At 72.9% G+C, this 55,066-nt stretch carries 60 protein-coding genes (2 of these 60 only partly in view); 43 read left to right on the forward strand and 17 right to left on the reverse strand.

The window, feature by feature from the left end; all coding sequences use genetic code 11:
- From pucL to AC3YO9_RS06890, 4 genes are all read right to left on the reverse strand, one after another.
- Positions 1-486: the 5' portion of a factor-independent urate hydroxylase gene (pucL, locus tag AC3YO9_RS06875; protein WP_489982624.1), read on the reverse strand. 429 nt of this gene lie to the left of the window's left edge; the window shows 486 of its 915 coding nt (coding positions 1-486); it begins with the start codon at positions 484-486; its stop codon lies beyond the left edge, outside the window.
- 1 nt (position 487) lies between these two features.
- Entirely contained in the window at positions 488-808 is a 321-nt protein-coding gene (gene uraH, locus AC3YO9_RS06880) for a hydroxyisourate hydrolase (RefSeq protein WP_489982625.1), read from the reverse strand.
- Positions 805-1,299 (reverse strand): 2-oxo-4-hydroxy-4-carboxy-5-ureidoimidazoline decarboxylase, encoded by a 495-nt coding sequence (gene uraD, locus AC3YO9_RS06885; protein WP_489982626.1) that lies wholly within the window; start codon positions 1,297-1,299, stop codon positions 805-807. Before uraD ends, uraH begins: the two co-directional genes overlap by 4 nt.
- A 72-nt stretch (positions 1,300-1,371) precedes the next feature.
- On the reverse strand, positions 1,372-2,868 hold the full coding sequence (locus AC3YO9_RS06890) for an amidase (RefSeq protein WP_489982627.1): 1,497 nt from the start codon (positions 2,866-2,868) through the stop codon (positions 1,372-1,374).
- A gap of 89 nt (positions 2,869-2,957) precedes the next feature.
- On the opposite strand from AC3YO9_RS06890, the gene AC3YO9_RS06895 reads away from it, so the two are divergent.
- The 3 genes from AC3YO9_RS06895 to AC3YO9_RS06905 all read left to right on the forward strand — a co-directional run bounded on the left by AC3YO9_RS06895 (position 2,958) and on the right by AC3YO9_RS06905 (position 5,994).
- Positions 2,958-3,830, forward strand: coding sequence for an alpha/beta fold hydrolase (locus tag AC3YO9_RS06895; protein ID WP_489982628.1), 873 nt, complete (start codon positions 2,958-2,960; stop codon positions 3,828-3,830).
- Between the two features lie 92 nt (positions 3,831-3,922).
- Positions 3,923-4,936, forward strand: coding sequence for a glutaminase A (gene glsA / locus AC3YO9_RS06900; protein WP_241248937.1), 1,014 nt, complete (start codon positions 3,923-3,925; stop codon positions 4,934-4,936).
- Between the two features lie 38 nt (positions 4,937-4,974).
- Positions 4,975-5,994: an LLM class flavin-dependent oxidoreductase gene (locus AC3YO9_RS06905; protein ID WP_489982629.1), complete on the forward strand. Its 1,020-nt coding sequence runs from the start codon at positions 4,975-4,977 to the stop codon at positions 5,992-5,994.
- 69 nt (positions 5,995-6,063) lie between these two features.
- Here the strand turns inward: AC3YO9_RS06905 and AC3YO9_RS06910 are convergent, their stop codons facing one another.
- On the reverse strand, positions 6,064-7,428 hold the full coding sequence (locus AC3YO9_RS06910) for an MFS transporter (RefSeq protein WP_489983434.1): 1,365 nt from the start codon (positions 7,426-7,428) through the stop codon (positions 6,064-6,066).
- 215 nt (positions 7,429-7,643) lie between these two features.
- On the opposite strand from AC3YO9_RS06910, the gene AC3YO9_RS06915 reads away from it, so the two are divergent.
- The gene (locus AC3YO9_RS06915; RefSeq protein ID WP_489982630.1) at positions 7,644-8,096 is read left to right on the forward strand and encodes a MarR family winged helix-turn-helix transcriptional regulator; all 453 of its coding nucleotides are present in this window, start codon (positions 7,644-7,646) and stop codon (positions 8,094-8,096) included.
- Between the two features lie 42 nt (positions 8,097-8,138).
- Positions 8,139-8,438 carry a YciI family protein gene (locus AC3YO9_RS06920; protein WP_489982631.1) on the forward strand — a complete coding sequence of 100 codons (300 nt, stop codon included), beginning with the start codon at positions 8,139-8,141 and terminating at the stop codon, positions 8,436-8,438.
- A gap of 626 nt (positions 8,439-9,064) precedes the next feature.
- Here the strand turns inward: AC3YO9_RS06920 and AC3YO9_RS06925 are convergent.
- Positions 9,065-9,466: a substrate-binding domain-containing protein gene (locus tag AC3YO9_RS06925; protein ID WP_489982632.1), complete on the reverse strand. Its 402-nt coding sequence runs from the start codon at positions 9,464-9,466 to the stop codon at positions 9,065-9,067.
- A gap of 279 nt (positions 9,467-9,745) precedes the next feature.
- On the opposite strand from AC3YO9_RS06925, the gene AC3YO9_RS06930 reads away from it, so the two are divergent.
- Genes AC3YO9_RS06930 through AC3YO9_RS06940 form a run of 3 tightly spaced genes read left to right on the forward strand, consistent with a single transcriptional unit; the run spans position 9,746 to position 12,557 of the window.
- Complete coding sequence (locus tag AC3YO9_RS06930) at positions 9,746-10,663, forward strand: SDR family NAD(P)-dependent oxidoreductase (RefSeq protein ID WP_489982633.1); 918 nt, start codon at positions 9,746-9,748, stop codon at positions 10,661-10,663.
- Entirely contained in the window at positions 10,660-11,556 is an 897-nt protein-coding gene (locus AC3YO9_RS06935; protein ID WP_489982634.1) for an SDR family NAD(P)-dependent oxidoreductase, read from the forward strand. The genes AC3YO9_RS06930 and AC3YO9_RS06935 overlap by 4 nt, the downstream gene beginning before the upstream one ends.
- A complete protein-coding gene (locus AC3YO9_RS06940) occupies positions 11,553-12,557 on the forward strand; it encodes an amidohydrolase family protein (protein WP_489982635.1) in 1,005 nt (334 codons plus the stop codon). Before AC3YO9_RS06935 ends, AC3YO9_RS06940 begins: the two co-directional genes overlap by 4 nt.
- Before the next feature lie 6 nt (positions 12,558-12,563).
- Here AC3YO9_RS06940 and AC3YO9_RS06945 read toward each other — a convergent pair whose 3' ends face one another.
- Complete coding sequence (locus AC3YO9_RS06945) at positions 12,564-13,358, reverse strand: IclR family transcriptional regulator (RefSeq protein ID WP_489982636.1); 795 nt, start codon at positions 13,356-13,358, stop codon at positions 12,564-12,566.
- Positions 13,359-13,491: 133 nt separating this feature from the next.
- On the opposite strand from AC3YO9_RS06945, the gene AC3YO9_RS06950 reads away from it, so the two are divergent.
- The 9 genes from AC3YO9_RS06950 to AC3YO9_RS06990 all read left to right on the forward strand — a co-directional run bounded on the left by AC3YO9_RS06950 (position 13,492) and on the right by AC3YO9_RS06990 (position 24,359).
- A complete protein-coding gene (locus AC3YO9_RS06950) occupies positions 13,492-14,676 on the forward strand; it encodes an acyl-CoA dehydrogenase family protein (RefSeq protein ID WP_489982637.1) in 1,185 nt (394 codons plus the stop codon).
- Between the two features lie 51 nt (positions 14,677-14,727).
- On the forward strand, positions 14,728-15,846 hold the full coding sequence (locus AC3YO9_RS06955) for an acyl-CoA dehydrogenase family protein (RefSeq protein WP_489982638.1): 1,119 nt from the start codon (positions 14,728-14,730) through the stop codon (positions 15,844-15,846).
- The gene (locus AC3YO9_RS06960; RefSeq protein ID WP_489982639.1) at positions 15,843-18,146 is read left to right on the forward strand and encodes a CaiB/BaiF CoA-transferase family protein; all 2,304 of its coding nucleotides are present in this window, start codon (positions 15,843-15,845) and stop codon (positions 18,144-18,146) included. The genes AC3YO9_RS06955 and AC3YO9_RS06960 overlap by 4 nt, the downstream gene beginning before the upstream one ends.
- Before the next feature lie 26 nt (positions 18,147-18,172).
- Positions 18,173-19,297: a MaoC family dehydratase gene (locus AC3YO9_RS06965; RefSeq protein ID WP_489982640.1), complete on the forward strand. Its 1,125-nt coding sequence runs from the start codon at positions 18,173-18,175 to the stop codon at positions 19,295-19,297.
- A 62-nt stretch (positions 19,298-19,359) separates the two neighbouring features.
- Complete coding sequence (locus AC3YO9_RS06970) at positions 19,360-19,656, forward strand: hypothetical protein (protein ID WP_489982641.1); 297 nt, start codon at positions 19,360-19,362, stop codon at positions 19,654-19,656.
- A 16-nt stretch (positions 19,657-19,672) separates the two neighbouring features.
- The gene (locus tag AC3YO9_RS06975; protein ID WP_489982642.1) at positions 19,673-21,181 is read left to right on the forward strand and encodes a class I adenylate-forming enzyme family protein; all 1,509 of its coding nucleotides are present in this window, start codon (positions 19,673-19,675) and stop codon (positions 21,179-21,181) included.
- A 60-nt stretch (positions 21,182-21,241) separates the two neighbouring features.
- A complete protein-coding gene (locus AC3YO9_RS06980; protein WP_489982643.1) occupies positions 21,242-22,186 on the forward strand; it encodes an SMP-30/gluconolactonase/LRE family protein in 945 nt (314 codons plus the stop codon).
- Positions 22,187-22,203: 17 nt separating this feature from the next.
- Positions 22,204-23,109 carry an SDR family NAD(P)-dependent oxidoreductase gene (locus tag AC3YO9_RS06985; protein ID WP_489982644.1) on the forward strand — a complete coding sequence of 302 codons (906 nt, stop codon included), beginning with the start codon at positions 22,204-22,206 and terminating at the stop codon, positions 23,107-23,109.
- Positions 23,110-23,126: 17 nt separating this feature from the next.
- The gene (locus tag AC3YO9_RS06990; RefSeq protein WP_489982645.1) at positions 23,127-24,359 is read left to right on the forward strand and encodes a cytochrome P450; all 1,233 of its coding nucleotides are present in this window, start codon (positions 23,127-23,129) and stop codon (positions 24,357-24,359) included.
- Positions 24,360-24,365: 6 nt separating this feature from the next.
- Here AC3YO9_RS06990 and AC3YO9_RS06995 read toward each other — a convergent pair whose 3' ends face one another.
- Together AC3YO9_RS06995 and AC3YO9_RS07000 are read right to left on the reverse strand one after the other, a co-directional pair.
- Positions 24,366-25,373 (reverse strand): MarR family winged helix-turn-helix transcriptional regulator, encoded by a 1,008-nt coding sequence (locus AC3YO9_RS06995; RefSeq protein WP_489982646.1) that lies wholly within the window; start codon positions 25,371-25,373, stop codon positions 24,366-24,368.
- Positions 25,374-25,489: 116 nt separating this feature from the next.
- Positions 25,490-25,996 (reverse strand): hypothetical protein, encoded by a 507-nt coding sequence (locus AC3YO9_RS07000; protein WP_489982647.1) that lies wholly within the window; start codon positions 25,994-25,996, stop codon positions 25,490-25,492.
- Positions 25,997-26,119: 123 nt separating this feature from the next.
- Between AC3YO9_RS07000 and AC3YO9_RS07005 the strand changes: the two genes are divergently transcribed.
- Complete coding sequence (locus tag AC3YO9_RS07005; protein WP_489982648.1) at positions 26,120-26,869, forward strand: SDR family oxidoreductase; 750 nt, start codon at positions 26,120-26,122, stop codon at positions 26,867-26,869.
- A 10-nt stretch (positions 26,870-26,879) separates the two neighbouring features.
- Here AC3YO9_RS07005 and AC3YO9_RS07010 read toward each other — a convergent pair whose 3' ends face one another.
- The 3 genes from AC3YO9_RS07010 to AC3YO9_RS07020 form a co-directional block, all read right to left on the reverse strand.
- On the reverse strand, positions 26,880-27,251 hold the full coding sequence (locus AC3YO9_RS07010; protein WP_489982649.1) for a DUF4259 domain-containing protein: 372 nt from the start codon (positions 27,249-27,251) through the stop codon (positions 26,880-26,882).
- 53 nt (positions 27,252-27,304) lie between these two features.
- The gene (locus AC3YO9_RS07015) at positions 27,305-29,152 is read right to left on the reverse strand and encodes a flavin-containing monooxygenase (RefSeq protein WP_489982650.1); all 1,848 of its coding nucleotides are present in this window, start codon (positions 29,150-29,152) and stop codon (positions 27,305-27,307) included.
- 70 nt (positions 29,153-29,222) lie between these two features.
- A complete protein-coding gene (locus AC3YO9_RS07020; RefSeq protein WP_489982651.1) occupies positions 29,223-30,110 on the reverse strand; it encodes an SDR family NAD(P)-dependent oxidoreductase in 888 nt (295 codons plus the stop codon).
- 231 nt (positions 30,111-30,341) lie between these two features.
- On the opposite strand from AC3YO9_RS07020, the gene AC3YO9_RS07025 reads away from it, so the two are divergent.
- The 22 genes from AC3YO9_RS07025 to AC3YO9_RS07130 all read left to right on the forward strand — a co-directional run bounded on the left by AC3YO9_RS07025 (position 30,342) and on the right by AC3YO9_RS07130 (position 49,554).
- Complete coding sequence (locus AC3YO9_RS07025) at positions 30,342-30,797, forward strand: riboflavin kinase (RefSeq protein ID WP_489982652.1); 456 nt, start codon at positions 30,342-30,344, stop codon at positions 30,795-30,797.
- Positions 30,798-30,877: 80 nt separating this feature from the next.
- Positions 30,878-31,318 (forward strand): hypothetical protein, encoded by a 441-nt coding sequence (locus tag AC3YO9_RS07030; RefSeq protein ID WP_489982653.1) that lies wholly within the window; start codon positions 30,878-30,880, stop codon positions 31,316-31,318.
- Positions 31,315-32,262: a hypothetical protein gene (locus AC3YO9_RS07035; RefSeq protein WP_489982654.1), complete on the forward strand. Its 948-nt coding sequence runs from the start codon at positions 31,315-31,317 to the stop codon at positions 32,260-32,262. Before AC3YO9_RS07030 ends, AC3YO9_RS07035 begins: the two co-directional genes overlap by 4 nt.
- A complete protein-coding gene (locus tag AC3YO9_RS07040; protein WP_489982655.1) occupies positions 32,249-33,604 on the forward strand; it encodes a V-type ATPase 116kDa subunit family protein in 1,356 nt (451 codons plus the stop codon). Before AC3YO9_RS07035 ends, AC3YO9_RS07040 begins: the two co-directional genes overlap by 14 nt.
- Before the next feature lie 38 nt (positions 33,605-33,642).
- Positions 33,643-34,071 (forward strand): ATP synthase subunit C, encoded by a 429-nt coding sequence (locus tag AC3YO9_RS07045; RefSeq protein WP_489982656.1) that lies wholly within the window; start codon positions 33,643-33,645, stop codon positions 34,069-34,071.
- Positions 34,072-34,074: 3 nt separating this feature from the next.
- The gene (locus AC3YO9_RS07050) at positions 34,075-34,296 is read left to right on the forward strand and encodes a hypothetical protein (RefSeq protein WP_489982657.1); all 222 of its coding nucleotides are present in this window, start codon (positions 34,075-34,077) and stop codon (positions 34,294-34,296) included.
- A complete protein-coding gene (locus AC3YO9_RS07055) occupies positions 34,293-34,835 on the forward strand; it encodes a V-type ATP synthase subunit E family protein (RefSeq protein ID WP_489982658.1) in 543 nt (180 codons plus the stop codon). The genes AC3YO9_RS07050 and AC3YO9_RS07055 overlap by 4 nt, the downstream gene beginning before the upstream one ends.
- A complete protein-coding gene (locus tag AC3YO9_RS07060) occupies positions 34,832-36,568 on the forward strand; it encodes a V-type ATP synthase subunit A (protein WP_489982659.1) in 1,737 nt (578 codons plus the stop codon). Before AC3YO9_RS07055 ends, AC3YO9_RS07060 begins: the two co-directional genes overlap by 4 nt.
- A complete protein-coding gene (locus tag AC3YO9_RS07065; protein ID WP_489982660.1) occupies positions 36,565-37,977 on the forward strand; it encodes a V-type ATP synthase subunit B in 1,413 nt (470 codons plus the stop codon). Before AC3YO9_RS07060 ends, AC3YO9_RS07065 begins: the two co-directional genes overlap by 4 nt.
- A 3-nt stretch (positions 37,978-37,980) precedes the next feature.
- Complete coding sequence (locus AC3YO9_RS07070; RefSeq protein ID WP_489982661.1) at positions 37,981-38,592, forward strand: V-type ATP synthase subunit D; 612 nt, start codon at positions 37,981-37,983, stop codon at positions 38,590-38,592.
- 60 nt (positions 38,593-38,652) lie between these two features.
- Positions 38,653-39,486 carry an alpha/beta fold hydrolase gene (locus tag AC3YO9_RS07075; protein ID WP_489982662.1) on the forward strand — a complete coding sequence of 278 codons (834 nt, stop codon included), beginning with the start codon at positions 38,653-38,655 and terminating at the stop codon, positions 39,484-39,486.
- Between the two features lie 95 nt (positions 39,487-39,581).
- The gene (fadD1, locus tag AC3YO9_RS07080) at positions 39,582-41,159 is read left to right on the forward strand and encodes a fatty-acid--CoA ligase FadD1 (protein WP_489982663.1); all 1,578 of its coding nucleotides are present in this window, start codon (positions 39,582-39,584) and stop codon (positions 41,157-41,159) included.
- A 124-nt stretch (positions 41,160-41,283) separates the two neighbouring features.
- On the forward strand, positions 41,284-41,754 hold the full coding sequence (locus AC3YO9_RS07085; protein WP_127783684.1) for a DUF4383 domain-containing protein: 471 nt from the start codon (positions 41,284-41,286) through the stop codon (positions 41,752-41,754).
- 190 nt (positions 41,755-41,944) lie between these two features.
- A complete protein-coding gene (locus AC3YO9_RS07090) occupies positions 41,945-42,469 on the forward strand; it encodes an MSMEG_0572/Sll0783 family nitrogen starvation response protein (protein ID WP_127783683.1) in 525 nt (174 codons plus the stop codon).
- A 14-nt stretch (positions 42,470-42,483) separates the two neighbouring features.
- The gene (locus tag AC3YO9_RS07095) at positions 42,484-43,539 is read left to right on the forward strand and encodes an MSMEG_0568 family radical SAM protein (RefSeq protein ID WP_489982664.1); all 1,056 of its coding nucleotides are present in this window, start codon (positions 42,484-42,486) and stop codon (positions 43,537-43,539) included.
- A gap of 1 nt (position 43,540) precedes the next feature.
- Positions 43,541-44,944 carry an MSMEG_0567/sll0787 family protein gene (locus tag AC3YO9_RS07100; RefSeq protein WP_489982665.1) on the forward strand — a complete coding sequence of 468 codons (1,404 nt, stop codon included), beginning with the start codon at positions 43,541-43,543 and terminating at the stop codon, positions 44,942-44,944.
- Positions 44,941-45,843, forward strand: a complete 903-nt coding sequence (locus AC3YO9_RS07105; RefSeq protein ID WP_127783680.1) for a carbon-nitrogen hydrolase family protein — start codon at positions 44,941-44,943, stop codon at positions 45,841-45,843. The genes AC3YO9_RS07100 and AC3YO9_RS07105 overlap by 4 nt, the downstream gene beginning before the upstream one ends.
- Positions 45,836-46,141 (forward strand): MSMEG_0570 family nitrogen starvation response protein, encoded by a 306-nt coding sequence (locus tag AC3YO9_RS07110; protein WP_127783679.1) that lies wholly within the window; start codon positions 45,836-45,838, stop codon positions 46,139-46,141. Before AC3YO9_RS07105 ends, AC3YO9_RS07110 begins: the two co-directional genes overlap by 8 nt.
- Positions 46,138-47,409, forward strand: a complete 1,272-nt coding sequence (locus tag AC3YO9_RS07115) for an MSMEG_0569 family flavin-dependent oxidoreductase (protein ID WP_489982666.1) — start codon at positions 46,138-46,140, stop codon at positions 47,407-47,409. Before AC3YO9_RS07110 ends, AC3YO9_RS07115 begins: the two co-directional genes overlap by 4 nt.
- 57 nt (positions 47,410-47,466) lie before the next feature.
- The gene (locus AC3YO9_RS07120) at positions 47,467-48,255 is read left to right on the forward strand and encodes a carbon-nitrogen hydrolase family protein (protein WP_489983435.1); all 789 of its coding nucleotides are present in this window, start codon (positions 47,467-47,469) and stop codon (positions 48,253-48,255) included.
- Positions 48,256-48,258: 3 nt separating this feature from the next.
- Positions 48,259-49,344: an MSMEG_0565 family glycosyltransferase gene (locus tag AC3YO9_RS07125; RefSeq protein ID WP_489982667.1), complete on the forward strand. Its 1,086-nt coding sequence runs from the start codon at positions 48,259-48,261 to the stop codon at positions 49,342-49,344.
- Between the two features lie 36 nt (positions 49,345-49,380).
- Positions 49,381-49,554, forward strand: coding sequence for a hypothetical protein (locus AC3YO9_RS07130; RefSeq protein WP_489982668.1), 174 nt, complete (start codon positions 49,381-49,383; stop codon positions 49,552-49,554).
- Positions 49,555-49,851: 297 nt separating this feature from the next.
- On the opposite strand, the gene AC3YO9_RS07135 is transcribed toward AC3YO9_RS07130, so the two are convergent.
- The 3 genes from AC3YO9_RS07135 to AC3YO9_RS07145 all read right to left on the reverse strand — a co-directional run bounded on the left by AC3YO9_RS07135 (position 49,852) and on the right by AC3YO9_RS07145 (position 52,355).
- Positions 49,852-50,034, reverse strand: coding sequence for a hypothetical protein (locus AC3YO9_RS07135; RefSeq protein ID WP_489982669.1), 183 nt, complete (start codon positions 50,032-50,034; stop codon positions 49,852-49,854).
- 219 nt (positions 50,035-50,253) lie between these two features.
- A complete protein-coding gene (locus AC3YO9_RS07140; RefSeq protein ID WP_489982670.1) occupies positions 50,254-51,003 on the reverse strand; it encodes a DUF6551 family protein in 750 nt (249 codons plus the stop codon).
- A 287-nt stretch (positions 51,004-51,290) separates the two neighbouring features.
- Positions 51,291-52,355 carry an HNH endonuclease signature motif containing protein gene (locus AC3YO9_RS07145; RefSeq protein ID WP_489982671.1) on the reverse strand — a complete coding sequence of 355 codons (1,065 nt, stop codon included), beginning with the start codon at positions 52,353-52,355 and terminating at the stop codon, positions 51,291-51,293.
- 151 nt (positions 52,356-52,506) lie between these two features.
- Between AC3YO9_RS07145 and AC3YO9_RS07150 the strand changes: the two genes are divergently transcribed.
- Positions 52,507-52,659 carry a DUF1427 family protein gene (locus tag AC3YO9_RS07150; RefSeq protein WP_489982672.1) on the forward strand — a complete coding sequence of 51 codons (153 nt, stop codon included), beginning with the start codon at positions 52,507-52,509 and terminating at the stop codon, positions 52,657-52,659.
- A complete protein-coding gene (locus tag AC3YO9_RS07155; protein ID WP_489982673.1) occupies positions 52,656-52,949 on the forward strand; it encodes a DUF1427 family protein in 294 nt (97 codons plus the stop codon). The genes AC3YO9_RS07150 and AC3YO9_RS07155 overlap by 4 nt, the downstream gene beginning before the upstream one ends.
- Here AC3YO9_RS07155 and AC3YO9_RS07160 read toward each other — a convergent pair.
- Both AC3YO9_RS07160 and AC3YO9_RS07165 read right to left on the reverse strand, forming a co-directional pair.
- Positions 52,946-53,239, reverse strand: coding sequence for an MGMT family protein (locus AC3YO9_RS07160; RefSeq protein ID WP_489982674.1), 294 nt, complete (start codon positions 53,237-53,239; stop codon positions 52,946-52,948). The two genes, AC3YO9_RS07155 and AC3YO9_RS07160, sit on opposite strands and share 4 nt — an antisense overlap.
- Before the next feature lie 4 nt (positions 53,240-53,243).
- Positions 53,244-54,026, reverse strand: coding sequence for an alpha/beta fold hydrolase (locus AC3YO9_RS07165; RefSeq protein WP_489982675.1), 783 nt, complete (start codon positions 54,024-54,026; stop codon positions 53,244-53,246).
- A 68-nt stretch (positions 54,027-54,094) separates the two neighbouring features.
- Between AC3YO9_RS07165 and AC3YO9_RS07170 the strand changes: the two genes are divergently transcribed.
- Positions 54,095-55,066: the start of an ATP-dependent helicase gene (locus tag AC3YO9_RS07170; RefSeq protein WP_489982676.1), read on the forward strand. 2,418 nt of this gene lie beyond the right edge of the window; 972 of the gene's 3,390 nt are visible here — the first part of the coding sequence; the start codon lies at positions 54,095-54,097; the stop codon falls past the right edge of the window.

The raw sequence follows: 55,066 nt of genomic DNA on the forward strand, positions 1-55,066 counted from the left end.
GTGGAACTCCGACCCGGTGGACTTCAGGACGGTGCAGTCCTTGAGGCCGGCCACCACGAAGGTCTCGTCCCCGTCGCGCTGCACCACCGCGGTGCGCACCTCCTGGCCGGCCCGGACGAAGGCGTGGTCGTGGGGCGCACCGTCGGCGACGATCCGGCTCCAGCTGTGCTGCTCGGCCTCCCACCGCCCGCCGTCGACCCACTCGAAGCTGTCCACGAAGTGGCCGCCCAGGGTCAGCAGGAACTGCTCGGGCGAGCCGATGCCGTGCTCCCGGGCGAAGGCGTACACGGTGTTCTTCTGGGTGTCGGTGGCCACCACCTGGCTGTTGTCGCCGTCGGTGTGGCAAGCCACGAAGTCCCCGCGCAGCTGGGCGGTGACGGTCAGGTCCTCGATCTGGTGCACCTCGGTGTCCCGAGTGATGCGCACGAGGCGGCACTCCGCCTTGCCGTACTGGTTCGCGCCCAAGATCACGTCGCCGTTGGCCACGTCAGCTCCCTTTGTAGGTGGTGTAGGCGAACGGGCTCAGCAGCAGGGCCACGTGGTGGTGCTGCTGGCCCGCAGGCACGGTGAAGGTGAGGCGGACCTCGGGGAAGAAGGTGTCGCGCCCGGCTGCGGCGAACCACGGGCCGGTGGCGAAGGTGAGGGAGTGCGGGCCCGCGCCGAGGTCGGCGGGGAAGCGGACCCGGCCGTCGGCGTCGGTCACCGCCTCGGCGAGGGTGCCCTCCGCGGAGTCCCGCAGCGTCACCGGCAGGCCGGCCGCGGGGACGCCGAGGGCGGCGTCGAGGGCGTGCGTGGAGCAGGTGCTCATGTGAACAGCCCTTCTAGGCGCAGGACGGCGATCTCGGCGAGCTGGCCGGCGGTCACCGCCAGCTCGGTCTCCGGGTCGTGGGTCAGCCGCTCCTCGAGCAGCGCGAGGATGTCCTCGGCGCTGCGCCCGGCGGCGCGGACGAGGTAGATCCGGTCGAAGGTCTCCTCGTAGCGGCGGTTGCCCTCGGCGAGCCGACGCGCGAGGTCGGCATCGTCACCGTCCACAGTGGACTGTTCGCGCCGCGACATCGCCGCGCTGGCACCGTCGCCGGAGGGCCGCTCACCGATGCGGGGATGGTCGGCCAGCGCTGCCTGCACCTCCGCGCCGGTCCAGGTGGCGGCCTGGGCGGCCGCGCAGGCGCTGAGCTCGGCCACGCTGGCGTACGGGCGCCCCGTCACCAGCGCCTGCACCCAGCTGTCGATGGCGGCGCACGGGCGGACGGTGGCGCTCGCCGCCGCCGCGCTCATGGTGTTGAAGTCCTCGATCTGCACGTCGCCTCCTTCGGCTGCCGTTGACGTTAGGCAGCGTTTGTGAAGGGGACGGAAACGCTCGTTTCGGCGGCGTTACGGTTGTGCCAGCTCGCACGTCAGCGCCAACAGGTCCCGGTCGCGGCCAGGGGCGGCCACCAGGCAGACCCCGCACGGCAGCCCGCCGGAGGTGGTCACCGGCAGCGACACCGCCGGCAGACCGCCGATGCCGGCCAGGCAGGTGAGCTGCATGGTGGCGTCGCGCACCGCCTGCAGCCCCTCGCCGATCCGGGGCGCCACCGAGGAGGTGGCGGGCAGCACGAGCACCCGATCACCCACGAAGTCTCTGATGGTCGCCCGCGCCGCGGCGACCGTGCTCGCTGCCTGCTCCGCCTGCTCGAGCGTCACCCGGGAGGCGGCCTCGAAGCGCCCACGCACGTCGGGGTCCATCGCCTCGGCGTGCGTGCCGACCCAGCCACCGTGGCTGCGCCACGCCTCGTGCGCCTGCAGGGTCTGGAACGCCGCGAGCCAGGTGGGCAGCTGGGCGAGGTCCCAGTCCTCGGTGGACACGTCGTGCGCTCCGACCCAGCGGCGCACGGCGTCGGCGACGTCGGGCTGGGCGAGGGCCACCAGCTGCGGGACGACGACCAGCGCAGTGCGGCTGGGGGGAGCGGCCGGGGGCAGCAGCGCCTCGCCCACGCGGGCGAGCAGGGCGGCGTCGCGGGCCAGCCAGCCGACGGTGTCGAAGGACGGGGCCAGCGGCAGCACCCCGTCGAGGGGCACGGCACCGTGGGTGCTGCGCAGCCCGAAGAGTCCCTGGTAGGACGCCGGCACGCGGATCGACCCGCCAGTGTCGGTGCCCAGCCCGATGCTCGCGTGGCCGAGGGAGACCGCGCTGGCCGAGCCCGAGGTGGAGCCGCCGGAGATCCGGTGCGGCGCCCGCGGGTTCGGCGGGGTGCCGAAGTGGGCGTTGGTCCCGGCCAGGCTGTAGGCGAGCTCGTCGGTGCGGGCGATGCCGCGGACGTCGGCACCGGCGTCGAGCAGCCGGGCGACGGCGGTGGCGTGCGCGGGCTCCGGCGTCGCCGCGGCCTCCCAGGCCGGGTTGCCGGCGCCGACGCGGTGGCCCGCGACGGCGAAGAGGTCCTTGACCGCGACGCTCTCCCCGGTGAGCGGGCCGGTGTGGGGGGCGTGGACCAGCGGGTCACCGACGACGCGCCACACCCGAGTGTCCAGCGCTGGCGCCGGGAGGGAGACGTGGGCGGCGGTGACCGCCCAGCGGCCGTCGGCGCGCCGCCACAGCTGTGTCTGCTGGCCCCGCCCGCCCCGGGCGAGCTCGGTGACGGCGACGACGAGCGCGTGGTCGTCAGCGACGGTCTGCACGTGGGCCTGCACGATCCGCCGGCGCGGGGCGCCGCCACGGGCGCCGCGGAACGCGCTGATCTGCTCGTGGCCGACCAGCAGCCCGTTGGCGTCACCACGCAGGGTGTTGGGGCCGGGGGCGAAGAGCCGGTCGAGGGCGTCGAGGTCGTTGGCCATCAGCGCGCGCTCGTAGGCCCAGAACGCGTCCATCAGCCCTGCGGGCGGGTGGGTCATGGCTGCGGACGCTACGGAACGATTGTTTCGGCCGTGTTCCATTGTGCGAGAGAGGCGTGCCCCCCTTTCGACCCGCATAGGGTGCTGGAGTGCGCGAGCTCGAGGTTCAGCTGGGTCGTCGGACGGTGCTGGTGCGCGACACCGGCCCCAGCGGCGCGTCGCCGATCGTCTACTTCCACGGCACGCCGGGGTCGCGGTTGGACCTCCGCTTTGGGGACGCGGTGGCCGCGTCCCTGGGGGTCCGGGTGGTCAGCTTCGACCGCCCGGGTTACGGCCGCTCCTCGCCCGCCCCGTACAGCCTCACCAGCATCGCGCGCGACGTCGCCGCAGTGGCGGACACGCTGGACCTGGACCGGTTCGCCACGCTGGGCTGGTCCGGCGGTGGACCCTTCGCGCTGGCTGCTGCCGCCGTGCTGGGCGAGCGGGTGACCCGCGTCGGCGTGGCCGGTGGCCTCGCCCCGCCGCAGCTGATGCCCGGTGGCACGGCTGCCTTCACCGACAACGATCGCCTGGCGCTGTCCTTCCTGCCGGACGAGCCCGAACGTGCCGCAGCGCAGCTCCTCGTCGGTGGAGCGGAGATGCTGCGCGGACTGCTGTCGGTGCGGGACGACGAGGCTGCGCCGTGGATCGACTGGATGTGGGGCGAGACCGACCCGGAGGTGATCGCCGCCCCGGCGCTCCGGGCGAACCTCTTCCTGCTGCTGCACGAGGGCCTGCGTCAGGGTCCGGAGGGCATCGCCTGGGACAACGTCGCCTGGTGTGGTCCGTGGGGCGTCGACCTGGCGGCGGTCCGGTGCCCCGTCCACCTCTGGTACGGCGACCGAGACGAGATGGTGCCCCTCGCCAACGGGTCGTGGCTGCAGGAGCACCTGCCCAGCGCCGAGCTGGTGGTCTGCGGTGGGGAAGGGCACCTGGTGCCGATGCGGCACTGGCGGGAGATGGCGAGCACCCTCGCGGGCTAGACCCGGGTCGCGAGAGAGGCGCCCGCGCCGCTGGTGGATACGCTGGGCGGGTCCGCTGATCGCGGTGTCACCAAACCTGCACAGGAGTGTCCGTGGAGCAGCTCAGCGACATGAACGTGGAGGGCGTCGACCAGGCGGTCTCCACCGGTGACCTGCCCCGGCGGACGCGGGTGGCGTCGCTGGTCGCCGAGGCGCACGAGCGCTACCGGGACCACGCCGAGGGTGCCGTCGCTGACTACATCCCGATCCTGGCGGAGGCGGACCCGTGGCTGTTCGGCGTGTGCATCGCCCAGGTGGACGGTGCCATCCACGCCGCAGGCGACGTCAGCCACCAGTTCTCCATCCAGTCGATCTCCAAGGCCTTCGTCTACGCCCTCGTCGCCGACGCCCTCGGGCACGAGATCATCCGCAAGACGGTGGGCGTGAACAACACCGGCCTGGCCTTCAACTCGGTGATGGCGATCGAGCTGAACAACGGTCACCCGATGAACCCGATGGTCAACGCCGGCGCCCTGGCGACCACCGCCCTCATGCCCGGCGAGGACGCTGACCAGCAGTGGGCGGCGATCCAGGACGGGCTGTCCCGCTTCGCCGGCCGACGCCTGGAGCTGGACCAGCAGGTGTACGACTCCGAGGCGCGCACCCACCAGCGCAACCGGGCCATCGCCCGGCTGCTGGAGAGCTACGGACGCCTGGAGCTGGACCCGCTCGAGGTGGTCGACACCTACACCAAGCAGTGCGCGCTGCTGGTCAGCGCCCGCGACCTCGCCATCATGGGGGGCACCCTCGCCCACGGCGGCGTCAACCCGGTGACCGGCGAGCGCGTGGTGTCCGCCGACGTCTGCCGCGACACCCTCGCGGTGATGGCGGCCAGCGGGATGTACGAGCAGTCCGGCGAGTGGCTCTTCGAGATCGGGCTGCCGGGCAAGTCGGGGGTCAGCGGCGGCATCGTCACCATCGCCCCGGGCAAGGGCGCCCTCGGCGTCTTCTCGCCGCCGCTGGACTCGGCCGGCAACAGCGTCCGCGGGCAGCGGGCCACCGCCTATCTCTCCCGAGCGCTGGGGCTGAACATCTTCGCGTCCGAGGACCCGGCCGACGCGAGCTAGCCGGGAAGCCTCACCGCCCGTACGACGTTGTGCGGGGCATGAAGAACATCGGGTTCCTGTCCTTTGGTCACTGGACGCCCTCGCCACAGTCGCAGACCCGCTCCGCCGCCGACGCGCTGCTGCAGTCGATCGACCTGGCGGTGGCGGCGGAGGAGATCGGCGTGGACGGCGCGTACTTCCGGGTGCACCACTTCGCCCGCCAGCTGGCGTCACCGTTCCCGCTGCTCGCCGCGATCGGGGCCCGCACCAGCCGCATCGAGATCGGCACCGGCGTCATCGACATGCGCTACGAGAACCCGCTGTACATGAGCGAGGACGCCGGCGCGGCCGACCTCATCGCCGGCGGCCGGCTGCAGCTGGGCATCAGCCGGGGATCGCCGGAGCAGGTGATCGAGGGTTACCGCTACTTCGGCCACGCCCCGGCCGAGGGCTCCGACGACGCCGACATGGCCCGCGAGCACACCCGGATCTTCCTGCAGACCCTGGACGGCGAGGGCTTCGCCCAGCCCAACCCGCGGCCGATGTTCCCCAACCCGCCGGGGCTGCTGCGGCTGGAGCCGCACTCGCCTGGTCTGCGCGAGCGCATCTGGTGGGGCGCGGGCACCCGCAAGACCGCGGAGTGGACGGCCAAGCAGGGCATGAACCTGATGAGCTCCACGCTGCTCACCGAGGACACCGGCGTGCCGTTCCACGAGCTGCAGGCCGAGCAGATCCAGCGCTTCCGGGACGCCTGGAAGGTCGCCGGCCACCAGTGGGAGCCGCGAGTCTCGGTCAGCCGCAGCATCTTCCCGGTGGTCACCGACACCGACCGCGCCTACTTCGGCCGCGAGTCCGGCAGCCAGGACCAGGTCGGCCACCTCGAGGGCGGGGTGGCCCGGTTCGGCAAGACCTACGCGGGCGAGCCGGAGCGGCTGGTGGCGGAGCTGGCCCAGGACGAGGCCGTGGCCGCGGCGGACACCCTGCTGCTCACCATCCCGAACCAGCTGGGCGTGGACTACAACGTGCACGTGCTGGAGACGGTGCTGCGCGACCTGGCACCCGCCCTCGGCTGGCGCTGAGAAACACAGACCGGCCCCGTCGAGCGACCTGAGGTCGCCCGGCGGGGCCGGTGTGGTGAGCGGGAGCGGCTAGCGGGCGACCGCCACCGGCTCGTCGTGCTCGATGTGGTCCTCCGCCGCCAGGCTGGCGCGCTTGGGGATGGCCAGCGCGATGACCGCGGCCACCGCGGCCACTCCGGCCCCGATGAGCAGGCCGGTCTGGAACCCGGCCTCGCTGGGCAGCGCGCGCCCGCCGAAGTCGGTGGTCATCTGCGCCAGCACCACGCCGACCACCGCGGCCGAGACCGAGGTGCCGATGGAGCGCATCAGCGTGTTGAAGCTGTTGGCCGACCCGGTCTCCGACAGCGGGACCGAGCCCATGATCAGGGCAGGCATGGCGCCGTAGGCCATGCCGACGCCGCCGCTGATGATGCACACCGAGATCAGCAGGCCCCAGGTGGTGCCCATCATCAGCACGGCGCTGACGTAGCCGATCGCGACTACCGCGGAGCCCAGCGCCAGGGTGATCTTGGGTCCGCGCAGGTGGGACAGCTTCGCGCCCAGCGGGGAGATGGCCATCATCATGAAGCCACCCGGCAGCATCCACAGACCCATGTTCACCATGCTCTGGCCCAGGCCGTAGCCGGTCTCCCTGGGCAGCTGCAGCAGCTGCGGGATGATCAGCGACTGGGCGTACATCGCGAAGCCGATGACCACCGAGGCGAGGTTGGTCAGCAGCACCACGGGGCGGGCGGTGACGCGCAGGTCGACCAGCGGGTCGGAGCTGCGCAGCTCGAACCAGCCCCACGCCAGCAGCACGACCACTGCGGCGACCAGCAGGCCGATGGTGTTGGCGCTGTCCCAGCCCCAGTCGCCACCCTTGGAGACGCCGAGCAGCAGGCACACCAGGCCGATGCCCAGCCCGATCGCGCCCACCGGGTCGAACCGCCCGCCACCGGTGACCGGGGTGGTGGGGACGAACTTGAAGATCAGCACCGCGACCAGCGCGGCGAGGGCGGTGGCGCCCCAGAAGAGCACCCGCCAGCTGGTGTGCTCGGCCACTGCGGCCGAGATCGGCAGGCCCAGTGCGCCACCGACGCCCATGGAGGCACTCATCAGGGCGATGGACGAGCCGAGCTTCTCGCGGGGCAGCACGTCGCGCATGGCGCTGATGCCGAGCGGGATCAGGCCCATGCCGGCGCCCTGCAGGCCGCGACCGATGATCATCGGCAGGACCGCGGAGGAGAGTGCGCAGATCACCGAGCCCACCACCAGCGAGCCGGAGCAGATCAGCATGATCCGGCGCTTGCCGTAGAGGTCGCCGAGCCGGCCGCTGACCGGGGTGCAGACCGCGGCGGTCAGCAGCGTCGCGGTGATCACCCAGTAGGCGTTCGACGTGGAGGTGTGCAGCAGCGTGGGCAGGTCGCCGATGAGCGGGACCACCAGGGTCTGCATGATGGCCGCGGTGATGCCGGCGACGGCAAGCACCACGACGATCGCGTTCGAGTGGACGGGAGGCGTCGGGGCCGAGCGCGCCGAAGCGGGAGCGGAGTTGGCAGTAGGCACGAGCGGGGACTCTACTCGTTCGTATGCATCATGCATATCTCGCGCGCGTTACGATCTGCGGAGTGCAAAGATCTCCCCAAGCTGTGGTCAGAGAGGCTGGACGGGTGACGGACCCGGTCGAGGCGATCGAGCTCGAGACGATGATTCTCGGGCGCTACGTGCTGCAGCAGGCGCGCGGCGGCGCCGCCCAGGGGCAGCTCGACCGCAGCGCCTACCTGCTGCTGAGCCGGCTCGAGGCTGAGGGGCCGATGTCGATCGGCCAGCTCAGCGACGCCTTCGGCCTGGACTCCTCCACCCTGAACCGGCAGACGGCGGCCATGGTCCGCTCGGGCGTCGCCGAGCGGATCCCGGACCCCGACGGCGGCCTGGCCCGCAAGTTCCGGGTGACCGAGCTCGGCCGGCAACGCCTGGCGGTGGTGCGCGACGCCAACGTCGCGGGCCTGCGCCAGGTGATGGAGGACTGGTCCGCGGAGGACGTGGAGCTGCTGGGGACGATGCTGCGCCGGTTCAACCGCGACATCGCCGATCGCGACGGGCGGCCCTGGCCCCGAGCCTGACCCGGCACCGGCACCGATTGCCCGCGGGTACATTGCCGAGGTGTGTTCCTCCTCGAGCTGACCTACGTGGCCCCGACCGACCAGGTGGACACCGTCCGCGCCGAGCACATGGCCTGGGTGGACGCCCAGTTCCAGACCGGGGTGTTCCTGCTGTCCGGCCGCAAGCACGCGCTGGACGGTGGGGTGATCCTGGCGGCCGGCGACGACCGCGCCGCGGTCGAGGCGCTCGTCGCCAGCGACCCCTTCACCGTGGCCGGCGTCGCCGAGTACCGGGTCACCCAGTTCAGCGCCTCCCGGGCCGCCCCGAGCCTGCAGGCCGTGCTGGACCCGCCGACCGCCTAGCCCTTTTTGTCCTCCGTCCTAATACCCGCCAATGGCGAAACCGGACCATGGCACCGTGGCGCAACCACGCTGCGCGCATGTGGACACCGGCGGGTGCGTGCTGCCTCTCCCCGATGCCGAAGTGTCGTCTGCTCCAGAATGGCTTTCTCTCGGGGAGCAGGCCCTAGGCTGGTCGCGATCAACGCGCCTTCCGATCGGCAGCAGCGCACCGTCTTTCATGTCAAGAAGGGCCACCGTAATGGCAGAAAGAACGTCCGGCACGAGCGCCGCCGCAGCCACGTTTAAGACGCCTCAGGCGGATTCTTAGCATGGACCGCAGTTCGGTGGCTCGAATAGTGGGTTCAGCGGTCGCAATCGTGTTTGGTGCAGGCTCGCTCGTCCTAGGTTTGACTGGGAGTGGCCTATCTGACCTGAGCACCGCGGACGTTGTCGGTATCCTACTTGTAGTTATGGCAGTGGCTTCGTGTGTCCGCATCATAGTGTTGGAAGTCAGGAAGAATCGACGTTAGCTCGCCCCATGGGGAGCTACCGTGGTCGGCGCCGGAAAGCGGGTCTCATGCCACGGCCCCATCGGGGCAGCGCTGCTGGCGCCGCGACGACCGCAGCGCTCAACACCGTGGGATGGGTCAGGTCGCTGAGCTGAAAGACTTGCGGCACTGCGCCACCATCTCACGTACCGCGGCGGTGGGGTCCGGCCTCCACACCAGGGCCAGCACGGCGCTGACCGGGTTGTCGCTGATCGGCAGCGCATGCAGGCGGTCTTGGTAGCTGGCCGCCATGGAGGTGCTGAGGATCCCGACCCCCAAGCCCTGTGCGGCCAGGTCGGCAATGGCGTCGGCGGCCGCGGCCTGCAGGCTGACGTGCAGACGCACCCCACGGGTCGCAGCCGCCCCGTTGAGCACGGCCCGCAGCCCAGTGCCCACCGGCATGCTCAGCAGCCGGTGCTCCGCCAGCTGCGCGAGGGTGACGCTGGCGTGGAAGCGGCCCAGGGCGTCGAACAGCGGCGTGACGGTGCAGCCGTTGACCATGAGGACGCGGTGCTGGCCTACCCGCCGGGTGCGCAGACGGTGGGCTGAGCGAGGATCCGCGACCTGTGGGCCGGGGTGCTGGCGCAGCGGCCGTACTTCGAGCCTGAGCCGCCGCTGCCCAGCCTGGTCAGCGGCGACCTGGCGCTGACCTCGACCCCGCCCAAGGACGGTGCCGGCGCTCGGGCTCCGGCGGCGGGTTCCCACCCCACGGGAACCAGCCGCCACCGCCCCCTGACGGTGGATACGTTCGAGGCTCCACGAGGAACAGGAGCGCGCGGCATGAGCACAATCGCGATCGTCACCGGGGCCAGCAGGGGAATCGGCCGGGCCATGGCCCGCCGGCTCGCCGCGGAGGGAATCGCCGTGGCCGCGGTGTCGCGCACGCTGCGACCCGGCGACGGCAACCTGGAGGGCTCGCTGGAGGAGACCGTCGCCCTGATCCGCGCGGACGGCGGCACCGCGGAGCCGTTCGTGGTCGACCTGGGCGCCCCGGAGCTCGACCGCGCGGCGCTGGTGGCCGAGATCAGCGCCACGATGGGCGGACCGGTGGACATCCTGATCAACAACGCGGCCGCGGCTCGCCGCTACGAGACGCTGTTCGTGGACATGCCTCGCGAGTGGTTCCAGGACTCCGTGGAGACCAACGTGTGGAACACCTGGGACCTGATGAAGGCCGTCATCCCCGGCATGCGTGCCCAGGGCGCCGGGTGGATCCTGAACATCTCCTCCCGCCAGTCCGGTCCCCGGGTGGGCCCACCGTTCGCGCCGCACCCGCTGGCCGGCTCGGTGCTCTACGGCGGCACCAAGGCGATGATCGACCGGCTCACCACCGGCGCGGCCATGGAGCTCTACGACGACCACATCGCCGTCAACGCCCTCGCCCCCAACCGCGGGGTGGCCACCGCGCACGCCGCCGCGGCGGTGCCGGGCTGGCCGTCGGAGCCGGAGGAGACCATGGCCGAGGCGGCGCTAGTGCTGTGCACCGCCGACCCCGCCGAGATGACCGGCCGGGTGGCCTACAGCCTGCCGCTGCTCAAGGAGCTCAACCGCCCGGTGCGCACCCTCGACGGCACGCAGCTGCTGCCGGGCTGGCAGCCCGAGGACCTGGACGAGGGCGGCTTCCTGCCCGACTACCTGCGCTTCAACCCGGCACCGCCGGTGCCCGAGGGGCTGTTGTCCGCGAAGGTCTCCGGGTGATCGCCGATCTGCTCGGACTCGCCGGGCGCACCGCGCTGGTGACCGGCGGGGGCAACGGCATCGCCCGCGCCACCTGCCTGCAGCTGGCCGAGGCCGGCTGCGACGTCGCGGTGGTCGACCTGGACCTGGCCGCCGCCGAGGGCACTGCGGCCGAGGTGCGGGCGCTCGGTCGGCGCGCGGTGGCGATCGCCCGCGACCTCACCGACCGCGCCGCGCCGCGGTCGATGGTCGCCGAGGCGGTGGACGCCCTGGGGCCGATCTCGGTGGCGGTGAACGTCTGCGGCGGCACGGCCGGGGTGAACAAGCCGTTCCTGGACCTGGACGTGGCCGACTGGCAGCGGCCGATGGACCTGAACCTGGTGTCCACCTTCCTGTCCTGCCAGGCGGAGGCGATCGCCATGGTGCAGGCCGGGCTAGCCGGCGCCATCGTCAACGTGGGCTCCAGCAGCGGGATGACCGCCGCGCCCAACCTCGCCGCCTACGGAGCGGCCAACGCGGGGATCATCCACTTCACCAAGACCGCCGCCGTCGAGCTCGCCCCGTACGGTATCCGGGTCAACTGCCTGGTGCCGGGCACGCACTGGAGCAAGAAGACCCGCGAGCACGCCACCAGCCCGGACTCCCCGCCGCAGGTGCGCCAGTTCTTCGCCGACGCGGCCACGGCAACCCCGCTGGGTCGCCTGGGTGAGCCGGCAGACAGCGCCGGGGTGGCGCTGTTCCTGGCCTCGCAGCTGTCCGCCTACCTGACCGGGCACTCCGTGGTGTCCGACGGCGGGATCCTGCACACCACCGCCCGGCCGGCCTTCGGCGGGCAGCAGGTGCCGGAGGCGATCCGGTCCTGGGTGGACGGGTCAGCACGGGCCACCGGCCCACACGAGGGGACATCCGCATGAGCGAGCTGCCGATCATCGACATGCACACCCACGTGCAGCGCGACGACGCGCACGGGCACGAGATGCGCGACTACTTCCTCACCCCGCACCTGGTGAAGCCCGGGGCGCCGAACCTCGGCACCCTCCCCGAGCTGCTGGAGATGATGGACCAGGTGGGCATCAGCGCGATGAACATGCTGATGTTCACCTGGAGCGGGCGCTACCTCCGGCACGGCACCTACGTGCTGCCCGACGACGCCGCCGAGCGCGACCGCGCCAGCGCCGAGCTGCGCGCGCGGGTGACCCGCCGCGTCAGCGACAACAACACCTGGGCGTCGACGATCGCGGCGGAGAACCCCCGGGTGGGCTACTTCGCCGGGGTGAACCCGGTGGTGATGGGCGCCGAGGGGGCCGTGCAGGAGGTGGTGGCCCAGCGCGAGCGCGGGGCTCTCGGGGTGAAGCTGGTGCCCTCGGACATGGGCGTGCCGGGGGAGGACCCCGTGCTGTTCCCGCTCTACGACTACTGCGTGGAGCAGGGCATCCCGGTGCTCACCGAGACGGGCGGGCACAGCCCGCACAGCGCACCCGCGGGGTTCGCCGGCGCGCTGGCCGCGTTTCCCCAGCTGCAGCTGGTCTTCGCCCACTGCGGACACGACCGGGAGCTGGGCCACGGCCTGGACGAGCAGGTGCTGGAGCTGGCGGCGCGCTACGACGGGGTGCACGGCGACACCTCGCTGCGGCTGCACGAGGTGGCCGACGGCACCGTGGCGCCGGAGGAGATGGTCGCCTTCCTGCGCAAGATCGGCACCGAGCGGGTGATGTTCGGGACCAACTACGTCTTCTCCGACCTGCTGCCCGAGCGGCCGGGCCACCGCCCGGCACCCGAGCACGTCGACCCCCGGTTCACCCAGGTGTGGAAGTCGGTGGACGTGCTCCAGACGCTGCCGCTCTCCGACACCGAGCGCCTCGCCCTGGCGTCGGGCAACTTCACCCGCCTGACGGGGTTCGCCCCGCCCCGCTGACCCTCGCTATCGCGCTGCGGCCCCGGCCCAGTCGGGATAGAGGTTGCGGGAGATGGAGCGGGCCACCCGGTGCACCAGCGGTGCGATCCGGCTGGCCGGCAGCTCCCCGCGGGCGGCGACCGACACGGCGGCCACCAGGCCCCGCGGTCCCAGCACGGGCACGGCCAGCGAGCTGATGCCGCTGGTGCGCGACGCCGCGGTCATGGCCGCCACCCCCTGGCGTCGCCGGATGTCGGAGAGCTGCCGGTGCAGCGTGTCCATGCTGGCCCCGGCCGGGTAGGAGCCGGCCAGGGCACGGTCCACCTGCTCCGGGGTCAGGCACGCCAGCATCGCCCGCCCGCTGACGGTGTCGGGGGCGAGGATCCGCGCTCCCACCCGGGACGGCACCGATGCTGCAGCCGCACCACCGATCTTGTCCAGGTAGCGCACCACCGCGCCCTCCAGCACCGACAGGTGCACCACCGTGCGGGTGGCCAGCTGCAGCTCGGTGAGCGCGGCGCTGCCGGCCGCCCGGATCTCCTCGTAGCTGGAGTGCTGCGTGCTGAGCAGGGCGGTGCGCGGACCGAGCGAGTAGCCCTCGCCCTCGTGCTCGATCCACTGCAGGTCGACCAGCTGGCCGAGCAGGCGGAACGCCGTGGACCGGGGCAGCCCGGTGATCTGCCCGACCTGCTCCAGCTTCAGCCGGCCGGGTGCTTCGGTGAACGCGTCGAGGATGCGGATGACGCGTTCCACCACACCGCCCCGCGAGCCCCGTTCCGGGTCCTCGGTGAGCGCAGCAGGGGCGTCGGCAGTGACGGTCATGGCGGTCCTTTCCACGTCGCGGAAGCGATAGTTGACCAAACGCACGTATTAGTGCTGGAGTGACTGTAGTCACGTCAGGTGACCGGTGTCACGTGCCACCTCATCAACGAAGTTCCTGCTCAGGAGGAAACCCATGCACCTCGCGGAGACGACCGAGCAGGCGCAGCTGCGCGCCGAGCTGCGCGACTACTTCGCCGAGGTGATGACCCCGCAGATCCGGCACGACCTGCGGGAGAGCCACTACGCACCCGGCACCACCGAGGCCTACCGCGCCGTCATCCGTCGCCTCGGAGCAGACGGCTGGCTGGGCATCGGGTGGCCGCGCGACATCGGCGGGCAGGGGCTGTCCATGGTGGAGCAGGCGATCTTCAGCGACGAGGCGGCGCTGGCCGACGTGCCTACCCCGCTGCTCACCATCAACAGCGTGGGACCCGCGATCGCCGCCTACGGCACCGCCGAGCAGCGTGAGACCCTGCTGCCGGCCATCCTCCGCGGCGAGCTGCACTTCGCCATCGGCTACTCCGAGCCCGGCGCCGGCACCGACCTCGCGGCCCTGCAGACCCGGGCGGTGCGCGACGGCGACTCCTACGTCATCAACGGGCAGAAGCTGTGGACCGGGATGATGGAGGCCGCCGACTACATCTGGCTGGCCGTGCGCACCGACACCGGCGCCGCCAAGCATGCCGGCGTCTCCGTGCTGCTGGTGCCGCGGCACGCCCAGGGCATCTCCTCCACCCGGTTGGACACCCTCGGTGGGCACTCCGTGGCCGCGGTCGGCTTCGACGACGTGCGGGTGCCGCTGGAGGCCTGCATCGGCGGGGAGAACAACGGCTGGCGGGTGATCACCGGCCAGCTCAACTCCGAGCGGGTCGCGCTGGTCTCCTCGGCGCCGGTCGAGCGGGCGCTGGCGCAGGTCACCGCGTGGGCCCAGCACGCCCACCGCAGCGACGGCACCGCCGTCATCGACCAGCCCTGGGTGCGCACGCACCTGGCCCGCGTGCGCGCCGACGTGGAGTTCCTCCGGCTGCTCAACGCCAAGCTGGCCACCGAGGTGGACGCCGGCCAGCTGAAGGCGGCCGACGCCTCGGCGGCCAAGGTGTTCGGCTCCGAGCTGTTCGGTCGCTCGCGCCTGCTGCTCAACGAGGTGGTGGGGCTGGACGTGGGCCTGGACGCCGACTCGCCCGGACACGTCGCCGGTGGCGTGCTGGCCAAGGCAGCCAGCCACTCCAACGTCATGACCTTCATCGGCGGGGTCAACGAGATCCAGCGCGACATCGTCGCCCAGATGGGCCTGGGCCTGCCCCGCAGCAAGCGCTGACCAGCCCCGAGAGCTGTGCAGCCAAACCCGAACCAGAGACCGGAGACCGGAGTGGACTACGTCCTCAACGAGCAGGAGCGCGACGTGCGCGACCTCGCCGAGCAGATCATCAGCAAGCGTCGCTCAGCCCCGCCGACCGTGCTGGTGGCCCCCGAGGACTGGCTCGACCAGGCACTCTGGCAGGACCTGGCTGACGCCGGGCTGCTGGGCATCGCCGTCGGCGAGGAGCACGGCGGCAGCGGCGCCGGCTTCGTGGAGCTCTGCCTGGTGGTGGAGCAGGCCGCTCGCGCCGGCGCCCGGCTGTTCCTGCTGGAGTCGGTGGTGCACGCGGCGGGCGCGCTGGCCCGGCTGGGCACTCCCGCCCAGCAGCGGCTGCTCGCCCCGTTCTGCGCGGGCACGCTGGTGCTGTCCTCGGCGCTGCGCACCGAGCCCGGCCACGTGCCCAGCCTGCGGGTCCACCGCGACGGCGACGGCTGGCGGCTGGACGGCGGGGTGGGGCACGTGCCGCTGGCCGACGTCGCCGAGCGGGTGCTGGTGGAGGCGGTGGACGACGACGGGGGCCGGGGGCTGTTCCTGCTCGACCCCGCCGCTGCCGCGGTGCGCCGGCAGCCCCAGTCCTCCATCGACCGACGGCCGCGCTGGCACCTGCAGGTGGAGGGCTGGCGGGTGCCCGCCGACGACGTGCTGGTGGCACCGGGGGCCCACGCGGACGGGGTGCGCTGGGTGCGCGAGCGCGCCGTGGCCGCCGCCTGCATCAGCCTGCTGGGCAGCTGCGAGGCCGCGCTGGCGCTCACTGCCAGCCACGTCACCGAGCGCACCCAGTTCGGGCGGGCGCTGGGCAGCTTCCAGGCGGTGGCCCACCGGGTGGCCGACGCCTACCTGGACGCGACCGCCGTGCGGCTCACCGCCTGGCGCGCGGTGTGGCTGCTGGACCAGCAGCACGCCGACGAGCAGGAGGTGACCGAGGCGCTGGCCGTCGCCGCGTGCTGGGCCACCGAGGCGCCGCCGCGGGTGGGGGAGGCGACCATGCACCTGCACGGCGGCACCAGCGTCGACCTCGGATACCCGCTGCACGTGCACTACCTGGCGCTGCGGCAGGGCGCGCTCGCCCTCGGCGGCGGTCCACAGCGGCTGGCCGAGCTGGGCGACCTCGTGGCGGTGGCGCAGTGAGCGCGCCGGCCGTGCCCCCGCTGGTCGCGCCGCTGGCTGGTCTCCGGGTGCTGGAGTGGTCGGACTCCATCGCCGGGGCCTACGCCGGCCGGCTGCTGCGTGACGTCGGCGCGTCAGTCACCCGGGTGGGCGGTGCGGCGTCGCTGGGCAAGGGCGCCGAGATGGACCTCTTCCTGCACCACGGCAAGGACACGGCCACGGCCGAGCTCGCCGAGCTGCCCGCGCTCGCCGCCGCCCGCGGCGTCGACGTCGTCGTGCTGGAGCTGCCCGACGCCCCGGTCGGGGAGCTGCTCAGCCGGTTCGGTGACGCGGTGGTCGTGGTCATCACCCCGTGGGGACTGGACGGGCCGTGGTCGGGCACCGGGCGTCCGTGGAGCGAGTTCACCCTGCAGGTGGACTCCGGCTCGATGAGCATGCGGGGCTCGATGGCCTCGCACCCGATCATGACCGGCAGCTCCGAGCCGCTGTGGGTGGCCGGGGCGATGGCCGCCGGTGCCGCCACCGCAGCGCTGCAGGGTGGGCCGCAGGGCCGGCTGATCGACGTCTGCCTGCTCGAGGTCACCTCCTACGCGATGAACCTCTTCCAGGACATCGCCGCCGCCGTGGTGAAGACGCCGCAGGAGCCCTTCACCCACCGCGTCCGGCTCTCGCCCAGCGTGGAGCCCGCCGCGGACGGCTGGGTGGGCTTCAACCTGGCGTCGGCGCAGAACCACCAGGACTTCCTCGTGCTCATCGAGCGGCCGGAGTGGCTGGCCGACGAGCAGATGAGCACCTTCATCGGCCGCTACCTGCGCTACGACGAGTGGACCGCCGCGGTGCGCGCGTGGACGGTGCAGCACACGGTGGCCGAGATCGTGGCGCTGGCGGGGCAGTTCCGCATCCCCTGCGCTCCCGTCCACAACGGACAGACCGTGCTGGCCGACGAGCAGGTGGTGCAGCGCGGCTTCTACGCGCCGCTGCCCGGGCAGACGTTCCTGGTGCCGCAACCGCCCATGCTCTTCGGCGGGCAGCGTCCCGCCCGCAGCACCGACCCGGCCCCAGCGGCGGGGCCGGCCCCGGTGGCCATGGGCAGCGGAGCGCCGTTCGCCGGGCTGCGGGTGCTCGACCTGGGCACCTGGTGGGTGGGTGCCTACGTCGGGTCCACCCTGGGCGCGTTCGGCGCCGACGTGGTCAAGGTGGAGAGCACCCGCCGCATCGACGGCTCCCGCACCCTCGGCGGGGTGCCGCAGAGCCAGGACCACTGGTGGGAGTGCGGCAACTTCTACCTCGGCGTGAACTTCGACAAGCGCAACGTCAGCATCGACTTCTCCCACGCCGAGGGTCGCGAGCTGCTGGCGCGGCTGATCCGCGAGGCCGACGTGCTCATCGAGAACTACGCCCCGCGGGTGCTGGAGTCGGTGGGCCTGGACTGGGAGGCCGTGCACGCGCTGAACCCCCGGCTGGTGATGCTGCGGATGCCGGCCTTCGGCCTCTCCGGGCCGCGCCGCGACATGGTGGGCTACGCCCAGACGGTGGAGCAGTTCTCCGGGTTGTGCTGGCGCACCGGCTACCCCGGCGGCGACCCCACCAACCCGCAGGGTCCGGCCGATCCGATGGGCGGGGCCAGCTGCTTCTTCGCCCTGGCCGCGGCGCTGCGCCGCTCCCGCGCCACGGGGGAGGGCGTGCTGGTGGAGTCCGCGCTCGCCGAGGGGGCGCTGACCATGAGCGCCGAGCAGGTGATCCGCTGGTCGGCGCACCAGGAGCTGCTCGAGCGCCGGGGCAACCGCGCCGACGACGTCGACCTGCAGGGCCTCTTCGCCGCCCGTGGCGAGCAGCGCTGGGTGGGCGTGACGGTGAGCTCCGACGTCCAGTGGCACGCCCTGCTGGAGGTCACCGGGCTGACCGCGCTGGCCGAGGACCCACAGCTGGGCACCCGGGCCGGGCGCCAGGCCCGCGCCGAGGAGCTGGAGAAGCTGGTGGCCGGCTGGGTCGCCGACCGCGACGCCGCCGAGCTGGTGGAGCGGCTGCTGGCCCGGGGGGTGCCGGCGGCCGTGCTGCGCGACCTGCGGTTCGTGCACACGCACCCACACCTGGCCGCCCGCGGCTCCTTCGAGCTGACCGAGGTGCCGCACGCCGGCGTGGTCCCGCTGCCCACGCTGCCCTTCCGGCGCGCCGACCAGCCCAGCTGGCTCACCCGGCGGCCCCCGCTGCTGGGTGAGCACAACGAGGAGATCCTCACGGGCGAGCTGGGACTCGGGCCGACCGAGCTGGCCCGGCTGGCCGAGCTCGGCGTCATCGGCACCGCCCCGCACGGATCCTGACCACCAGAGGAGAGGAGCGCCGCACGATGACCCGCATCACCACGCTCGAGGAGTTCGAGCAGCGCTACACCGAGGGGCTGCACCAGCCGCTGCCGCTGAAGGCCTGGCGGGAGGTGACCACCGAGTGGCTGGCCCGCCACAGCGAGGGGTCCGGCGACTACAACCCGCTGCACCGCGACGCCGAGTACGCCCGCGACGCCCGCCACCACAGCCTGGTGGCCTCGCCGTCGTTCCTGTTCTCCATCGACTTCGGCGCCAACGCCTCCATCTGGGGCCACCTCCCGCAGGAGGAGGTGTCCATGAACGACCTGAGCATCCTCTACCTCGGTGCGGACGTCACCTGGCACCGGCCGGTGTGGCTGGGCGACCGGGTGCGCAGCATCCAGACCCCGGTGGGCGTGCGCCGCACCGCCAGCCGCCAGCTGGGCGAGGCGCTGGTGTGCACCGGCCGCACCGACTACTACAACCACCGCGCCGAGCTGGTCGCGTCCATGACCAACCACATGCTCCGCTTCGCCAACCCCGGACAGGGCGTGGAGTCCGCCCGCACCACCGATGCACCCCAGGTGGCCCCGGACCCGCTGGTGTGGCAGCGCACCCGTCGCGGCGCGCAGCCGCTGTGCTGGGAGGACGTCGCTGTCGGCGACGAGCTGCCCGCACTGCCCAAGGGCACCTACACCACCACCGAGCTGTATCTGTTCAGCCTGGGCACGCTGACCATGAGCCGCTCCCGGGCGGTGGACGAGGGCACCATCGACATGGGCGCCGGCGGTCGCGCCGACCCGGAGTACGCCCGCCGCAGCCGCGCCCAGTCCACGTCCTTCGACTACGGCCCGCAGCGGATCACCTGGCTGGCCCAGATCGTGGCGGACTGGATGGGCGACGCCGGCGACCTGCTGAGCATGAGCGCGCAGCTGCGCCGCCCCAACCTCATCGGCGACACCAACACCGTGGTGGGCCAGGTGCTGCGCACCTACGACCACGACGGCGAGGGACGCGTGGACGTCCGCGTCGCGGTGGTCAACCAGGACGAGCAGGAGACCGCGACCGCCAGGGCCACGGTGCGCCTGCCCCGTGCCGGCGCGACCGACCCGCACGCGGTGCTCTTCAGCCCCACCGTGCCGGACCTCGGCGCGTCCCCCTACGGCTGAGCCCGCGCCCAGCACCGACTGCGCCCCCACCCACTGCCCCGCTCACCTCTGGAGGAACTCCCATGCAGCTCAAGCCCGGACTGAAGCTGGTGTCGGCGGTCTCGTCCGCCCAGCTGATCGTGATCAGGGCACCCGGCGGTGACGTCGAGCTCGCCTGCGCCGGCGCCCCGATGACCACCGACGGTGCCAGCGGCACCAGCGCCACCGAGGGCGGCGAGGCGCTGGTGGTGGGCAAGCGCTACCGCGACGAGGCAGGCTCGGTGGAGCTGCTGTGCACGGTGGCCGGCGCGGGCCCGCTGTCGGTGGACGGGGAACCGCTGTCGGAGCAGGCGGCCAAGCCGCTGCCCTCCTCGGACTGACGGGTCGGCGACCCACGTGAACCTGCTGACGCTGCTGGACATGGTGGCCGGGGTGGACCCCGACCGCGTGGCCATCGGGGACCGCGACACAGGCCTGAGCCTGCACCAGCTGCGGACGCTGGCCGGGGGAGCGGCCACCCTGCTCGCCGACCAGCCCCACCGCCCGCTGCTGTTCGCCGGCACCGCCACCCCGGCCTTCCCGGTGGCGCTGTTCGGCGCTGCGCTGGCCGGGCGCAGCTTCGCCCCGGTCAGCTACCGGCTCGCCGCGGAGCCCTTCGCCGCGCTGGTGGCCGACCAGGCACCGAGCACGCTGCTGCACGACGAGCCCGGTGCACACCCCGCGCTGCCGGACGACGTGGCCGTCGTCGGTTCCGCGGCCTTCCTGCAAGGTGCCGGCGGAGCCGCGGAGTGGGCCGGCGAGGCCGACCAGGACCCGGAGCGGGCAGCGGTGCTGCTGCACACCAGCGGCACCACCGGCAAGCCCAAGGTGGCTGTGCTGCGCCATCGCCACCTGGTCTCCTACGTGCTCAACACCACCGAGCTGCTCTCCGCCGGGCCCGAGGAGGCCGCGCTGGTCAGCGTGCCGCCGTACCACGTGGCGGGCGTGGCCGGGCTGCTCACCGGTGTCTACTGTGGACGCCGCATCGTCCAGCTGCCCAACTTCGAGGCTGCCGCCTGGGTGGACCTGGCCCTGGCCCAGGACGTCACGCACGCCATGGTCGTGCCCACCATGCTCGCCCGAATCGTCGAGGTGCTCGAGGCGCGCGGCTCCGGCCTGCCCGCGCTGCGCCACCTCTCCTACGGCGGTGGCCGGATGCCGCGCCCGGTGATCGAGCGGGCGCTGCGCCTGCTGCCCGACGTCAGCTTCGTCAACGCCTACGGGCTCACCGAGACCACTTCCTCGGTGGCGGTGCTGGGACCGGACGACCACCGCGCCGCGCTGGCCTCGGCGGACCCCGCGGTGCGGCGGCGGCTGGAGTCGGTGGGGCGTCCGCTGCCCGGCGTGGAGATCGTGGTGCGCGACCCGCACGGGGCCCCCGTGGCCGCCACCGCCGCGGGGGAGCTGTGGGTGCGGGGCGAGCAGGTCTCCGGCGAGTACTCCGCTGCCTCGGTCACCGACGACGCGGGCTGGTTCCCCACCCGCGACGGCGGCTGGATCGACGACCAGGGCTACGTCTTCGTGGCGGGCCGCCTGGACGACGTGATCGTCCGTGGTGGGGAGAACCTCTCACCCGGGGAGATCGAGGACGTGCTGGCTCGCCACCCCGCGGTCGGGGAGGTCGCCGTCTACGGCGTCCCGGACGAGCAGTGGGGCGAGGTCCCGGTGGCAGCGGTGGTGCTGCGGGCGGGCGCGGCCCTCGACGCCGAACAGGCGCAGCGCTGGGTGGCCGAGCACCTGCGCTCCAGCCGCGTGCCCGCCCGCATCCACTTCCTGGCCGGCCTGCCCCGCAACGACATGGGCAAGCTGCTGCGCCGGGTGCTGAAGGAGGAGTCGGCTGCTCCCACTTCCGCCGCAATTACTTGACCAAACGCACGCAAGATGTAACGTCCGTCACAACCCGACCTGACCCCACGAAGGAGAACCATGGAGCTCGCTGACGCAGTCGCGCAGGCACGGGAGGTGCCGGCGCAGAAGGTGGCCTCCGGCTACTCCTGGACGGAGATCCCGCGCTGGCACGACGACACCTTCTGGTTCGGCGACATGTACAACCACCAGGTGCTCCGGCAGGGCGGCGACGGCGGCTTCGAGGTGGTACTCGACGTCAGCGACCGCAAGGCGCTCGGTGCCCAGCCCGGCGCCGGACCCGTGGACGAGGAAGTCGTCCTCGGCGGCATGGGCTGGCTGCCCGACGGGCGCCTGGTCGTCACCTCGATGTACGAGCGGGTGGTGCTGGTCTGGGACGGCCAGTCGGTGGACCTCTACGCCGACCTCCGCGAGGTCGCGGTCGGCCCGGTCAACGACATGGTCGTCGACGCCGACGGCCGTGCCTACGTCACCCAGCTGGGCTTCGACATGCTGCACGGCGAGGACGCCCGCAACAGCGCCCTGCTGGTCGTCGAGCCGGACGGGTCGGTGCGGGCGCTGTCCGAGCTCGGTGAGCTCGCATCCGGCAACGGGATCACCATCACCGCCGACGGCACCCGGGTGATCGTGGCCGAGGTGCTGGCCAACTGCCTCACGGTGCTGGACCGCGCCGTCGACGGCACGCTGAGCAACCGACGCGTGTTCGCCCCGACCCCGTGGCTGCCCGACGGCATCTGCCTGGACGCCCAGGGCGGGGTCTGGACCGGCATGCCCGGATCCGGGGTGGTCGCCCGGTTCGTGGAGGGCGGGGAGATGACCGACGTCGTCGCGCTGCCGATGGAGGAGGCCATGGGAGTGGCCTGCGTCCTCGGCGGCGCCGACCGCAGCACCCTCTACGTCTGCGCGGGCATGGAGGTCTTCGACCGGGACAAGTCCCGCGCCGAGGGCCAGGGCTCGATCTGGACCGCCGAGACCACCTATCGCGCCGGCACCAGCCGTCCGTGACCCGAGAGGAGCTAGTCGTGGACACCCTGACTTTCACCGGACGCAGCGTCATCGTCACCGGGGCGGGACGTGGCATCGGCCGGGAGTACGCCCTGCTGCTCGCCTCCCGCGGTGCCCAGGTGGCCGTGGTCGACCTGGGTGCCACCGTGGACGGGTCCGGAGTGGACGGTGACGACCCAGCCGCTGCGGTGGTCGAGGAGATCACCCGCGCCGGCGGCACCGCCATCGCCCTGCGCGAGGATGTCGCCGACGAGCAGGGCGCCGCCCGCATCGTGGACGCCGTCGCCGATGCCTTCGGTGGCGTGGACAGCGTCATCAACAACGCGGGCGTGCTGCACCTGGCGTCCTTCGAGGCGCTCACCCGCGAGGAGTACCAGCGCCACCTGGACGTGCACTTCTTCGGCTCGGTGTGGCTGGCCAGGCACGCCTGGCCGCACCTTCGCGCCAGCGGCACCGGACGCGTCGTGAACTCCATCTCCGCCGCCATGCTGGGCAACCCGCAGATGGTGCACTACGGCAGCTCCAAGGGTGCGGTGCTCGGGCTCACCCGCAACCTCGCGGTAGAGGGGGCCGCCGCCGGCATCAAGGTCAACGCGGTGGCCCCCGGCGCCGGCGGCACGCGGCTGTCCGAGGCGTCCAACGACTCGCTGGCACCGGAGGTGGTGGAGTACATGCGCACCGCCCTGCTGCCCAGCCTGGTCGCCCCGGTGGGGGCCTACCTGGTGCACCCCAGCTGCGCGGTCACCGGCGAGGTGTTCAACGTCGCGGGCGGGTTCGTCAACCGGATGGCGATCGTGAACTCCGCGGGCTTCCACGACCCCGAGCTGTCGATCGAGAGCGTCGCCGCCAACGTCGACCAGGTGATGACCCTGCCCGAGGGCTCCCTCGTGCAGACCGTGCCGGTGCCGGAGCCGGCCGCATGAGCAACCAGGAGACTCCCGTGAGCACCTCAGCTGCACCCAGCGTGCCCCTCGATTACCCGTTCGCGCCGGTCGCGGCCAGCGAGGCCGCCGAGCGCTACCGCCAGATCGCCGCCGACCGGCCGATGACCAAGGTGACCATGCCCTTCGGCGGCGAGGCCTGGGTCATCCACCGCACCGCGGCCGCGCGGAGCATGCTGCGCGACCGGCGCTTCGTCCGGGAGCCGTTCCGCACCGGCGAGCGGGTGGTGCCCTACTTCGTGGAGTTCCCCGACTTCCTCAAGGCGACCCTGCAGTTCGAGGACCCGCCGGAGCACACCAAGCTGCGCCGCCTGGTGCAGCAGGCCACCTCGCCGCGCGCCGTGCAGGCCATGCGCGACGCGGCCGTGGTCTACGCCAACGAGCTGATCGACACGATGGTGGCTGCGGGAACCAGCGCCAACCTGGTGCACGACTACGCGGTGCCGCTGCCCATGCAGATGCTGAGCAACCTGCTCGGCGTGCCGATGGCCGACCGGGTGAAGTTCGAGCGGTGGAGCTCGTCGATGCTCGCGGTGGCCGGCATGACCGAGGAGGAGGTGATGACCAACATGATCGAGCTCGGCGGGTACATGGCGGCGCTCATCGACACCCGCCGCAGCGACCCGGCGGAGGACCTGCTCAGCGTGCTGGCGCACGCCACCGACACCGACGACTCCCTGTCCGACCAGGAGATCCTCTCCATCGCGCTGCTGCTGATCATCGCCGGCTTCGACAACACCGCCAACTTCATCTGCCTGGGCGTGCTGTCCCTGCTCAACCACGCCGGTGCCCGCGAGCTGCTGATGACCGACGTGGACGGGCTGGCGCCCACCGCGGTGGAGGAGATCCTGCGCCGCGGCCGCTTCGAGATGGGCCTGGACGTGCCTGGCGGGGGTGGGCTGGTGCCGCTGGTGGCCACCGAGGACGTGGAGATCGACGGCCAGCTGGTGGCCCAGGGCGAGGCCGTGCTGGTGGACCCCGCAGCCACCGCCCACGACGGGATCGCGCTACCCGACCCGAGCACCTTCGACATCACCCGGGAGCACAACCCGCACCTGACGCTCAGCTACGGGCTGCACCACTGCCTGGGCGCCCCGCTGGCCCGGATGGAGATGCAGGTGGCCATCGCCGAGCTGTTCAAGCGGCTGCCGCAGCTGCGGCTGGCGGGCAGCCCGACGATCAACTACGACCACCTGAGCCAGCCGATCTCGGTGCTGCCCGTCTCCTGGTAGCGGCGCTCAGACCGCGGCGCCGTCCAGGGCAGCCTCGGGCAGGGCGGGCGTCTCGGTGAGCAGGCGCGTCACGTACCGGCTGGTGAGCGGGGTGAGGCGGGTGCGCTGGGTGTCCGACACCGGCTCCAGCACCCACCGGAACAGGCTGAGCTGGCGGCTGCGCACCCGCCGCTCCAGGTCGGCGCCGGCGGCGGAGACCTGCACCAGGTTGCTGCGCCGGTCGCGGGCGTTCACCGCGCGGGTGACCAGGCCCAGCTCGGTGAGCCGACGCGCGCGGCGGCTGGCCTGCGAGGGGTCGATGGCCATGCGCTCGGCCACGTCGATGAGGGAGAGCGGCCCGAACCGGGAGATCAGCCGCATGGTCAGGTAGTCGTGCTGGGTGATCGGGGCGTCCAGGGTGGCGAGCAGTTCGCTGTAGCCGCCGGACTGCGCCACCCAGGAGACCAGGCCGACGGTGGCGGCGAGCAGCTCCCGAGTGGCCGGTGGGTAGGCATCGGCGGAGATGAGCGAGCGCCAGTGCTCAGCGGCGTTGGAGCTGGCGACCTGGGGCAGCGACCGGGCCAGGCAGTGGTGCACCAGGCTGAACCACGCCGCCAGGTCGGTGCGGTCCGCCTCGGGCCAGTCCGCCACCGGGCGGGCGTAGTCGGCCGCCCAGGTCAGCAGCCAGCGGTCGAGGACAGCGGAGGTCTCCGCGGACAGCGCCACCAGCGTGCGTCGGCGGTCGGCCGGGTCGGCGGTGCGCACCACGTGGCCGAGGGCCTCCAGCCGGCTGGCCTGCCGGCTGGCCTGGGAGATGTCGATGCCGATCGCGGTGGCGATGCTGCTGGTGGCCACCTGTCCGCGGCCGCGCAGGTGCTCCAGGAAGCGGATGTCGGCGCTGGGCAGCACCAGGCTGGTGGCGCTGCTGAAGAGCCGGGCGTGGAAGCGGCTGCTGGAGGAGTAGGCGACCGCGTTCACCAGGCCGATGGTGATCCGCTCCAGCTCAGGTCCGTCGACGCGAGAGGGCTGGGCCACGCACGGCTCCTTCTCTGGTGGCGACGCTGCACGGGTGCAGCGCTCTGCTGTGCGCGAATTATGACAGCGCGCAGCCGCCAGGGAACGCACTGGCCACGGGGGTGGGAGTGGTCGGGCTACCGGGCGTGCGCCAGCCCGGCGTGCGAGCAGTGGTTGTGCCCGTGGTGCTCGTGCGGGTGCGCAGCGAGCGCCCGGTGCGCGTGCGCGTGCCCGTGCTGCGTGCCCGGTGCGGCGTCGAGCAGCAGGCCCAGCCCGATGCCCAGCATCCAGACGTCCTTGGCCACCGCGATCCCGTCCTGGCTGGGCCAGATGCTGTCCTCCTGGCGCAGCGCGGGGGTGCGCAGGTACATCGTCACCAGCCCGGCGGAGAACCCGGTGAGCGCCGCGCCGGCCACCGCGGCGGGCACGAACGGGGCGAGCAGCAGCCCACCCACCGCCACCTCGGCGCAGGCCAGCGCGCGGACGAACGCCGGTGCCTCCACCTTGGAGAGGAAGGGAAACGCCCCCACGGCCATCCCGTGGTAGCCCGCGGCCCCCTCGGGCGGGAGGTTCCACTTCTCCAGGCCCGAGTGGAGGATGAAACCGCCGGTGGCGAGTCGGGTGGGCAGGTTCCGCAGCTTCATGGCGCAGCTCCTCACGACGGTGGTTCTCCAGAGTAGACGCGCTCTCTCAGCAGGTCAGGGGGCTGCGGGCCAGACTGGGACCGGCGGGTGCCGCACCCGTCCACGGCCAGGGAGGGCTGAATCGTGAACCTGCACGGCAACACCATCTTCATGACCGGCGGCACCTCGGGGATCGGCCTGGGGCTTGCCCTGCGGCTGCGCGATCGTGGCAACCGGGTGATCATCAGCGGCCGCCGCCAGCACCTGCTGGACCAGCTTGCTGCGCGGCACGACGGCATCGAGACCGTTGTGCTGGACGTGCAGGACCCGGAGTCCATCCGCAGCGTCGTCGACTCGGTGACCAGGGAGCACCCGGACCTCAACGTGGTGATCACCATGGCCGGCATCATGCAGCCGGAGAACCTGCTGGACCCCGGTCACCTGGCTATCGCCGAGGCCACCGTGGCCACCAACCTGCTGGGGCCCATCCGCACGCTCACTCCGCTGATCCCGTTCCTGGCGCGTCAGGAGCAGGCCGCGATCATCACGGTGTCCTCCGGCCTCGCCTTCGTCCCGCTGCCGGCCACGCCCACCTACGACGCGACCAAGGCCGCGATGCACTCCTACACCGAGAGCCTGCGCGTGCAGCTGGCCGACACCTCCATCCAGGTGATCGAGCTGGTGCCCCCGGCGGTGCGCACCACGCTGAACGGCCAGCAGGACAGCGAGCGGGCGATGCCGCTGGAGGACTTCCTCAGCGAGACCATGCGGCTGCTGCAGGAGCAGCCCGACGCCAAGGAGATCCTGGTGGACCGGGTGAAGCCGCTGCGCTTCGCCACCCGGGACGGCCACTACGACCAGCTGCTCACCGCCATGTCCACCCGCGCCAGCTGAGGCGACCGCGCTACGGGCGCCGGAGCGTCTTGCGGGCTGGCTGGGGGCCGGTCAGCTGCTCCCGCAGCGTCGCCAGCGCGGACTTGCGCCCTGCCAGCTCCGTCGAGCCCGCCTCCTCCCACAGCTGGAGCCCCTCGCCCGAGTCGATGACGTCGAGGGCGCGGCGCTGCACCTCCTCGTCCAGGCGCCCGACCTGGTGCTGCGCGGCCGCCAGCGCCAGCCACAGCACGTGCGCCTGGTCCTGGTCGAGGTACTGGTACTCGGCGACGACCCGGCGGGTGGCCTCCTCGTCGGGAACCTCGTCCTCCAGGAGCTCGCGGTAGTCACCGCGCACGTCCGCTGCGGTGTCGTCCGAGAAGATTTCCGTTCCCCATGCGCCCATGGCGGGCCATGATGCCCGATCGCCTTGCGCCACAAGCGCTGGGGCCGCGAGCCTCAGCTGAGGTGGTGCACCGGCTGCAGGCCGAACACCGGGGTGGAGATGCCCTCCAGCCGGGCCTTGAGCTGCAGCGCGAGGTAGAGCGAGTAGTGCCGCGACTGGTGCAGGTTGCCGCCGTGGAACCACAGCGCCTCCTGCTGGGTGGGCTTCCACATGTTGCGCTGCTCGCCCTCCCACGGCCCGGGGTCCTTGGTGGTGTCCGAGCCCAGCCCCCACACCTTGCCCACCCGGTCGGCCACCTCCTGGCTGATCAGGTCGGCCGCCCAGCCGTTCATCGAGCCGTAGCCGGTGGCGTAGACGACGACGTCGGCGGGCAGCTCGGTGCCGTCGGCCAGCGCCACGGCGTCGGTGGTGAGGTGGTCCACCTGTCCCTTGGCCAGCCGCACGTCACCGTTGGCCACCAGGTCGGCCGCGCCCACGTCGATGTAGTAGCCCGAGCCGCGGCGCAGGTACTTCATGAACAGCCCCGAGCCGTCCTCGCCCCAGTCGTGGTCGAAGCCGGCGGCCTCCAGGCGGGCGTAGAAGTCCTGGTCCCGCTCGGCCATCTGCTGGTAGAGCGGGATCTGGAACTGGTGCATGATCCGGTACGGCAGCGAGGCGAAGATCAGGTCGGCCTTCTCCGTGGTGATCCCGTTGGCCAGCGCCTGCTCGGAGTACAGCGCGCCCAGGCCGATCTCCATCAGGCTGGCGCTCTTGACGATGTGGGTGGACGAGCGCTGCACCATGGTGACGTCGACGCCGTACTCCCACAGCGCCCCGCAGATGTCGAAGGCGGAGTTGTTGCTGCCGACCACCACCACCCGCTTGCCCACGAACGGGTCCGGTCCGGGGTGCGCCGAGGAGTGGTGCTGCGCGCCCCGGAAGACGTCCTGGCCCGGCAGCGTCGGGACGTTGGGCTTGCCGGACATGCCGGTGGCCAGCACCAGGTGCTTCGGGCGCAGGGTGAGCGGGGCGCCGTCGCGCTCCACCTCCACCGTCCACTCGCCGGCCTCGGGGGAGTAGGACGCGCTCAGCGCCCGGGTGCTGGTCCAGTAGGGCACCTCCATCACCCGCGTGTAGGACTCCAGCCAGTCACCGATCTTGTCCTTGGGCGCGAACACCGGCCAGCTGTCCGGGAACTTCAGGTAGGGCAGGTGGTCGTACCAGACCGGGTCGTGCAGACACAGCGACTTGTAGCGCCCGCGCCACTGGTCGCCCGGGCGGGGATGCTTGTCGATCACCAGCGCGGGCACGTCCAGGTGGCGCAGCCGCGCGCCCAAGGCGATGCCGCCCTGCCCGCCACCGACCACCAGCACGTAGGGCTGGGTGACGGTGCCCAGCTCGGCGTCCTCCTTCTGCCGCCGCTCCAGCCAGGTCAGCCGCTCCTTGTTGGCCCCGTGCTCGGCGCCCATCGGCCGCTGGGTGCCGCGCGGCTCCTCGAAGCCGGTCAGCTCGTAGAGGGTGGTGAGCAGGGTGAACGCCTTGGGCCCGTCCTCCTCCACCAGGCGCAGCAGCCCGCGGCCGCGGCCCACCGCGGTGGCGAAGGTGATCCAGGCGGTGGTGACGCCGTCGGCGTCCTCGGGCGGCTCCTCGGTGGCGAAGCCGTGCGGGTCGGTGTCCGCCAGCGTGGCGCGCAGCAGGTCGGCCACCCCGTCCGGGTTCTCCACCGTGGTGAGGTTCCAGGAGAAGGCGACGAGGTCGCGCCAGAAGCTGGTGGCGGCGAACATCCCGGCCGCCCGGTCCACGTCCCGGTCGTGCAGGGCCTGGTCGAAGTCGGCGAGCCAGGCGTCCACCCGCTGTTGCGGGTCGGTGGTGGCGGTGCCGAGCGGGGCGGTGTCGGTGCTCACGGCGTTGTCGGTGCTCATGGGGACCTCCCAGCGGGTTCAGCCCTGCGAGCATAGGACCGCCGCTGTGACTCACGCCACAAGAGCGGGACTAGTCGCCGAGGCCCGCCGTGGCGAGCTGGGCGGCCACCTCGGCCGGGGTCCAGGGCGGGCTGTCGGCGTGGTCGCGCCAGCCGAGCAGGGTCTCCGCCGGCGGGGCGAAGCGGCCCAGGTAGCAGCCAGCCGCGGAGAGCACCTCGCCGCTCACGCCGGCGGAGAGGTCGCTGGCCAGGTAGGTGTACAGCGGCGCCACGTACTCCGGTGGCGCCGGGGCCAGCGACGCCGCCAGGGTCACCTCGTCCAGCAGCCCCCGCTGGTGCAGCCGCTGCACGTGCTGGGTGTAGTCGTCGCCGGTGGACAACCGGGTGCGGGCGCCGGGGCACACGGCGTTCACCCGGATGCCGTGCTCGCGCAGCTCCCGGGCCAGGGCCAGCGTCAGGCTGTTCACCCCGCCCTTGCCCGCGGCGTAGCCGGTGCCGCCAAACATCCCGGTGAAGGCGTGCGAGCTGGTGTTCACGATGACCCCGCCACCCCGCTCCCGCAGCACCGGCGCCGCCGCGCGACAGGTGGCGAAGGTGGAGGTGAGGTGGCTGTCCAGCAGCTCCTGCCAGTCGGCGGGGGAGATGTCCAGGATGGACGAGCCCGCCGGCTCCGCGGCTCCGGCGCAGTTGACCAGCACGTCCAGCCCGCCGTGCACCGCCACCGCGGTGTCCACCAGCTGGGCGGCCACGGCGTGGTCTGCAGCCGAACCGGGCACCGCCACGGCACCGCCACCCACCTGGGCGGCAGCTCGCTCGGCGGTCGCCGCGTCGCGGCCGTTCAGCACCACTCGCGCCCCCTCGGCCGCTAGGGCGTGCGCCACCGCCAACCCGATGCCACGGCTGGAGCCGGTGACGACGGCGACCTTCCCGGCGAGCAGCTGTGCGTGGTCGGTGCTCATCGGCGTCCTCCTGGCGCGGGCGGGGCAACCCTGGTGAACCTGCCTTCGGCGCAGCGTGAGCGCAAGGTCCGCTCAGTGGAAGAAGACGCCGCACGTGGCATCGGCGCAGGTCAGCGCACCGAGCGGTGGTCCGGCCCGGTGGCCGCGCCACGCGCGCCGGGGTGCGGGCGCTGGCGGCGTGTACTTTCCGCGGGTGACGGGGAGCGCCCCCGCGGACCGCTGGAGGAGCGCATGGCCATCAGGCCGGGCAAGGACAACGCTGTGGTGCTCGACGTGGAGGGGGTGGTTGAGCACGGGGACAAGCGTGGCCGGCTGCTGGGCTTTCCCACCGCCAACGTCGCCGTGCCCGACCACGCGCTGAGCGACGGCGTGTGGGCCGGCACCGTGCAGATCGACCCGGCCAACGACGGCCCGGTGCACGTGGCCGCGGTGTCGGTGGGCCACCGCCCGACGTACTACGGCAAGGACGGCGAGCGCCTGCTGGAGGCCTTCCTGCTGGACTTCACCGGCGACCTGTACGGGGCCACCGTGCTGGTGCGCCTGCACGCCCACCTGCGGCCGCAGGTGCGCTTCGTCGGCTCCACCGAGCTCATCGAGCAGCTGCGCCTGGACGTGCTGGACGCCCGCGCCTGGGCCGCCGCGCAGGGCATCACCATCACCGAGGAGCGCTCCGCCCAGGCGGGCTGAGCCCACCCTCGCGCCACCGGCGCGACCTACGATCGAGAGGGTGCCCCGCCGCTGCGGGCCACTGGCGATCGGAGGACGCCGTGCCGCGACCACGAGACATCCTGCGGCGCTTCCAGGCGGCCGCCGCCCCCGGTGCCGCCACCGCCAGCGGAGTCCCCGCCGACCGGGCCGCCGAGATCGCCGCCGAGCTGGCGCCGGTGCTGGCCCGCCTGCAGCCGGAGCAGGAGCAGGCCGAGGCGCTGCGCCGCCAGGCTCACGAGCAGGCCGAGCAGCTGCGCACCGAGTCCGCCGAGCGCGCCCGAACCACCGCGGCCGCCGCCCAGCGCGACGCCGCTGCCGCCCGGGCCGCGGCCGTGCAGCAGGGCACCCGTCAGGCTGAGCAGGAGGCCGCCACCGCGCTGGCCGCCGCGCAGCAGCAGGCCGCCCGGATCCGTGCCACCGCCGCGCAGCGCATGCCCGAGCACGTGCACCGGGTGCTGGCGGGCACCCGCGCCGCGCTGCGGGAGCAGACCACCGGATGAGCACCGCCTGGGTGGCCGGGGTGGTGCGGGGCCGGGCGCTGGCCCAGCGGCGGCTCGGGGCCGGCGGGGCGCGGCACCTGGCCGAGCAGCCCAGCCTGGATGCCGCGCTGGGGGTGCTGCACGAGGCCTCCTACGGCCACGACGTGTCGGTGGGCCAGGACCTGCGCACCGCCCAGCGCGGGGTGGCTGCCGCGGTGCTGTGGAACCTGCGGGTGCTCGCCGGCTGGCTGCCCCGCGACGGCGCTGAGGTGGTGCGCGCCCTCGCCGGTGGCTTCGAGGTGGCCAACGCGGAGGCGCACCTGGCCCGGCTGCAGGGCTCGGCGACGGAGGTCGAGCCCTTCGCGCTGGGCACCCTGGACGTCGCCGGGCAGCGGCTGGCCGCCACCACCAGCGTGCCCGCCGCGCAGGCAGCGCTGGAGGCGTCGCCGTGGCGGGTGCGGGCCGGCGCCGCGGTGGACGAGCTGCAGCTGGCGCTGCGCCTGGCCTGGGCCGACGCGGTGGCCGCGCGGGTGCCCGAGGCGGCCACCTGGGCGCGGGCGGCGGCGGTGCTGCAGGTGCTGCGCCGCGTGGCCGTCGCGGGCGAGCCGGTGCCGCCCAGCGTGCTGACGCAGGCGTCCGCGGTGGTGAGCCCCGCGTTCGCCGCGACCGTCACCACGGCGCCGGAGGACCTGGACGCCGTGCGGGCGAGCCTGCCCAGTGCTATCGCCTGGGTGCTCGAGGGGGTGGCGGAGCCGGCTGAGCTGTGGCAGGCCGAGGCGCGCTGGTGGCTGCGGGTGGAGGACGAGGCTTTCGCGCTGCTGCGCGGCTCCGGCTACGGCCGCAGGCCGGTGGTGGGGGTGATCGGGGTGCTGTCCGTGGACGCCTGGCGGGTGCGCGCGGCCCTGGAGTGCGCCGCGCGTGGCGGCAGCGGCGCGGTGCTGGAGGCCTTCGATGCCGTCGCGTGAGCGGGTCCGGCCCCAGCGGGCGAGCGGGCAGGTGCCGGTGCGGATGGAGCGGGTGGCCCTGCTCGCTCCGCACGAGCAGCTGCCGGAGGTGCTGCTACACGTGCGGGCCGCAGGCACGGTGGAGCTGGAGCTCCCTGGGGAGGGGCGAGACGCGGGCGCGCAGGCCCAGCCCGACCTGGACACCGTGGCCGCCGGCGCGGTGCGGCGCGGGGAGGTGGACGGGTTGCTGGGCTGGATGCCGGCGGCCGCGGTGCCCGCCCTGGCCGATGACCTCGTCGACCTCGGCGGCGCCGTGGTGCCGCTGCGCCGGCCCCGCGGTGTGGACCCGCCCACCATGCTGCAGCCCGGCAGCACGGTGCGACAGTCGATGAGCCCGCTGGTGCAGGTGTACGGCACGGTGCCCTACGCCGACCTCGACCCCAGCCTGCTCGCCGGCGGTACCTACGTCTTCATGTTCGGGATGATGTTCGGCGACGTCGGCCACGGCGCGCTGCTGGTGCTCCTCGGCGTGCTGATGGCCGCCGGCAAGCCCCGTCAGCTCGCCCGCTTCCGGGTGGTGTGGCCGCTGGTGGTGGGCTGCGGCCTCGCGGCGGCGGTGTTCGGGCTGCTCTACGGGGAGTGCTTCGGCCCCACCGGCGTGGTGCCCACGCTGTGGCTGCAGCCGCTGGAGGAGCCGATCACCCTGCTGTTGGTTGCCCTGGGCATCGGCGCGGTGCTGCTGGCTGGCGCCCAGGTGCTGGGCATCGTCAACCGCTGGCGGGAGGGCGGCTGGCCGCTGGCGCTGTCCTCGGCCACCGGCATCGCCGGAGCCGCCCTGCTGGCCGGGCTCGGGCTGGTCGTGCTGGCGCTGTGGGCGGGCCTGACCTGGTTGGTGGTGGTGGGCGCGGTGGTGATCGTGGCCGGGGTGGCGCTGGCGTTCCTGGGCTTCGTGGCCACCGCGGGCGGCGGCGCCGCGGGCCTCACCCAGGCCGCGGTGGAGGTGTTCGACGCGGTGATGCGAGTGGGCACCAACCTCATCTCGTTCGCCCGGCTGGCCGCGTTCGGGCTCACCCACGCCGCGCTGGGCGAGGTGGTGTGGGACGGCGCCACCAGCCTGTGGGACCTGGGTGGGGTGGCGGTGCTCGCCGCCGTGGTCGTCTTCGCGCTGGGCAATGCGGTGGCCTTCGCCCTGGAGGCGCTGGTGGCCGGGGTGCAGGCGCTGCGGCTGGAGTACTACGAGCTGTTCTCCCGGGTGTTCACCACCGAGGGGCGACCGTTTCGTCCCTGGCGCCCGGAGCCGGGCTCCGACGGTATGGCCCGACCTACCATCGACAGGGACGCCGCCCCGCCCGCGAGCGTCTGATCGGAGGACGCCGTGCTGCGACCACCAGACCCTCGCGCATGATCGCCTGGCTGCTGGCACTGCCCGTCCTGCTCGGCGGGTTCGCCGCCACCCGGCTGCTGCTGCGCCGGCGCGGACGAGCGGCGGTGCGGGTGCTGGTGGCGGCCAACGCGGTGCTGTTCGTGCTGGGGCTGGTGGCGCTGACCGTGCTGGCCGCGATCGGACCCGGCGCCGCCGAGGCCTCCACCGTCACCGCGCAGGCCGCCGCCGACGGCGACACCTGGGCGGCCCTGCTGGGTGCCGCCATCGCGGTGGCCGGGTCGTCGCTGGGCGCCGCGGTGGCGGTGGCCTACACCGGGGCGGCGGCGCTGGCCGCGATGAGCGAGCGTCCTGAGCTGTTCGGCCGCTCCATGGTGATCGTCGGGCTGGCCGAGGGCATCGCCATCTACGGGCTGATCATCGCCATCATCCTCATCGGGCAGGCGTGAGCGGTGGGCCGCGTCGCCGTGATCGGCCAGCGCACGGCGTGCGTGGGCTACGCGCTGGCCGGCGCCACCGTGCTGGCCGCCGAGGACGACGCGGCCGTGCGGCACGCCTGGCGGCAGCTGCCCCCCGACGTGGAGCTGGTGCTGCTGACCGCGGCCGCCGCGGCCGCCCTGGGTGAGCTCCGGCCGGTGGGCCGGCCACCGCTGACGGCGGTGCTGCCAGGATGAGCACCCCGGTGCGCGACCCGCTGGAGCCGGTGCGCCGCGCGGTGCTCGACCACGCCCGTGCCGAGGCCGAGTCGCAGCTGGCCGCAGCCCGCGAGCACGCCGCGCAGGTGGACGCCCAGGCCCGTCGTGACGCCGAGGCGGTGGTGGCCGCCGCCCGCCGCGAGGGCGAGGCCGAGGCGGCGGCGCTGCAGGCCACGGCCCGCTCCCGCGCCCGGCGCGAGGCCCGCGAGGTGGTGCTCGCCGCCCGCCAGCAGGCCTACGACGACCTGCGTGCGCAGGTCCGCGCCGCGCTGCCGGCCCTGCGCGAGGACCCCGCCTACCCGGCCTGGCGGCAGCGGCTGGTCGCCCACGCCCGGCAGGTGCTCGGCGAGCACGCCCGCATCAGCGAGCCACCGGAGGGCGGGGTGCGGGCGGAGGCGGACGGTCGGCTGCTGGTGCTCACCCTGGACGACGTCGCCGCGCAGGTGCTCGAGGGCCTGGGCAGCGAGGTCGAGGGGCTGTGGGCCACGGACTCCGCTGGGGCTGGTGAATCACCGTGAGCGCAAGAGTGTTTCGGGTCGCCGGCTCGCTCGTCGGGGTGCAGGACGAGCCCGGCTCGGCGGTGGCGATGAACGAGCTGCTGCTGCTGGGGGAGCACCGGCTGCCCGGTGAGGTGGTGGCCATCGCCGACGACGAGCTCACCGTGCAGGCCTACGAGGAGACCGGCGGCCTGGGCCCGGGCGCCCCCGTGCAGCCGCAGGGCGCACCGCTGTCGGCGCGGCTCGGACCGGGGCTGCTGGGCGCGGTGCTCGACGGGCTGCTGCGCCCGCTGGCCGACGCCGGCACCTGGCTCACCCCGGGGCAGGCCAGTGCCCCGCCGCCGGCGCGCACCTGGGCGTTCACCCCCACCGTCGCGGTGGGTGACGTGGTGGGCTCCGGCGACGAGCTGGGCACCGTGGCCACCGCCGGACCGCTGCGGGTGAGCGTGCTGGCGCCTCCGGGAGTGGCGGGCACGGTGGAGCAGGTCGCCGCGCCGGGTGCGCACCCCGACGACGCGGTGCTGGCCACGGTGGCCGGGGTGGGGGTGCCGATGAGCCCGCAGTGGCCGGTGCGCCAGGCCCGCCCCTGCGCCGACCGGATCTACCACCCGGAGGCCCTGCACACCGGGCAGCGCGTGCTGGACCTGCTCTTCCCGGTCGCCCGGGGCAGCAGCGCGGCGGTGCCCGGCGGCTTCGGCACCGGCAAGACCATGCTGCTGCAGCAGGTGGCCAAGTGGTGCGACGCCGACGTCATCGTCTACGTCGGCTGCGGCGAGCGCGGCAACGAGATGGCCGACGTGGTGGCCGAGCTGTCGGCGCTGGAGGACCCGCGCACCGGGGACCGGCTGATCCTGCGCACCGTGGTCATCGCCAACACCTCCAATATGCCGATGATGGCCCGCGAGGCCAGCGTCTACAGCGGCGTCACCGTGGCGGAGTACTTCCGGGACATGGGCTACCACGTGGTGCTCATCGCCGACTCCACCTCCCGCTGGGCCGAGGCGCTGCGCGAGCTCGCCTCCCGCACCGGCGAGCTGCCCGCCGAGGAGGGTTACCCCGCGCACCTCGCCTCGGCGCTGGCCGCCTTCTACGAGCGGGCCGGGCACGTGCGCACCCTCGGCGGGCGGGCCGGGTCGGTCACCATCCTGGGCGCGGTCTCACCCGCCGGTGGGGACATGACCGAGCCGGTCACCGCGCACACCGAGCGGTTCGTGCGCGAGGTGTGGACGCTCGACCGCGACCTGGCCTACGCCCGGCACTACCCGGCGGTGGCCTGGGCGGGGTCGTTCTCCCGCGACGCCGCGGCGCTGGGCGGCTGGCACGCCGCCGGCGGTGACCCGGGCTGGGCGCAGCGCCGGGAGCGGGCGCTGGGCTACCTCGCCGACGCCGACCGCCTCACCGCCCTGGCCGAGCTGGTGGGCGCGGCCTCGCTGCCCGGGGCGGAGCGGATGGTGATGCTGGCCGGCTCGCTGCTGCGCCAGGGGGTGCTGCAGCAGAGCGCCCTCAGCCGGAACGACGCGTTCTGCTCCGCGGCCAAGGGTGCGGCGCTGCTGGCGGCGGTGCTGACGGTGGTGGACCGCTGTCTGGCGCTGGTGGCGGCCGGGGTGCCGCCGGGGCGGGTGGAGGAGCTGGACTACGGGCCGCTGCTGCGGGCGGCACAGGAAGCCGGCCCCACCGACGCCGCCGGGGTGCAGGGCCACCTGGACGCGGTGCTGGCCCGGCTGGACGGGTTGCGGCAGGACGCCGACGCATGAGCGCCGCCGAGCACGCCGCCACCGACCTGGGGACGGTGCAGTACACCGACGTCGCCGAGGTGCGTGGCCCGCTGTTGGTGGTGCGCGGCGTGCGCGGCGTCGGCTGGGACGAGGCGGCGCGGATCGAGCTGGGCAGCGGCGAGACCCGCAACGGCCTGGTGCTGGAGGTGGACCACGACCGGGTGGTGGTGCAGGTGCTCGAGGGCACCCGCGGCATCCTGCCCGGGCGCACCCGGGTGGCGTTCACCGGTGCCGCCTTCCGCATCCCGGTGGGCACCGACTGGCTGGGGCGGGTGTGCAACGGGCGCGGGCGCCCCATCGACGGCGGACCGCCCATCTTCGGCACCACCACCGCGCCCATCTCGGGGGCTCCGCTCAACCCCACGTGGCGCGACCCGCCGGCGGACGCCGTGCTCACCGGGGTCTCCGCCATCGACGCGCTGGACACCGTGGTGCGCGGGCAGAAGCTGCCGGTGTTCTCCGTGGCCGGCCTGCCGCACCTGGAGCTGGCCACCCAGATCGCCGCCCAGGCCACCGTGGGTGACGAGCCGTTCTCGGTGGTCTTCGCCGGGATGGGGCTGACCAACACCGACGCGGCCGCGGTGCGCGACGCGCTGGAGGCCCGCTCGGCGGAGAGCGAGCTGGTGCTGCTGCTCAACACCGCCGACGACCCGGTGATCGAGCGCATCCAGACCCCGCGCATCGCGCTCACCGTGGCCGAGCACCTGGCCTTCGACACCGGCCGGCACGTGCTGGTGGTGATGAGCGACATGACCGCCTACGCCGAGGCGCTGCGCGAGGTGTCGGCCGCCCGCGGGGAGATCCCTGGGCGCCGCGCCTACCCCGGCTACCTCTACAGCGACCTCGCCTCGCTGTACGAGCGCTGCGGCCGGATCCGGGGCACGGCCGGCTCGGTGACGGTGCTGCCGGTGCTGACCATGCCCGCCGGGGACATCACCCACCCCGTCGCCGACCTCACCGGCTACATCACCGAGGGCCAGGTGGTGCTCTCCCGGGAGGTCCAGGCGGCCGGGGTGTACCCGCCGGTGGACCCGCTGAGCTCGCTGTCCCGGCTGATGCGCAAGGGCGCCGGCCCCGGGCGCACCCGCGCTGACCACCTGGACGTGGCGGCGCAGGTGATGTCGGCCCTGGCCCGCGCCCGCCAGGTGCGCGAGCTGGCCGAGCTGGTGGGCGAGGACGCGCTCAGCGACACCGACCACGCCTACCTGCGCTACCAGACGCGGGTGGAGCAGCACCTGCTGAACCAGCGCCGGGACGAGGCCCGCAGCCTGGACGACACCCTGGACCGGGCCTGGGACGCACTGGGCGTGCTGCCCCGGCGGGAGCTGACCATGCTGCCGGTGGCCCTGCTGGACGAGCACTACCGACCCGCCGGCGAGCAGGGCTGAGGGGTGCCGCGGCCGGTGCGGGTGCCGCCGGGGCGGGCCGGTCGCCTGGCCCTGCAGCGGCGGCTGGGCGCGGCGCGGCAGGGTGCGCGGCTGCTGGACCAGCAGCTGCGGGTGCTGCTCACCGAGCGCGAGCGCATCGCCGCCCAGCGCGACTCCTCCGCGGCCGGCTGGGCGGAGCTGCACCGCGACGCCGAGCGGTGGCTGCTGCACGGGGTGCTGCTCAGCGGGGAGCAGGCGGTGGACGCCGCCGCGGCACCGGTGACCGCGCAGGTGACGGTGCACTGGCGCCAGCTGATGGGGGTGCGCTACCCCGACGACGCGCAGCTGCGGGTGGATGGTCCGCCCGCCGACGCGCCGCTGCCGGCCAACAGCGCGCTGGTGCTGGCCCGCCGCCGCTACCAGGACGCGCTGCGCGCGGCAGTGCGCCAGGCGGCGCTGGAGACGGCGCTGGCGGTGCTGGACGGGCGGGTGGTGGCCACCCGGCGGCGGCTGCGGGCGCTGGAGCAGGGCTGGGTGCCGCGGCTGGCGGAGGCGCTGCACGAGCTGGAGCTGGTGCTGGCCGAGCAGGAGCAGGCCGACAACGTCCGGCTGCGCTGGGCTGCAGCGCGGCGCTGATTCTAGTGTGGTCAGCACCGCAGAGCGCCACTGCTCGCCGGCCAGGAAGAGGGGCACCCCATGGGCTACGTCACCGTCGGCACCGAGAACTCCACCCCCGTCGAGCTGTACTACGAGGACCACGGCAGCGGCCAGCCCGTGGTGCTCATCCACGGCTACCCGCTGGACGGGTCGTCGTGGGAGAAGCAGGTGGAGGCCCTGCTGGCCGCCGGCTACCGCACCATCACCTACGACCGGCGTGGCTTCGGGCGCTCCAGCAAGCCCGCCACCGGCTTTGACTACGACACCTTCGCCGCCGACCTCAAGGCCGTGCTGGACGAGCTGGACCTGACCGACGTGGTGCTGGTCGGCTTCTCCATGGGCAGCGGCGAGGTGATGCGCTACCTGGGCACCCACGGGTCGGGCCGGGTGGCCAAGGCCGCGGTGCTCGGTGGGTTTGGCCCGTTCCTGCTGCAGACGCCAGACAACCCCGACGGCGTGCCGCAGTCGGTGTTCGACCCGCTGCTGGCGGGGGTGACGGCCGACCGCTACGCCTTCTTCACCCAGTTCTTCCAGGGCTTCTTCAACACCGACGAGAACCTCGGCACCCGGCTGAGCCAGGAGGCGCTGGACGCCAACACCCAGCTGGCCTACAACGCCTCCGGGCACGCCTCCATCTGGGCGCAGCCGACCTGGCTCACCGACTTCCGCGCCGACATCCCCCAGATCGACGTGCCGGTGCTGATCGTGCACGGCACCAAGGACAACATCCTGCCGATCGACAACACCGCCCGGCGGCTGCGCACCGAGCTGCCCGAGGCCACCTACGTGGAGATCGACGGTGCTCCGCACGGCATGGGCTGGACCTACGCCGAGGAGGTCAACGCCGCACTGCTGAGCTTTCTCGCTGGTTAGCGGGATTTCGCCGCCGAATCAACCCCTGGGCAGGGCCTCCGTGGGCCGCTACATTGCAGCGGACAGTGAGACGTGTATCACAGGGGGAGTCTTCGGTGACCGAGACCGTTCAGCAGATGTTGCGCCAACGCACCGAGGACGACACCCCGGGGGTGAAGTTCGGCGACCAGCAGTGGAGCTGGCGCGAGCACCTCGCCGAGGCCGCCGCCGAGGCCGCCGTGCTCATCGCCGGCGCGCAGCCCGACCGTCCGCTGCACGTGGGCACGCTGCTGGGCAACACCCCGGACATGCTGCGCGCCATGGCCGCCGCGGGCCTCGGTGGCTACGTGCTGTGCGGCATCAACAACACCCGCCGCGGTGCCGGGCTGGCGGCCGACGTGCTGCGCGCGGACTGCCAGGTGCTGCTCACCGACGCCGAGCACCGGCCGCTGCTGGCTGGGCTGGAGCTGCCCGGGGTGCAGGTGATCGACACCTCCGACCCGGAGTGGGCGCAGCGCCGCGCGGGTGCCGGAGCGCTGGTCCCGCACCGTGAGGCCGAGGCCATGGACACCTTCATGATGATCTTCACCTCCGGCACCAGCGGCGACCCCAAGGCCGTGCAGGTGCCGCACGTGATGGCCGTGTTCGCCGCGCAGACGCTGGCGGAGAAGTACGGGCTCGGCCCGGCCGACACCTGCTACCTGTCCATGCCGCTGTTCCACTCCAACGCCGTGCTCGGCGGCTGGAGCGTGGCGGTGGCCAGCGGTGCGGCGATGGCCCCGGCGAAGTTCTCCGCCTCGCACTTCCTGGCCGACCTGCGCCACTACGACGCCACCTACCTCAACTACGTGGGCAAGCCGCTGGCCTACGTGCTGGCCACCCCCGAGCAGCCCGACGACGCCGACAACCCACTGCGGGTGGCGTTCGGCAACGAGGCCAGCGACCGCGACATCGAGGACTTCAGCCGCCGCTTCGACTGCACCGTGTGGGACGGCTTCGGCTCCACCGAGAGCGCGGTGATCGTCACCCGCGAGCCGGGCACCCCCACCGGGTCGATCGGCAAGGGCTTCGAGGGGGTGGCGATCTACCACTCCGACACCGTCACCGAGTGCGCCACGGCCCGCTTCGACGACACCGGCGCGCTGGCCAACCCGGAGGAGGCGATCGGCGAGCTGGTCAACACCGCCGGTGCCGGCTTCTTCTCCGGCTACTACGGCGACGAGCAGGCCAGCGCCGAGCGGATGCGCCACGGCATGTACTGGTCCGGCGACCTCGCCTACCGGGACGCCGACGGCTGGATCTACCTGGCCGGACGCACGTCGGACTGGATGCGGGTGGACGGGGAGAACCTCGCCGCCGCACCCATCGAGCGGATCCTGCAGCGGCTGCCCGCCGCCAACCGGGTGGCGGTGTACGCGGTGCCCGACGAGCACATCGGTGACCAGGTGATGGCCGCGGTGGTGCTCGGCGACGAGGACACGCTCACCCCAGGCGGCTTGCAGGAGTTCCTCTCCGCCCAGGGCGACCTGTCCACCAAGGCGTGGCCCCGCTACGTCCGCATCGCACCAGACCTGCCCAGCACCGCCACCAACAAGATCCTCAAGCGCGAGCTGGTCAAGCAGGGCCCCACCGCCGGCGACGGCCAGCTGTGGGTGCGCGAGGCCGGTGGTCACCGCTACGTCCAGGCCACCTAGGTCCACGCCACCTAGGTCCACAGTGGCTCGAATGGCTGGCTGCGGCTGCGGTGTCTAGCGTCGTGGCTGCGTCAAGTCGAGGCGCACCACGGCACGCGTCGACAACCGCAAGAGAAGGGTGTTCATGATGTCCGCACCGCAGTCGCAAGCTCGATCGCTGGTTCAGTACGGTGCCCTCGTGGTGGGCGTGGTCTTCCTGCTCGTGGGGATCCTGGGCTTCATCCCCGGCGTCACCACCGACTACGACATGCTCGACTTCGCCGGGCACGAGTCCGGTGCCAAGCTGCTGGGGATCTTCGAGGTCTCGATCCTGCACAACATCGTGCACCTGCTGTTCGGCGTCGCCGGAGTGGCGCTGGCTCGCGCCGCCAACACCGCCAAGCTCTACCTGATCGTCGGCGGGATCATCTACCTGGTGCTGTGGATCTACGGCCTCGTCATCGACAAGGACAGCGGCGCCAACTTCATCCCGGTGAACACCGCAGATGACTGGCTGCACTTCGGCCTCGGGGTCGGCATGATCGCCCTAGGCTTCCTGCTGCCCTACCTCGACGCCAAGCGGCGCGCCGACGTGCGGACGAGCCCCACCGCCTGAGCTCCCCACTGATCCGTCCACGGGCCTGCACCTCGGTGTGGGCCCGTGGCGTGTGTGCGCAACACGTAACCCAGACGTTTCGCTGCGTAACGGGTGAGCATTCCGACGGTGACCAACCGGCAATAGTCGGGGTCTGTACTTGCCTCCAGGCCAGAGCGGATCTGGCTTCCCGCGCACCCAGGAGGCACTCGTGTCGGACATCGACCAGACCATCGCCGAGAACATGCAGCGCTCGCTGGAGGAGATCCCGCACCCGGCACTGCCCAAGGGCACCAACATCTACGGCTCCACCAAGATCTTCCCCGACTACCAGGCCGAGAACGGCGAGAGCTACTTCACCCTGGTGCACGGCATCGCCCACGAGTCCTCGGTGAGCTTCGTGGCGGTGCTGCAGGCCACCCGGGCGCTGCGCAAGGGCTTCGAGTCGGCCATCTACTTCTACGGACCGGGCGCGATGAACGCCATCGCCACCCGCGGCTTCCCCACGGCCGGCGACAGCGGCTTCCCGGGCGAGCAGAACATCAACGACGCGCTCTGCAGCTTCATCAAGGAGGGCGGCACGGTGTTCGCCTGCCGCTTCGGCCTCGCCCTGCACGGCCTGCGCGAGGAGGACCTCATCGAGGGCGTCATTCCCGCGCACCCGCTGGACGTGCAGGACGCCCTCATCCACTACGCCCGCAAGGGCGCCATCATCAACTCGACCTACATGGTCTGAGGCGGTGGCACCCCGTGAGCCTCTCCACCCGAGCTGACCTCGCCGTCCGCGGGGTCCGGCTGCTGGACGCGCCGGTGCGCCGGCGCTCCGGAGCCGGGCCCAGCGACGACGGGCACGTCCTCATCGGCGGCGTGGGCGGCACCATCCCGATCCGCTCCGACAGCCCCTACGAGGTGAGCGGCAACCGCCTGCTGCTCGACGGCACCGACATGGGCGTGGACATCACCCCCGTGCAGCGGCCGCGCTTCTACGACCTGGCCACCGCCGAGGGGGTCTCCTACGAGCAGATCGCCCGGCTGCACGGCACCAACGTGCTGGCCACCACGGTGGTGCAGACCTGCATCCGCTACGACCCGTCGCAGCGCTGCCGGTTCTGCTCCATCGAGGAGTCGCTCAACGCCGGCTCCACCATCGCGGTGAAGCGGCCGGAGCAGCTGGCCGAGGTGGCCGAGGCCGCGGTCCGCCTGGACGGGGTGCGCCAGATGATCATGACCACCGGCACCTCGGCGGCCACCGACCGCGGGGCGCGCCACCTGGCCCGCTGCGTGCGGGCGGTGAAGGCGGCGGTGCCAGACATGGCGATCCAGGTGCAGTGCGAGCCGCCGGGCGACCTGCACACCATCACCGAGCTGCACGAGGCCGGCGCGGTGTCCATCGGCATCCACGTGGAGTCCCTGGACGACGAGGTGCGCCGTCGGTGGATGCCGGGCAAGTCCACCGTGCCGCTGGCGGAGTACCGCCGGGCGTGGGCGGAGGCGGTGCGGGTGTTCGGCCGCAACCAGGTCAGCACCTACCTGCTGATCGGGCTGGGCGAGGACCCCGACGAGCTGGTGGCCGGGGCCGCCGAGCTCATCGCGCTCGGGGTGTACCCGTTCGTGGTGCCGTTCCGCCCGCTGGCCGGCACCCTCGCCGTCGCGGACGGGGCCCAGGCGCCCTCGGCCGAGCTGGTGGAGGACGTCACCCGGCGGGTGGCCAAGGAGCTGCAGGCCGCCGGGATGCTCGGGGCCGACCAAAAGGCCGGCTGCGCGGCCTGCGGGGCGTGCAGCGTGCTGCAGAACGCGGGCGGCTGAGATGACCGTGCTGGACGTGGCGCTGCTGGCCGGGGTGCAGCCCAGCCCGCTGCCGGCCTTCCTCCTCGCCCCGGCAGAGACTCCACAGGCGCTGGCCGCCTACCGGGCGCTGCGGCGGGAGACCTTCGTGGCCGAGCAGGGCCTGTTCACCGGCACCGACCGCGACGACGTGGACGACGACCCGCGCGCGGTGGTGCTGGTGGCCACCGACGGTGCGGGCCGGGTGCTGGGCGGGGTGCGGCTGGCGCCGAGCACCGCCGTGGACCTGGGCTGGTGGGCGGGCAGCCGGCTGGTGGTGGCCGCCGGTGCCCGCCACGGCAGCAGCATCGGCAAGGCGCTGGTGCGGGCGGCGTGTGCGCACGCCGAGGCCCACGGGGTGCTGCGCTTCGACGCCACCGTGCAGCCCCAGCACGAGGCGATGTTCACCCGGCTGGGCTGGACGCGGGTGGGCGATACCGTGCTGCAGGGACGTCCGCACGTGCAGATGCTGTGGCCCATCGACCGGGTGCAGCGGCTGGTGGAGGGCACCAAGGCGGTGCTGGCCGACGCGCTGGCTCCGCTGATGCAGGTGCCGATGGGACTGGGCGGCAGCGGCTTCCGCGGTGACGACGGGGTGCCGGTGCCGGGCAGCGACCTGGTGGCCGCCTGTGACGCCATCGTGCCGGCAATGGTGCAGCGCGACCCGGAGTGGGCGGGCTGGTGCGCGGCGCTGGTCAACCTCAACGACCTCTCCGCCATGGGGGCCACGCCGGTGGGGCTGCTCGACGCGGTCGGCGCGCCCAACCGCTCGGTGCTCACCCGGGTGATCCGTGGGCTGGCCCGCGCCGCCCAGACCTGGGGCGTGCCGGTGCTGGGCGGGCACACCCAGCTGGGGGTGCCGGCCGCGCTGTCGGTGACCGCGCTGGGGCGCACCACGCACCCGGTGCCCGCCGGCGGGGGACGCCTGGGCGACGTGCTGCGGCTGACCGCCGACCTGGGTGGGCAGTGGCGCCCGGGCTACCAGGGTCAGCAGTGGGACTCCACGTCCGGACGCACCGGCGAGGAGCTCACCACGATGGGCTCCTTCGTGGCCCGGGCTCGGCCGGCCGCAGCCAAGGACGTCAGCATGGCGGGCCTCGCCGGCACCACCGGGATGCTGGCCGAGGCCAGCGGGCTGGGCGCGGTGCTCGACGTCGCCGCGCTGCCCCGTCCCCGTGGGGCGGCCATGGGCGACTGGATGACCTGTTTTCCCGGCTTCGCCATGGTGACCGCCGACCGTCCTGGTCGTGCCGTGCCACCGGCGGGGCCGGCCACCTCCGCGGTGTGCGGAGAGCTCACGACCGAACCCGGGGTCAGCCTGCGCTGGCCCGACGGGATGACCACCCGCGCGGTGCACAGCACCGTCACAGGACTGGGAGCAGCATGAGCACCACCGGAATCTCCGTCGCCGCCGCCGAGTTCGGCCGCGACCTGGAGCAGAGCTACGCCACCATCGCCGCGCTGATGGAGCAGGCCCGCGCCGCCGGCAGCCAGCTGCTGGTGCTGCCCGAGGCCTGCCTCGGCGGGTACCTGCCCAGCCTGGGCGGGGGCACCGAGGACGAGGAGGCCCGGCAGCGCCGGCTGGCCAACCTGCCGCCCGCGCTGGAGCTGGGTGGGCCGGAGCTGCGCCGGGTGCGGGAGCTGGCCGGCGACCTGGTCGTCACCCTCGGCTTCTGCGAGGCCGACGGCGACACCCGCTACAACGCCGCGGTCACCCTCACCGGTGACGGCATCCTCGGCTCCTACCGCAAGGTGCACCAGCCGCTGGGGGAGAACCTCTGCTACGCCGCCGGCACCGGCTTCGCCGCCTTCGACACTCCGGTCGGCCGGATGGGCATGCAGATCTGCTACGACAAGGCCTTCCCCGAGGCCGCCCGCGCGCTGGCGCTGGACGGGGCGGAGATCATCACCTCGCTGTCGGCCTGGCCCACGGCGCGGACCTCGCCGGCGGAGACCCTGGAGGCCGACCGCTGGAAGCAGCGCTTCGACATCTACGACCGGGCGCGGGCCACCGAGAACCAGGTGGTGTGGGTGGCGTCCAACCAGGCGGGCACCTTCGGCTCGTTGCGCTTTGTCTGTAGCGCCAAGATCGTGGGCCCCGGCGGGGAGGTGCTCGCCGACACCGGCACCGCACCCGGGCTGGCGTCGGCGCGCCTCGACGTGCAGGCCGAGCTGGCGGCCATCCGCGGCGGCGGCATGTACAACCTGCGCGACCGCCGCCCCGAGCTCTACGGCGACGTGGTGGAGGCCAACCGCGTGGCACAGGAGGTGCTCGCCCATGCCTGAGATGACCTTCACCGTGCAGTGGCCCGACGGCACCTGCCAGTCCTGCTACTCCCCGTCGCTGGTGATGCACGACCACCTCACCGCGGGCGAGACCTACGCGGTGGCGGAGTTCCTGGCCCGCAGCCGCACCGCGCTCAACGAGGCCAGCGAGCGGGTGCGCGCCAAGTTCGGCACGTACTGCACCTCGGCGATGCAGCAGGTGGCCGAGCTGGAGGCCGCAGCTGCCCAGCACGACCCCAGTGCCCCGGTGCGGGTGCTGGCCATGAACCCGGCGAGCGTCCCCGGAGGTGTGCGATGACCGAGCAGCGCGAGGTGGTGGTGGTCGGCGGCGGCCAGGCCGGGCTCAGCATCAGCTGGCACCTGGTGCAGCAGGGGGTGGACCACGTGGTGCTCGAGCGCGACACCGTGGCGCACGAGTGGCGGGACAGCCGCTGGGACAGCTTCACCCTGGTGACGCCGAACTGGCAGTGCACCTTGCCCGGCTACTCCTACGCCGGCGACGACCCCGACGGGTTCATGACCCGCGAGCAGACCTACGACTTCGTCCGCGGCTACGCGGAGAGCTTCCCGGTGCCGCTGCGCGAGGGCGTGACGGTGACCTCGGTGCACCAGGCGGCCGACGGCGGGTTCGACGTGGACACGACCGCGGGGCCGATCCACTGCCGGCAGGTGGTGGTGGCCACCGGCGGCTACCACCTGCCGGTGATCCCGCGGCTGGCCGAGCGGCTGCCTGCCTCGCTCGTGCAGCTGCACTCCTCGCAGTACAAGTCCGCGGACGCGCTGCCGCCGGGAGAGGTGCTGGTGGTGGGCAACGGCCAGTCCGGTGCCCAGATCGCCGAGGACCTGATGCTCTCCGGGCGCACCGTGCACCTGGTGACCGGCAGCGCCCCGCGGGTGGCGCGGTTCTACCGCGGCCGGGACTGCGTGGCGTGGCTGCACGACATGGGCACCTACGACGTGTCCATCGCCGAGCACCCCGGCGGGCTGGCCAAGCGGGAGAACACCAACCACTACGTCACCGGCCGCGACGGCGGGCGCGACATCGACCTGCGCGACTTCGCCCGGCGCGGGATGAAGCTGTACGGGCGGCTGCTGGAGGTCACCGACGACACCCTGCAGCTGGCGCCCACGCTGGGCCGCTCGCTGGACGCCGCCGACCAGGTGATGGAGTCCATCAAGGACTCCATCGACGCCCACATCGAGCGCGCGGGAATCGACGCACCGACGGAGCCGCGCTACCAACCGGTGTGGACCCCGGAGCGCGAGGTGACCGAGCTGCGCCTGGACGAGGTCGGCGTCACCTCGGTCGTCTGGTCCATCGGCTTCCGCACCGACTACCGGTGGCTGCACGCCGGGGTCTTCGACGGCGAGGGGCGGCCCTGCCACCAGCGCGGGGTGACGGCCGTGGACGGGCTGTACTTCCTGGGGCTGCCCTGGCAGCACACCTGGGGCTCCGGCCGCTTCGCCGGCGTGGCCCGCGACGCCGCGCACCTGGCCGAGCAGATCCTCGCCGCCGCGCCGGTCGGCGCTGCGCCGGTCGGCCCGTTGCACGCGGCGCTGGCCTAGGCCACCGTGCGGCTGGCCGCGCTGGCGGGGCACTTCGGCCGCGACGTGGGGCGGGCGATGGTCAAGCTGGAGACCATCCTGGCGGCGGCGGTCGACAGCGGCATCGACCTGCTGGTGCTGCCGGACGCCTGCCTGGGTGGCTACCTTTCGGACCTGCGGCGCCCGGATCCCGACGAGCTGCCACCTCCGCTGCGCGCGGACGGCCCTGAGCTGGCAGCCATCAGCGCGATGGCCGGCCCCATGACGGTGTGCATCGGCTACACCGAGCTGCACGAGGGGCGCCGCTACAACGCGGCGGCCTGCGTCACCGGCGACGGCGTCCTGGGCAGCCACCGCAAGGTGCACCAGCCGGCCGGGGAGTTCCTGGCCTACAGCGCGGGCGACAGCTTCTCGGCGTTCGACACCCCGGTGGGGCGCATGGGGATGCTGATCGACTACGACAAGACCTTCCCGGAGGCGGCCCGCACCCTTGCGCTGGACGGCGCGCGGATCATCGCGGCGCTGTCGGCGTGGCCGGCCAACGTCACCGACCGCACCGAGCGGTTGCCGCAGGACCGGCAGTCGCGACTGTTCGACCTGTATGACTCGGCACGCGCGGCGGAGAACCAGGTGGTGCTGGTGTCGTCCAACCAGACCGGCGTGCAGGGCGGTCTGCGGTTCCTCGGCCAGGCCAAGGTGGTGGGTCCGGGTGGGGACGTGCTGGCCCGCACCGGGACGAAGGGCGGGATGGCGGTGGCGGAGGTGGACGTGGACACCGAGGTGGACCGGGCGCGGCGGGTGCTGCGGCACCTGGACGAGCGCCGGGTGGACACCTACCGGAACCTGCTGGACGAGAAGGAAGGCTGAGCTGTGCGCATCGCGCTGATCACCTACTCCACCAAGCCGCGCGGCGGTGTGGTGCACACCTTGGCGCTGGCCGAGGCGCTGGCCCGTGCCGGTGCGGAGGTGTGGGTGTGGACGCTGGGCCGCGGCGGCGATGACGCCTTCTTCCGCCCGGTGGATCCGGCGGTGCACGTGCGGGTGGTGCCCTTTGCCCCCATCGACGGCGAGGACGTCGGCGATCGCATCCTGCGCTCCATCGCGGTGCTGGGGGTGGCGTTCACGCCTGAGGACTACGACGTGGTGCACGCGCAGGACTGCATCAGCGCCAACGCCGTGGGCCGGTGCGTGCGCACCATCCACCACCTCGACGAGTTCGCCACACCCGAGCTGGCCGCCTGCCACGAGCGGGCGGTGGTGGAGCCCTACGCGCGGGTCTGCGTCTCGGCGGCGGTGGCCCGCGAGGTGCAGGACGGGTGGGACCTGACGCCCACGGTGATCCCGAATGGTGTTGACGCGCAACGCTTTTCCGATGGCGCCGCGGATGTTGCCGGCCGGCGGCGGTGGGCGGAGGAGCTGGGCGAGTACGTGCTGGCGGTGGGCGGCATCGAGCCCCGCAAGGGCAGCATCGACCTGGTGGAGGCGTACGCGCTGCTCGCGCGGGAGCGGCCGGGGCTGAGCCTGGTGTTCGCCGGCGGCGAGACGTTGTTCGACTACCGCTGGTACCGGGAGGCGTTCGACAAGCGCTGCGCCGAGCTGGGGGTGCAGCCGCGGGTGCTGGGCACGGTGGCCGAGGAGGAGCTGCCGTCGCTGGTGGCGCAGGCGTCGGTGTTCGCGTTCCTGTCCACGAAGGAGGGTTTCGGGATGGCGGCGATGGAGGCCCTGGCCGCGGGCGTGCCGGTGGTGGCGCGTGACCTGCCCGTGCTGCGGGAGGTGTTCGGCACCACCGTGGCCTTTGCCTCGACCCACGCGGAGATGGCCGCTGCCCTGGCCTGGCCGGGCGGAGATCGCGCGGCCGGGCGCGAGCTGGCCCTGCGACACAGCTGGGACGACGCGGCGCGGGCGCACCTGGACTTCTACGCCGCGCTCGAGCCGCACGGGGCCACCTCGAGGTGAGGCAGTCCAGGGACTGGTGGCCCTGCGTATGAACTGATGCTTGCTAACCTGTGTGATGGTGAGCGCGTCGCGGTCACCGTCTGTCACGTTGACGGACTGATCCGGAAGTCGATTGAGCTGGAGCAGTTCGTCAAGGTGCTCGAAACGGCACGGGTCGCGCACCTCCGGTTCGTGGTGGGGGACGCTAACTTCGTGACGGGCGACGGTTGATAGTGATGCGTATCCAGGGTGCGGTGGCGGCCACGGAGTCCGCCGACAAGAGCCGGCGAGTCAAGCGCAAGCTGGATCAGGTCGCCCAAGCCGGGATGCCACACGGCGGGAACCAGCGTCCCTTCGGCTACGACGCGACCAAGATGGTCGTGACTGACGAGGAGGCAGCAGTAGTCCGACAGTTGGTGGCTCGGTACTTGGCGGGGGACTATTCGCGCTCGCTGACTGCATGGTTGGAGGAATCCGGGGACCATGCTTGCACCTAGTCCGCCGTCAGATTCGAGTTGTCGGCCATGGTCAGGACCACTGCGCCCAGATCGCGACGCCACCTCGCCAGTCGGGCACCTCGGCCGAGGACCAACGATAGGACGGGTCCGCCCCGAACATCTCCGACGCCTGCGCGACCATCTCGTCCGCGCTGCGCCCCATCAACCGCACCGCGGACGGCTGGAAGCCCTGTGCCTGGTCGTAACGATGCAACCCGGCGGGACGGTCATTACCGAAGGACTTTGCAACATTCTTGGCGATATAGCCGACGGCCTTCCGGGCCTCTTTTCGAGCTGACCCGCACCGACACCGAGGTCACTGATCAGCTTGATATTGAAGGTCCACGGCGTCCCGAGTTATGTTGCTAGTTCGAGTCAACAAGAGGGGCCGCACCCTTACGGGTGCGGCCCCTCTTGGCGGCCTGTGTTCGGATCAGGTGACGATGCGGTTCTTCGTCTTGCCCTTGTTCCAGGCCTGCACCATGAGCGCGTAGCAGGTCGAGACCCGCGAGCCAGTGCCGCTGTTGTGTAGACCGCCGCCACTAGCGCGAGAGTGCACCGCTCCGATCCACTGCTGGGCGGTCCCACTCTTGGCCAACTTCGATGACAGAGAATCGTCGTCGACCAGGTCACCGTGACGGCCGATGAACTGGGCCAGACCCCCCAGCAGAACCCCGTCCCAGGTGGCCGCGTTCCGTCCCCAGGCAAGCTCCGCGATGGTCAGGACACGATCCAGGATCTCCGGGCCCTCACCGTCGACGATACGAAGAATGCCGGCGACTGCACCCACGCTGTTCGTCGAGGTCGACCCGATGTCCAGGCTGTGGTCGGTCAGCACCTTGTCGGTGTCGACGAACAGCGGCAGACCCGCTGTGAGCCCGACCTTGTACTCGTCCAGGGCGTTGGGCTTGTTCGACTCACGGTTCTTGATCAGGAAGAGAACCGCTTCCTCCATGACCGTGAGGTCGTGGTGCACCTCTCCGATGATCTTCGACAGCCCCCGCAACTGCTTGGCGCGGGTGCGGTGCATCCCGTCGACGATCATCTTGCGTCCGTCGGCCCGCTGCGACACGACAACGGATCCGATGGCCTCCTCGACCATGTTGTCCGCGATTCCCTGGGCGCGCTTCTCGTTGAGCGTTCGCTGCGCCTGCGGATCGACTTCCAACTCGTCTACGGACAACTCCACCCCGTAGTCAACGGGGTGGGAAGGCAACGTGTACGCGTAACGCGTTCTAGCCATGATGGATCTCCTGACTACGTCCTCAAGGGGAGCGGCTCTCGAATGGCCTGGGGTGAGGATCGCAGGGCTGACTGTACGCACATCTTCGCCAAATCGGCATACGTTCGGCATTCTTTCACGGAAAGATCTCGGATCTTTTGCGCTCCACGCCACGCAGAGTGTGAGTCTGCTCCTGCGCGTCCACTCTCGCCGGGGTTTGGGGGCGTACTAGCGACTAGTCAGTTTGTCTAGCGCGGTGTCGCAGTGTCCGCCCAGTGGATGATGTGGTGGGCGTGGCACCAGCCGGGGGGTCGGCCGCAGCCGGGGAAGGCGCAGCCGCGGTCGCGGGCGATGAGTGCCCTGCGCAGGCCACCGGACACGACGTAGGTGGTGCGTCCGACGTCGAGGGGTGCGCCGTTCTCGTCCAGCGTCATGGGGGTGACTTCGGCGTCGCAGGCCAACCGGCGGGCGGCGGCGATGGACAAGGGGCCGAGGAAGGTGAGCTCGGCGGCGGGGCCATGGCGGGCGGCGAGGGCGTCGGCGCGCACGTGCAGGTTGAGGTGCGGGCGGGCGTAGCCCTCCCCGGGCACGCAGGCGTGGTCGGCGGCCCGGCCGAGCAGGTCGACGAAGGCGTCCCCGAGGCGTTTGGCCGGTGACCGGGTGTCACGCTCGCCGTCGTCGGCGGGGCGCGGCTTGGCTAGCGGTGAGAGCACGGAGCGGGCGAGCTCGGCGGCTTCGGTGTCCAGCCAGCCGGTCACCTTGTGCAGCCCGTCGCCGCAGTCACTGATTCGTAGTTCTCGCCGCGCAACGGCGTGTTCCTCGGTGAGCTCAGCATCGTCGGGGCAGATGCGTGCCAGCAGGTCGCGACCGCGGCGATTCAGCGCCTGTGGGTCCTCCAGGCGGGCGGCGTCCAGCAGGTAGGTGCGGCACGCGTCCACCCCGTCATCGGGAAGGTCGTCGGGCAGCTGCTGCAGCACCCGCACGATTACCTCCGCGTGATCAGTGGAGATCACACCGCGCTCCAGCGCCGTCGACACGTCCGGCAGCCGGCTCAACGCCAGCCCGAGCCGCACCATCCGCGACGCCGCGGCAGGGGCAACCCGCGTGGCGTCGGTCAACCAGCGCGCCGAGCTCGACGCCCCCTGCTCGATGGCCACACCTCGGCGATCGATCTCTGCCACCGTGCGCAGCTGCAACCCCTGCAACGCCGACACCCGCCCGCTCAGCGCCACCGCGAACGGCAACAGCTCGTCGGACCCCAGCCGCCACAGCTCCACCCCAGCGGGGTCTGCGAGGGCACCGGCCATGTCCATGAGTCGAACACTAGTTCGAACCACCGACAAGTTCGGTGGTTCCGCAAATGTGGCCGAGAAACCCGCCCCAGCTCGCGGCGTACGGTCGAGTGCGCCGGCCAGGCGCGGCTGCGGCGGCGCCGGGAGAACCTCCGGGGCGAGGTGGGAACCGATGGTCACCTACATCCAGTCGTTGCTCGCGGGCGTGCTGATCGGTGCGCTCTACGCCCTGCTGCGGGTGAAGTCGCCGGCCCCACCGATGGTCGCGCTGGTCGGGCTGGGCGGGATGCTCGTCGGCTACAGCTTCTGGGACAAGGTGGCATGACCAGCGTCGCCGCGCGGGCCGGGCAGTCCGTGCTCACCCGCCTCTACCTCGTCCGGACCGGCGAGTTCTGGCGCGGCACCGCGGTGCGCTACGTCGGCTCCGCCCTGGTCGGCGTCCTGGCCGGGATCATCTACCGCTCGCTGGACATCAGGTCCCCGGCCCCGCCCTGGGTGGCACTGGTGGGACTGGTCGGGATCCTGCTGGGTGAGTACTGGATGGGTACGGCGCTGAGGCGCACGTGGCCGTGGCGTCGCGGCAGGCGAATCGAGGTGCCGACTGACGAGAGCTAGTCCCCGAACGGCCACCGCGCGGCGCTCAGCACCACCCGGCCGTCGCGGATCGGGGCTCCCTCGGCACGCAGCCGCTGCAGCTGTTCCTCGCTCTTGTGCGGCGCCGGCCGGCCTGCGGCGTTGACCACCCGGTGCCACGCCAGGTCGGCGGAGTCCTTGGCCAGGATGCGTCCAGCCAGTCGCGGTGAGCTCAGCCCGGCGGCATCAGCCAGGTCGCCATAGGTGGTCACCCGACCCGGTGGCACCTGCTGGAGCAGCTCCCGCACCCGTTCCACCTGTTCCTCGTTCACCGGCTCACTGCTCCACCAGCGCCGCCCGCACCAGCTCGGCCACCACCGCCGGCTGCTCCTGCTCCACCATGTGCCCTGCGTCGAGCACCTGCAGGCGCAGCGCGTCCCCGAGCACCTCGCGCCAGCCCTCGAGCGTGGCGTCGGTGAGGTAGGGCGGGTGCACCTGCCCGGCCCGCAGCACGACCGTGGGCATCCCGGCCGGCGGGGCGACGCTCGGCCGGGCCAGCTCGCTCCACGACGCCACCATCGCCGGGGTGGACAACCGCCAGGTCAGGCCGCCCTCGGCCCGCTCCACCAGGTGCTGGGCCACCTCGGCGTCCACCGCCGCCTGCGGGGCCGCCGCCCAGTCCTTGCGCTGCTGCGCCCGGGCCTGCTCGGCGTCGGCGAACACCGGCGGCGCGCACGCGGCCTGGGCGCACTCCAGCGCGGCGCCGGCGGGCACGGCCATCGCCGGGTCCAGCAACAGCAGCGCGCGGATGCGGTGCGGCACCGCGCGGGCCAGGTGCACCGCGATGGCGCCGCCGTAGGAGTGCCCCACCAGCACCACCGGGGCGGGGTCCAGCTCCGCCAGCACGGCGCACAGGTCGGCCACGTGCTGGTCGATGGTCCACGGTGGCCGGCCGGGGGAGCGGCCGTGCCCGCGCAGGTCGGGTGCGACCAGGTTCACCTCGGGCAGGTGCTCGGCCACCCCCCACCAGCGCCCGCCGTGACCGGTGACCCCGTGCAGGGCAAGGACGGTGGGGCCGGACGGGCTTCCGTGGTGGTGCAGGTGCAGCGGCGAGGACATCCCCGGAGTCTGGCAGCCCGCCCCAGCCCGGCGGCGAAGCTGTCGGGGGTCCGTGTTTACCTAGCCGCGTGGTCAGGACGGGGGAGCGGCAGCGCAGCCGCCTGGTGCGGGCACCGGCCGTGGCGCACCCCGTCCGGCACTGGGACGGGGAGGCGGCCCAGCTGCTCGACGGTCTGCCCGCGCCCCGGGCGGCGTGGGCGCCGGTCTCGGTGCTGGGTGGTCCCGGCACCGGCAAGACGTCCCTGCTGGTCGACCTGGCGGTGCGGCGACTGCGCACCCCGGGGGTCGACCCGGAGTCGGTGCTGGTGCTCACCGCCTCCCGCCGCGCCGCGCGGGACATCCGGGTGCAGGTCACCGCCGGGCTGGCCGCCGCCGGCGTGGGCGGTGCAGGCGCGCAGACCGTCCGCGAGCCCCTGGTGCGCACCGTGCACTCCTACGCCTTCGCGGTGCTGCGCCTGCAGTCGGCCGCACACGACAACCCCCCGCCCCGCCTCATCACCGGCGCCGAGCAGGACGCGGTGATCCGGGAGCTGCTGCGCGGGGAGATCGCCGACGGCGCCCCCGGCTGGCCGGACTCGCTGCGCCCCGCCCTGGGGATGATCGGGTTCGCCCGCGAGCTGCGCGACCTGTTGCTGCGGGCCGCCGAGCGCGGGCTGGCCCCGGAGGACCTCGTCAAGCTGGGGCGCACGCACAAGCGCAAGGAGTGGGTGGCCGCCGGGCGCTTCGGGCTGCTGTACGAGCAGGTGCTGCTGCTGCGCAGCTCGGTGGGCATGGAGGCGCCGCAGGCCAGCGCCCCCGCGGTGGACGCCGCCGGCCTGGTCTCCGGCGCGCTGGACGCCTTCGCGGGTGATCCGGAGCTGCTGGCCGACCAGCGCGCCCGGGTGCGGCACCTGTTGGTGGACGACGCCCAGCACCTCGACCCGCACGCCGCCGAGCTGGTGCGCCAGCTGGGCGCCGGGGCCCGCGAGGTGGTGGTGGCAGGCGACACCGACCAGGCGATCTACGGCTTCCGCGGCGCCGACCCCACCTTCCTGGCCGAC

It is taken from the genome of Rhodococcus sp. Z6_132, from assembly GCF_058133635.1.

Coding starts and splice junctions, on each gene's coding strand:
- uraH (WP_489982625.1), bottom strand. CDS start 808: ATGAGCACCTGCTCCACGCACGCCCTCGACGCCGCCCTCGGCGTCCCC.
- AC3YO9_RS06890 (WP_489982627.1), bottom strand. CDS start 2,868: ATGACCCACCCGCCCGCAGGGCTGATGGACGCGTTCTGGGCCTACGAG.
- AC3YO9_RS06905 (WP_489982629.1), top strand. CDS start 4,975: ATGAAGAACATCGGGTTCCTGTCCTTTGGTCACTGGACGCCCTCGCCA.
- AC3YO9_RS06910 (WP_489983434.1), bottom strand. CDS start 7,428: ATGCAGACCCTGGTGGTCCCGCTCATCGGCGACCTGCCCACGCTGCTG.
- AC3YO9_RS06925 (WP_489982632.1), bottom strand. CDS start 9,466: ATGGTCAACGGCTGCACCGTCACGCCGCTGTTCGACGCCCTGGGCCGC.
- AC3YO9_RS06930 (WP_489982633.1), top strand. CDS start 9,746: ATGAGCACAATCGCGATCGTCACCGGGGCCAGCAGGGGAATCGGCCGG.
- AC3YO9_RS06940 (WP_489982635.1), top strand. CDS start 11,553: ATGAGCGAGCTGCCGATCATCGACATGCACACCCACGTGCAGCGCGAC.
- AC3YO9_RS06945 (WP_489982636.1), bottom strand. CDS start 13,358: ATGACCGTCACTGCCGACGCCCCTGCTGCGCTCACCGAGGACCCGGAA.
- AC3YO9_RS06950 (WP_489982637.1), top strand. CDS start 13,492: ATGCACCTCGCGGAGACGACCGAGCAGGCGCAGCTGCGCGCCGAGCTG.
- AC3YO9_RS06965 (WP_489982640.1), top strand. CDS start 18,173: ATGACCCGCATCACCACGCTCGAGGAGTTCGAGCAGCGCTACACCGAG.
- AC3YO9_RS06970 (WP_489982641.1), top strand. CDS start 19,360: ATGCAGCTCAAGCCCGGACTGAAGCTGGTGTCGGCGGTCTCGTCCGCC.
- AC3YO9_RS06980 (WP_489982643.1), top strand. CDS start 21,242: ATGGAGCTCGCTGACGCAGTCGCGCAGGCACGGGAGGTGCCGGCGCAG.
- AC3YO9_RS07000 (WP_489982647.1), bottom strand. CDS start 25,996: ATGAAGCTGCGGAACCTGCCCACCCGACTCGCCACCGGCGGTTTCATC.
- AC3YO9_RS07010 (WP_489982649.1), bottom strand. CDS start 27,251: ATGGGCGCATGGGGAACGGAAATCTTCTCGGACGACACCGCAGCGGAC.
- AC3YO9_RS07015 (WP_489982650.1), bottom strand. CDS start 29,152: ATGAGCACCGACAACGCCGTGAGCACCGACACCGCCCCGCTCGGCACC.
- AC3YO9_RS07020 (WP_489982651.1), bottom strand. CDS start 30,110: ATGAGCACCGACCACGCACAGCTGCTCGCCGGGAAGGTCGCCGTCGTC.
- AC3YO9_RS07025 (WP_489982652.1), top strand. CDS start 30,342: ATGGCCATCAGGCCGGGCAAGGACAACGCTGTGGTGCTCGACGTGGAG.
- AC3YO9_RS07035 (WP_489982654.1), top strand. CDS start 31,315: ATGAGCACCGCCTGGGTGGCCGGGGTGGTGCGGGGCCGGGCGCTGGCC.
- AC3YO9_RS07040 (WP_489982655.1), top strand. CDS start 32,249: ATGCCGTCGCGTGAGCGGGTCCGGCCCCAGCGGGCGAGCGGGCAGGTG.
- AC3YO9_RS07045 (WP_489982656.1), top strand. CDS start 33,643: ATGATCGCCTGGCTGCTGGCACTGCCCGTCCTGCTCGGCGGGTTCGCC.
- AC3YO9_RS07055 (WP_489982658.1), top strand. CDS start 34,293: ATGAGCACCCCGGTGCGCGACCCGCTGGAGCCGGTGCGCCGCGCGGTG.
- AC3YO9_RS07065 (WP_489982660.1), top strand. CDS start 36,565: ATGAGCGCCGCCGAGCACGCCGCCACCGACCTGGGGACGGTGCAGTAC.
- AC3YO9_RS07075 (WP_489982662.1), top strand. CDS start 38,653: ATGGGCTACGTCACCGTCGGCACCGAGAACTCCACCCCCGTCGAGCTG.
- AC3YO9_RS07085 (WP_127783684.1), top strand. CDS start 41,284: ATGATGTCCGCACCGCAGTCGCAAGCTCGATCGCTGGTTCAGTACGGT.
- AC3YO9_RS07100 (WP_489982665.1), top strand. CDS start 43,541: ATGACCGTGCTGGACGTGGCGCTGCTGGCCGGGGTGCAGCCCAGCCCG.
- AC3YO9_RS07105 (WP_127783680.1), top strand. CDS start 44,941: ATGAGCACCACCGGAATCTCCGTCGCCGCCGCCGAGTTCGGCCGCGAC.
- AC3YO9_RS07110 (WP_127783679.1), top strand. CDS start 45,836: ATGCCTGAGATGACCTTCACCGTGCAGTGGCCCGACGGCACCTGCCAG.
- AC3YO9_RS07115 (WP_489982666.1), top strand. CDS start 46,138: ATGACCGAGCAGCGCGAGGTGGTGGTGGTCGGCGGCGGCCAGGCCGGG.
- AC3YO9_RS07120 (WP_489983435.1), top strand. CDS start 47,467: ATGGTCAAGCTGGAGACCATCCTGGCGGCGGCGGTCGACAGCGGCATC.
- AC3YO9_RS07130 (WP_489982668.1), top strand. CDS start 49,381: ATGCTTGCTAACCTGTGTGATGGTGAGCGCGTCGCGGTCACCGTCTGT.
- AC3YO9_RS07145 (WP_489982671.1), bottom strand. CDS start 52,355: ATGGACATGGCCGGTGCCCTCGCAGACCCCGCTGGGGTGGAGCTGTGG.
- AC3YO9_RS07150 (WP_489982672.1), top strand. CDS start 52,507: ATGGTCACCTACATCCAGTCGTTGCTCGCGGGCGTGCTGATCGGTGCG.
- AC3YO9_RS07155 (WP_489982673.1), top strand. CDS start 52,656: ATGACCAGCGTCGCCGCGCGGGCCGGGCAGTCCGTGCTCACCCGCCTC.
- AC3YO9_RS07165 (WP_489982675.1), bottom strand. CDS start 54,026: ATGTCCTCGCCGCTGCACCTGCACCACCACGGAAGCCCGTCCGGCCCC.